The organism is Methylobacterium durans (genome assembly GCF_003173715.1).
In the GTDB taxonomy this organism is placed as follows: Bacteria; Pseudomonadota; Alphaproteobacteria; order Rhizobiales; family Beijerinckiaceae; genus Methylobacterium; species Methylobacterium durans.
This window is the reverse complement of record NZ_CP029550.1, coordinates 5,561,943-5,615,085: the sequence shown is the minus strand read 5'-3', so window position 1 is coordinate 5,615,085 and position 53,143 is coordinate 5,561,943. Positions and strand designations below refer to the sequence as shown.

The 53,143-nt window shown below is 68.3% G+C and carries 68 protein-coding genes and 2 pseudogenes (2 of these 70 only partly in view); 42 read left to right on the top strand and 28 right to left on the bottom strand.

Translation table 11 applies throughout. The features are described from left to right. The 5 genes from DK389_RS32945 to DK389_RS26085 form a co-directional block, all read left to right on the top strand. Nucleotides 1-17, top strand: the 3' portion of a protein-coding gene (locus DK389_RS32945) for a hypothetical protein (protein WP_162560870.1). Its footprint begins 202 nt before the window's first position; only the last 17 of its 219 coding nucleotides appear in the window; the start codon falls outside the window, past its left edge; the stop codon is at nt 15-17. 228 nt (nt 18-245) lie between these two features. Next, nucleotides 246-542 (top strand): hypothetical protein, encoded by a 297-nt coding sequence (locus tag DK389_RS26100; protein ID WP_109894061.1) that lies wholly within the window; start codon nt 246-248, stop codon nt 540-542. Nucleotides 543-700: 158 nt separating this feature from the next. Next, complete coding sequence (locus tag DK389_RS26095; protein ID WP_109894059.1) at nt 701-919, top strand: hypothetical protein; 219 nt, start codon at nt 701-703, stop codon at nt 917-919. Between the two features lie 60 nt (nt 920-979). Continuing rightward, the gene (locus DK389_RS32940; protein WP_162560869.1) at nt 980-1,378 is read left to right on the top strand and encodes a hypothetical protein; all 399 of its coding nucleotides are present in this window, start codon (nt 980-982) and stop codon (nt 1,376-1,378) included. A 190-nt stretch (nt 1,379-1,568) separates the two neighbouring features. After that, the gene (locus DK389_RS26085; RefSeq protein ID WP_162560868.1) at nt 1,569-1,862 is read left to right on the top strand and encodes a hypothetical protein; all 294 of its coding nucleotides are present in this window, start codon (nt 1,569-1,571) and stop codon (nt 1,860-1,862) included. An 81-nt stretch (nt 1,863-1,943) separates the two neighbouring features. On the opposite strand, the gene DK389_RS26080 is transcribed toward DK389_RS26085, so the two are convergent. After that, nucleotides 1,944-2,531 (bottom strand): DUF1643 domain-containing protein, encoded by a 588-nt coding sequence (locus DK389_RS26080; RefSeq protein ID WP_109894053.1) that lies wholly within the window; start codon nt 2,529-2,531, stop codon nt 1,944-1,946. Between the two features lie 74 nt (nt 2,532-2,605). Between DK389_RS26080 and DK389_RS32935 the strand changes: the two genes are divergently transcribed. Beyond that, entirely contained in the window at nt 2,606-2,782 is a 177-nt protein-coding gene (locus DK389_RS32935; RefSeq protein ID WP_162560424.1) for a hypothetical protein, read from the top strand. Between the two features lies 1 nt (nt 2,783). Further along, nucleotides 2,784-3,065 carry a hypothetical protein gene (locus tag DK389_RS26075; protein WP_109894051.1) on the top strand — a complete coding sequence of 94 codons (282 nt, stop codon included), beginning with the start codon at nt 2,784-2,786 and terminating at the stop codon, nt 3,063-3,065. Between the two features lie 25 nt (nt 3,066-3,090). Here the strand turns inward: DK389_RS26075 and DK389_RS26070 are convergent, their stop codons facing one another. Continuing rightward, complete coding sequence (locus tag DK389_RS26070) at nt 3,091-3,300, bottom strand: hypothetical protein (protein WP_109894049.1); 210 nt, start codon at nt 3,298-3,300, stop codon at nt 3,091-3,093. Between the two features lie 30 nt (nt 3,301-3,330). Here DK389_RS26070 and DK389_RS35030 point away from each other — a divergent pair, with 30 nt between their 5' ends. Together DK389_RS35030 and DK389_RS26065 are read left to right on the top strand one after the other, a co-directional pair. Next, nucleotides 3,331-3,465 carry a hypothetical protein gene (locus DK389_RS35030; RefSeq protein ID WP_257791913.1) on the top strand — a complete coding sequence of 45 codons (135 nt, stop codon included), beginning with the start codon at nt 3,331-3,333 and terminating at the stop codon, nt 3,463-3,465. Between the two features lie 1,075 nt (nt 3,466-4,540). Then, nucleotides 4,541-4,993 carry a hypothetical protein gene (locus DK389_RS26065; protein ID WP_162560867.1) on the top strand — a complete coding sequence of 151 codons (453 nt, stop codon included), beginning with the start codon at nt 4,541-4,543 and terminating at the stop codon, nt 4,991-4,993. Nucleotides 4,994-5,698: 705 nt separating this feature from the next. On the opposite strand, the gene DK389_RS26060 is transcribed toward DK389_RS26065, so the two are convergent. Further along, the gene (locus DK389_RS26060) at nt 5,699-6,655 is read right to left on the bottom strand and encodes a methyltransferase domain-containing protein (protein ID WP_162560866.1); all 957 of its coding nucleotides are present in this window, start codon (nt 6,653-6,655) and stop codon (nt 5,699-5,701) included. Nucleotides 6,656-7,180: 525 nt separating this feature from the next. Here DK389_RS26060 and DK389_RS26055 point away from each other — a divergent pair. Then, a complete protein-coding gene (locus DK389_RS26055; protein ID WP_109894043.1) occupies nt 7,181-7,768 on the top strand; it encodes a hypothetical protein in 588 nt (195 codons plus the stop codon). Nucleotides 7,769-8,214: 446 nt separating this feature from the next. Here the strand turns inward: DK389_RS26055 and DK389_RS32930 are convergent, their stop codons facing one another. Further along, nucleotides 8,215-8,406, bottom strand: a complete 192-nt coding sequence (locus DK389_RS32930; protein WP_162560422.1) for a hypothetical protein — start codon at nt 8,404-8,406, stop codon at nt 8,215-8,217. Continuing rightward, on the bottom strand, nt 8,361-8,627 hold the full coding sequence (locus tag DK389_RS35780) for a glycosyl hydrolase family 28-related protein (RefSeq protein ID WP_109894041.1): 267 nt from the start codon (nt 8,625-8,627) through the stop codon (nt 8,361-8,363). The genes DK389_RS32930 and DK389_RS35780 overlap by 46 nt, the downstream gene beginning before the upstream one ends. Before the next feature lie 168 nt (nt 8,628-8,795). Between DK389_RS35780 and DK389_RS26045 the strand changes: the two genes are divergently transcribed. Together DK389_RS26045 and DK389_RS26040 are read left to right on the top strand one after the other, a co-directional pair. Continuing rightward, nucleotides 8,796-9,362 carry a hypothetical protein gene (locus DK389_RS26045; RefSeq protein ID WP_162560865.1) on the top strand — a complete coding sequence of 189 codons (567 nt, stop codon included), beginning with the start codon at nt 8,796-8,798 and terminating at the stop codon, nt 9,360-9,362. 14 nt (nt 9,363-9,376) lie between these two features. Beyond that, nucleotides 9,377-9,748, top strand: a pseudogene (locus tag DK389_RS26040) (calcium-binding protein); the annotation flags it as partial. Nucleotides 9,749-9,918: 170 nt separating this feature from the next. Here DK389_RS26040 and DK389_RS26035 read toward each other — a convergent pair. Then, on the bottom strand, nt 9,919-11,007 hold the full coding sequence (locus DK389_RS26035; protein ID WP_109894037.1) for a calcium-binding protein: 1,089 nt from the start codon (nt 11,005-11,007) through the stop codon (nt 9,919-9,921). 356 nt (nt 11,008-11,363) lie between these two features. On the opposite strand from DK389_RS26035, the gene DK389_RS26030 reads away from it, so the two are divergent. The 3 genes from DK389_RS26030 to DK389_RS26020 all read left to right on the top strand — a co-directional run bounded on the left by DK389_RS26030 (nt 11,364) and on the right by DK389_RS26020 (nt 12,349). Beyond that, nucleotides 11,364-11,627, top strand: a complete 264-nt coding sequence (locus DK389_RS26030; protein WP_109896847.1) for a hypothetical protein — start codon at nt 11,364-11,366, stop codon at nt 11,625-11,627. 150 nt (nt 11,628-11,777) lie between these two features. Then, nucleotides 11,778-12,059 (top strand): hypothetical protein, encoded by a 282-nt coding sequence (locus DK389_RS26025; protein WP_109894035.1) that lies wholly within the window; start codon nt 11,778-11,780, stop codon nt 12,057-12,059. 104 nt (nt 12,060-12,163) lie between these two features. Continuing rightward, a complete protein-coding gene (locus tag DK389_RS26020) occupies nt 12,164-12,349 on the top strand; it encodes a hypothetical protein (RefSeq protein ID WP_109894033.1) in 186 nt (61 codons plus the stop codon). Between the two features lie 51 nt (nt 12,350-12,400). Here the strand turns inward: DK389_RS26020 and DK389_RS26015 are convergent, their stop codons facing one another. Further along, nucleotides 12,401-12,781, bottom strand: coding sequence for a septal ring lytic transglycosylase RlpA family protein (locus DK389_RS26015; RefSeq protein WP_109894031.1), 381 nt, complete (start codon nt 12,779-12,781; stop codon nt 12,401-12,403). 334 nt (nt 12,782-13,115) lie between these two features. On the opposite strand from DK389_RS26015, the gene DK389_RS26010 reads away from it, so the two are divergent. Further along, nucleotides 13,116-13,499 (top strand): TonB family protein, encoded by a 384-nt coding sequence (locus DK389_RS26010; protein ID WP_109894029.1) that lies wholly within the window; start codon nt 13,116-13,118, stop codon nt 13,497-13,499. A 7-nt stretch (nt 13,500-13,506) separates the two neighbouring features. On the opposite strand, the gene DK389_RS26005 is transcribed toward DK389_RS26010, so the two are convergent. The 3 genes from DK389_RS26005 to DK389_RS25995 form a co-directional block, all read right to left on the bottom strand. Continuing rightward, a complete protein-coding gene (locus DK389_RS26005) occupies nt 13,507-13,710 on the bottom strand; it encodes a hypothetical protein (RefSeq protein WP_109894027.1) in 204 nt (67 codons plus the stop codon). Between the two features lie 204 nt (nt 13,711-13,914). After that, nucleotides 13,915-14,211 (bottom strand): hypothetical protein, encoded by a 297-nt coding sequence (locus tag DK389_RS26000; protein ID WP_109894025.1) that lies wholly within the window; start codon nt 14,209-14,211, stop codon nt 13,915-13,917. Between the two features lie 137 nt (nt 14,212-14,348). Next, nucleotides 14,349-14,924 (bottom strand): GDSL-type esterase/lipase family protein, encoded by a 576-nt coding sequence (locus tag DK389_RS25995; RefSeq protein WP_109894023.1) that lies wholly within the window; start codon nt 14,922-14,924, stop codon nt 14,349-14,351. 203 nt (nt 14,925-15,127) lie between these two features. Between DK389_RS25995 and DK389_RS25990 the strand changes: the two genes are divergently transcribed. The 4 genes from DK389_RS25990 (at nt 15,128) to DK389_RS25975 (ending at nt 17,145) form a co-directional block, all read left to right on the top strand. Further along, nucleotides 15,128-15,319: a hypothetical protein gene (locus DK389_RS25990; protein ID WP_109894021.1), complete on the top strand. Its 192-nt coding sequence runs from the start codon at nt 15,128-15,130 to the stop codon at nt 15,317-15,319. Then, nucleotides 15,319-15,717, top strand: a complete 399-nt coding sequence (locus DK389_RS25985) for a response regulator (RefSeq protein ID WP_109894019.1) — start codon at nt 15,319-15,321, stop codon at nt 15,715-15,717. The genes DK389_RS25990 and DK389_RS25985 overlap by 1 nt, the downstream gene beginning before the upstream one ends. 105 nt (nt 15,718-15,822) lie before the next feature. Next, a complete protein-coding gene (locus DK389_RS25980; RefSeq protein ID WP_162560864.1) occupies nt 15,823-16,350 on the top strand; it encodes a hypothetical protein in 528 nt (175 codons plus the stop codon). 6 nt (nt 16,351-16,356) lie between these two features. Beyond that, on the top strand, nt 16,357-17,145 hold the full coding sequence (locus DK389_RS25975; RefSeq protein WP_109894015.1) for a cobalamin-binding protein: 789 nt from the start codon (nt 16,357-16,359) through the stop codon (nt 17,143-17,145). Nucleotides 17,146-17,175: 30 nt separating this feature from the next. On the opposite strand, the gene DK389_RS25970 is transcribed toward DK389_RS25975, so the two are convergent. After that, complete coding sequence (locus tag DK389_RS25970) at nt 17,176-17,553, bottom strand: hypothetical protein (protein WP_109894013.1); 378 nt, start codon at nt 17,551-17,553, stop codon at nt 17,176-17,178. 302 nt (nt 17,554-17,855) lie between these two features. Between DK389_RS25970 and DK389_RS25965 the strand changes: the two genes are divergently transcribed. Together DK389_RS25965 and DK389_RS25960 are read left to right on the top strand one after the other, a co-directional pair. Continuing rightward, nucleotides 17,856-18,074: a DUF6894 family protein gene (locus tag DK389_RS25965; protein ID WP_109894011.1), complete on the top strand. Its 219-nt coding sequence runs from the start codon at nt 17,856-17,858 to the stop codon at nt 18,072-18,074. Between the two features lie 415 nt (nt 18,075-18,489). Further along, nucleotides 18,490-19,812, top strand: coding sequence for a leucine-rich repeat-containing protein kinase family protein (locus DK389_RS25960; protein WP_109894009.1), 1,323 nt, complete (start codon nt 18,490-18,492; stop codon nt 19,810-19,812). Nucleotides 19,813-19,847: 35 nt separating this feature from the next. On the opposite strand, the gene DK389_RS25955 is transcribed toward DK389_RS25960, so the two are convergent. The 5 genes from DK389_RS25955 to DK389_RS25935 form a co-directional block, all read right to left on the bottom strand. Further along, nucleotides 19,848-20,300, bottom strand: a complete 453-nt coding sequence (locus tag DK389_RS25955; protein ID WP_109894007.1) for a YqaA family protein — start codon at nt 20,298-20,300, stop codon at nt 19,848-19,850. 147 nt (nt 20,301-20,447) lie between these two features. After that, nucleotides 20,448-20,885 (bottom strand): hypothetical protein, encoded by a 438-nt coding sequence (locus DK389_RS25950; protein ID WP_162560863.1) that lies wholly within the window; start codon nt 20,883-20,885, stop codon nt 20,448-20,450. Between the two features lie 279 nt (nt 20,886-21,164). Further along, a complete protein-coding gene (locus DK389_RS25945; protein ID WP_109894003.1) occupies nt 21,165-21,371 on the bottom strand; it encodes a hypothetical protein in 207 nt (68 codons plus the stop codon). 102 nt (nt 21,372-21,473) lie between these two features. After that, the gene (locus DK389_RS25940; RefSeq protein WP_109894001.1) at nt 21,474-21,752 is read right to left on the bottom strand and encodes a hypothetical protein; all 279 of its coding nucleotides are present in this window, start codon (nt 21,750-21,752) and stop codon (nt 21,474-21,476) included. A 29-nt stretch (nt 21,753-21,781) separates the two neighbouring features. Next, nucleotides 21,782-22,033: a hypothetical protein gene (locus DK389_RS25935; RefSeq protein WP_109893999.1), complete on the bottom strand. Its 252-nt coding sequence runs from the start codon at nt 22,031-22,033 to the stop codon at nt 21,782-21,784. A gap of 240 nt (nt 22,034-22,273) precedes the next feature. Here DK389_RS25935 and DK389_RS25930 point away from each other — a divergent pair, with 240 nt between their 5' ends. Next, nucleotides 22,274-22,591 (top strand): hypothetical protein, encoded by a 318-nt coding sequence (locus DK389_RS25930; protein WP_109896846.1) that lies wholly within the window; start codon nt 22,274-22,276, stop codon nt 22,589-22,591. A gap of 15 nt (nt 22,592-22,606) precedes the next feature. Here DK389_RS25930 and DK389_RS25925 read toward each other — a convergent pair whose 3' ends face one another. Further along, nucleotides 22,607-22,855, bottom strand: coding sequence for a hypothetical protein (locus DK389_RS25925; protein ID WP_109893997.1), 249 nt, complete (start codon nt 22,853-22,855; stop codon nt 22,607-22,609). A 164-nt stretch (nt 22,856-23,019) separates the two neighbouring features. Between DK389_RS25925 and DK389_RS25920 the strand changes: the two genes are divergently transcribed. The 5 genes from DK389_RS25920 to selB all read left to right on the top strand — a co-directional run bounded on the left by DK389_RS25920 (nt 23,020) and on the right by selB (nt 26,470). Further along, entirely contained in the window at nt 23,020-23,418 is a 399-nt protein-coding gene (locus DK389_RS25920) for an exopolysaccharide production protein YjbE (protein WP_109893995.1), read from the top strand. A gap of 169 nt (nt 23,419-23,587) precedes the next feature. Further along, the gene (locus DK389_RS25915) at nt 23,588-23,818 is read left to right on the top strand and encodes a hypothetical protein (protein ID WP_109893993.1); all 231 of its coding nucleotides are present in this window, start codon (nt 23,588-23,590) and stop codon (nt 23,816-23,818) included. 99 nt (nt 23,819-23,917) lie between these two features. Next, the gene (locus DK389_RS25910; RefSeq protein ID WP_109893991.1) at nt 23,918-24,172 is read left to right on the top strand and encodes a hypothetical protein; all 255 of its coding nucleotides are present in this window, start codon (nt 23,918-23,920) and stop codon (nt 24,170-24,172) included. Between the two features lie 56 nt (nt 24,173-24,228). Next, a complete protein-coding gene (locus tag DK389_RS25905) occupies nt 24,229-24,435 on the top strand; it encodes a TonB-dependent receptor (protein WP_109893989.1) in 207 nt (68 codons plus the stop codon). Between the two features lie 130 nt (nt 24,436-24,565). Then, entirely contained in the window at nt 24,566-26,470 is a 1,905-nt protein-coding gene (gene selB / locus DK389_RS25900) for a selenocysteine-specific translation elongation factor (RefSeq protein ID WP_236960360.1), read from the top strand. Between the two features lie 78 nt (nt 26,471-26,548). Here selB and DK389_RS25895 read toward each other — a convergent pair whose 3' ends face one another. The 5 genes from DK389_RS25895 to DK389_RS25875 all read right to left on the bottom strand — a co-directional run bounded on the left by DK389_RS25895 (nt 26,549) and on the right by DK389_RS25875 (nt 32,781). Beyond that, a complete protein-coding gene (locus DK389_RS25895; protein ID WP_109893987.1) occupies nt 26,549-27,484 on the bottom strand; it encodes a LysR family transcriptional regulator in 936 nt (311 codons plus the stop codon). A 98-nt stretch (nt 27,485-27,582) separates the two neighbouring features. After that, nucleotides 27,583-27,873 (bottom strand): formate dehydrogenase subunit delta, encoded by a 291-nt coding sequence (locus tag DK389_RS25890; RefSeq protein WP_109893985.1) that lies wholly within the window; start codon nt 27,871-27,873, stop codon nt 27,583-27,585. Between the two features lie 5 nt (nt 27,874-27,878). Next, nucleotides 27,879-30,740, bottom strand: a complete 2,862-nt coding sequence (fdhF, locus tag DK389_RS25885) for a formate dehydrogenase subunit alpha (protein ID WP_109893983.1) — start codon at nt 30,738-30,740, stop codon at nt 27,879-27,881. A gap of 11 nt (nt 30,741-30,751) precedes the next feature. Then, on the bottom strand, nt 30,752-32,311 hold the full coding sequence (locus DK389_RS25880; protein WP_109893981.1) for a formate dehydrogenase beta subunit: 1,560 nt from the start codon (nt 32,309-32,311) through the stop codon (nt 30,752-30,754). After that, nucleotides 32,308-32,781, bottom strand: coding sequence for a formate dehydrogenase subunit gamma (locus DK389_RS25875; RefSeq protein WP_109893979.1), 474 nt, complete (start codon nt 32,779-32,781; stop codon nt 32,308-32,310). The genes DK389_RS25880 and DK389_RS25875 overlap by 4 nt, the downstream gene beginning before the upstream one ends. Nucleotides 32,782-33,230: 449 nt before the next feature. On the opposite strand from DK389_RS25875, the gene DK389_RS25870 reads away from it, so the two are divergent. The 12 genes and pseudogenes from DK389_RS25870 (at nt 33,231) to DK389_RS25815 (ending at nt 44,759) form a co-directional block, all read left to right on the top strand. Continuing rightward, nucleotides 33,231-33,593 carry a DUF2946 family protein gene (locus DK389_RS25870; protein ID WP_109893977.1) on the top strand — a complete coding sequence of 121 codons (363 nt, stop codon included), beginning with the start codon at nt 33,231-33,233 and terminating at the stop codon, nt 33,591-33,593. A gap of 40 nt (nt 33,594-33,633) precedes the next feature. Next, nucleotides 33,634-35,009: pseudogene (locus tag DK389_RS25865) on the top strand (PepSY-associated TM helix domain-containing protein). A 109-nt stretch (nt 35,010-35,118) separates the two neighbouring features. Beyond that, nucleotides 35,119-37,482 carry a TonB-dependent receptor family protein gene (locus tag DK389_RS25860; RefSeq protein ID WP_109893975.1) on the top strand — a complete coding sequence of 788 codons (2,364 nt, stop codon included), beginning with the start codon at nt 35,119-35,121 and terminating at the stop codon, nt 37,480-37,482. Between the two features lie 76 nt (nt 37,483-37,558). Next, nucleotides 37,559-38,095, top strand: coding sequence for a copper chaperone PCu(A)C (locus tag DK389_RS25855; protein WP_109893973.1), 537 nt, complete (start codon nt 37,559-37,561; stop codon nt 38,093-38,095). A gap of 261 nt (nt 38,096-38,356) precedes the next feature. Beyond that, a complete protein-coding gene (locus DK389_RS25850) occupies nt 38,357-40,021 on the top strand; it encodes a Na/Pi cotransporter family protein (protein ID WP_109893971.1) in 1,665 nt (554 codons plus the stop codon). A gap of 90 nt (nt 40,022-40,111) precedes the next feature. Further along, the gene (locus tag DK389_RS25845; protein WP_109893969.1) at nt 40,112-40,480 is read left to right on the top strand and encodes a hypothetical protein; all 369 of its coding nucleotides are present in this window, start codon (nt 40,112-40,114) and stop codon (nt 40,478-40,480) included. Nucleotides 40,481-40,782: 302 nt separating this feature from the next. Then, nucleotides 40,783-40,923 carry a hypothetical protein gene (locus DK389_RS32925; protein ID WP_162560862.1) on the top strand — a complete coding sequence of 47 codons (141 nt, stop codon included), beginning with the start codon at nt 40,783-40,785 and terminating at the stop codon, nt 40,921-40,923. Nucleotides 40,924-41,017: 94 nt separating this feature from the next. Further along, nucleotides 41,018-41,680, top strand: a complete 663-nt coding sequence (locus DK389_RS25835; RefSeq protein WP_109893965.1) for an FkbM family methyltransferase — start codon at nt 41,018-41,020, stop codon at nt 41,678-41,680. A gap of 10 nt (nt 41,681-41,690) precedes the next feature. After that, nucleotides 41,691-42,479: a hypothetical protein gene (locus DK389_RS25830; protein WP_109893963.1), complete on the top strand. Its 789-nt coding sequence runs from the start codon at nt 41,691-41,693 to the stop codon at nt 42,477-42,479. Nucleotides 42,480-42,616: 137 nt separating this feature from the next. Then, nucleotides 42,617-42,838, top strand: a complete 222-nt coding sequence (locus tag DK389_RS25825) for a hypothetical protein (protein ID WP_109893961.1) — start codon at nt 42,617-42,619, stop codon at nt 42,836-42,838. Between the two features lie 98 nt (nt 42,839-42,936). Continuing rightward, nucleotides 42,937-43,149, top strand: a complete 213-nt coding sequence (locus DK389_RS25820; RefSeq protein ID WP_109893959.1) for a hypothetical protein — start codon at nt 42,937-42,939, stop codon at nt 43,147-43,149. Between the two features lie 200 nt (nt 43,150-43,349). Further along, nucleotides 43,350-44,759 carry a tyrosine-type recombinase/integrase gene (locus DK389_RS25815; protein WP_162560861.1) on the top strand — a complete coding sequence of 470 codons (1,410 nt, stop codon included), beginning with the start codon at nt 43,350-43,352 and terminating at the stop codon, nt 44,757-44,759. 47 nt (nt 44,760-44,806) lie between these two features. On the opposite strand, the gene DK389_RS25810 is transcribed toward DK389_RS25815, so the two are convergent. Together DK389_RS25810 and DK389_RS25805 are read right to left on the bottom strand one after the other, a co-directional pair. Further along, on the bottom strand, nt 44,807-46,864 hold the full coding sequence (locus DK389_RS25810) for an ATP-binding protein (RefSeq protein WP_109893955.1): 2,058 nt from the start codon (nt 46,862-46,864) through the stop codon (nt 44,807-44,809). A gap of 261 nt (nt 46,865-47,125) precedes the next feature. Next, nucleotides 47,126-49,156 (bottom strand): GAF domain-containing hybrid sensor histidine kinase/response regulator, encoded by a 2,031-nt coding sequence (locus DK389_RS25805; RefSeq protein WP_109893953.1) that lies wholly within the window; start codon nt 49,154-49,156, stop codon nt 47,126-47,128. A 144-nt stretch (nt 49,157-49,300) separates the two neighbouring features. Here DK389_RS25805 and DK389_RS25800 point away from each other — a divergent pair, with 144 nt between their 5' ends. Next, nucleotides 49,301-49,972, top strand: a complete 672-nt coding sequence (locus DK389_RS25800; RefSeq protein ID WP_109893951.1) for a LuxR C-terminal-related transcriptional regulator — start codon at nt 49,301-49,303, stop codon at nt 49,970-49,972. 36 nt (nt 49,973-50,008) lie between these two features. Here DK389_RS25800 and DK389_RS25795 read toward each other — a convergent pair whose 3' ends face one another. The 4 genes from DK389_RS25795 to DK389_RS25770 all read right to left on the bottom strand — a co-directional run bounded on the left by DK389_RS25795 (nt 50,009) and on the right by DK389_RS25770 (nt 52,734). Then, nucleotides 50,009-50,239 carry a hypothetical protein gene (locus DK389_RS25795; protein WP_109893949.1) on the bottom strand — a complete coding sequence of 77 codons (231 nt, stop codon included), beginning with the start codon at nt 50,237-50,239 and terminating at the stop codon, nt 50,009-50,011. 72 nt (nt 50,240-50,311) lie between these two features. Next, the gene (locus DK389_RS25790) at nt 50,312-50,626 is read right to left on the bottom strand and encodes a hypothetical protein (protein WP_109893947.1); all 315 of its coding nucleotides are present in this window, start codon (nt 50,624-50,626) and stop codon (nt 50,312-50,314) included. 514 nt (nt 50,627-51,140) lie between these two features. After that, entirely contained in the window at nt 51,141-51,950 is an 810-nt protein-coding gene (locus DK389_RS25780) for an IS5 family transposase (protein WP_109895009.1), read from the bottom strand. Between the two features lie 607 nt (nt 51,951-52,557). Continuing rightward, nucleotides 52,558-52,734 carry a hypothetical protein gene (locus tag DK389_RS25770; RefSeq protein ID WP_236960359.1) on the bottom strand — a complete coding sequence of 59 codons (177 nt, stop codon included), beginning with the start codon at nt 52,732-52,734 and terminating at the stop codon, nt 52,558-52,560. 332 nt (nt 52,735-53,066) lie between these two features. On the opposite strand from DK389_RS25770, the gene DK389_RS25765 reads away from it, so the two are divergent. Then, nucleotides 53,067-53,143 carry the beginning of a septal ring lytic transglycosylase RlpA family protein gene (locus DK389_RS25765; protein ID WP_418292076.1) on the top strand. The gene runs 271 nt beyond the window's last position, so only the first 77 of its 348 coding nucleotides appear in the window; its start codon is at nt 53,067-53,069; its stop codon lies off the right edge, out of view.

Genomic DNA, 53,143 nt, shown 5'->3' with positions numbered 1-53,143 from the left:
ATGGACCTGCGATGTGACGCGAGCGCTGCCCGCCAAGGGCCGTGGGCAGCATCGCATTGCTGACGATGACCGGGTGGGGCGCCATCGCGGCCCCCCTTGCCGGCGCGCCGGCCCGGGCGGCGTCGGGATGGGGCGGAGGCATCAGGCGAGTAGACCGAACGAGGTAGTCCTGTTCGCCGGTCGAGAAGTCCCCGCTCCGTAACGTAGATTGTTTTTGGCTCCCATCTTCTGTGATCGCATTGGTCATGGCCCAGGCGTTGCCAGAACAGAGCGGACGGCCCATCGACCCGACGACCGACACGATCGTCGATCGCCTTGCGATGCTCCTTCTGCAGCAGATGCTCTCCGAGCTCGCGCGCACGTATCGGACCGAGGGCGCGACCGCCGCGAGGCTGATGCTCGGGAATATCGAGTGTGTCATCGCGGAGCGGCTCTACCTGATGTGCGACATCTCGCTGACGCTCCGTACCGGTCGCGACGTGATCCGCGCCGTTGCGCTGCGGGTGCGGGCCGAGCTGCGGGGCGAGCGCGGCGACCGGTGAGGGCCGGAGGGGCGCCAAGCGCATCGGGCGGCCCTCGCAATCACGTGCGCGGACGCACGCATGTCATGCAGCCCAGGGATGACACCTCCTCGCCTTCTCGTCTCTACAAGTAGCGCTTCCCCAGAAGCGGATAGGCTCTGAAGTGACGGAGATCGGATATGTTCGATCTGACGTGGCTCATTGCATTCGCGATCGGCAGCATCCTCATACAGACCGCGGATCGTCATGCGGCGGCCTTGACGCCATTCCTGGTGGGCGCCGCCTTGTTCCTCGCCATGGTCGTTGGCACCGTGCTGTATCATCAGGCCATGGTCCGGATCGCGGACGATCTCCCGCATTATGAGGCCGCCATTCTCGGCATTGCCGTGGGACGGTGATCCTGAACGGCGATCGGGCGCGTCTTCGCCTTCGATGGCGTGTCCGGGACACGGAAGGGCTTGTGCGCGCATCATGCGGTCCTGCGCGCGGTCAGCGCACGAAAAGGTACGAAGGGCCGGAAGTTAATCGGCTTTATTGTGCGGCCATCGAAGAAACGCGGAGGTTTGCGCCAGCTGGTGCCAAAGATTTGTGGAGTGCGTACTTTGGCAAATTCACAATCCTTGGCTTGTCGCAAGGCGCGATCACGCTCAATTGCAAGGCAGTTGCTGACGATTTTAGAGGAACTGCCGCCCGAGGATCCGGCGGGCAAGTACGATTTGTTTTGCGAACTCCTGAACCTTGAGGATGCCGCGCACGCGGCCCATGTCGAGCAGTGGTTGCTCGACGAGGTGCAGATCGCGCGGGAGACCGCCGGCGAAGAGGTGCTCACCTCAGCACGTGAGTGTTCCAGACACTGACGATCCGCACGCAAGGCCCCGTCTCTCCCAGGCAGGTGGCGGTGGAGTATTGAGCGTGCGCGCGTGTCCTGTAATCACAAAGTATGAGTGAATTGCGTGCGTTATTGGACGAAGCATGTTTACGTGCTCGACAGAAATATGGGGGTTGCCTAAGAAAATTATACAGCTTTGCACACTTGGAGTCGGCGTCATGGTTCGCTGCGACGCAAAAGACGCTGAGGTTGCGAATGAAATCGGCGTGGTTGTTCTGTCCAAAGCGCTCGGATCGCTGATTGTTGCTTGCGAGCAACTGAATCCGAACGTCAGCACGCATCTCCGGCCCGCTTTGCTGGCGGGCATCAGACGCGATCTGCAACTGATCCGGGACGCATATCCGATTTCGCAAGTGCCAACGCAAAGTCTGAGCACGCTCGACGATTATCTGCGCTTCGTCGTGGAGACGGCGTTGGCCGATGAGGATCTTCCCTCGCCGCACGCCCACTGAGGCGGCAATCCCACTGAGCAAGCATCGGCGAGACGGACCCGCAGCTCTCACCCTTGCCCCTGGTGCTGCGCTGAGCGGGAATCATGCGGCCGCTCCGTCGCTCGGCGATCCGGCGCGCCAGAGCACCGGCTGGGCATGGTCGAGGATGCGGTTGCGGCCGCGGGCCATCGGGTGGGCCGGCGAGCCGTCCTTCGAGCGCGCGAAGCAGTGGAGATCCGGCCAGGGTGCCTCGCCGGTCCGGATCTCCTCGAGGACGTGCTCGATCCCGTGCGGATCCCAGGTGCCGGCGCCCCAGCAGGGCACCACGAGCGCGGCGGTTCTGGCCTCGCGCGCCACGATCCCGCAATTCTCCCGGATGGCGTCGCGGACGTGCCGGTTCGGGCCGTCGTCCTCCCATCGCGACCACGCGCGGCACGCGTCCGGGCAGGAGGACCGGTAGGGATAGAGGTTCACCGCCGTGAACCCGCCGTAGCCCCAGGCCCGGGCGAAGTGGATCCAGCGGCGCACGGTCGGATCGTCGATGCGGTGGTCTGCCGTGGACGGGTTGAGCCCGATGAAGCAGACGCGACCGCCCTCGCCCCACCTGCGGGTCAGCGTGAAGCGGTAGGTGCCGCAGCGCGAGAGCGACGCGGCCCGCTGGATTGTGTCGGTGAGGGTGCTCGGCTTCATGGGGCGGCTCCACGTTCGGCGAACTGTCGTTTCGGCGGGGCGTTGGGCTTGGACAGAGACATCGGAGAGCGCGCATGACGGCTGACGACGAGAAGAAGCCCCGGCAACCCCGTTCTCAGGCCGACGAATCCGACATCGCGGCGCCGCGTCTGACCCCTCAGGGGCGCACCGACCCGGACGAGGCCGGCGAGGATTCGACCGATCCGAACGGGGGCGCCAGGACGGGGCAGCCCGACAAGGCTGAGGGGTGAGGTGCTTGCGCTGAGAGCGGCGTCGTGGAGGGCATGCAATCATGCGGCGGCCGTCCTCGTCGAGGCCGCGATCAAGGATCGCGGGTCCGGGGCCAAGCGCGCCGCAGCGTGCGGCGCGTCTCAGGCCGCGATCCGGGAGGCCAGGAAGGGCTGCCGGGTCTCCCCGCGTCTCGCGATCAAGACGGAGGGCGCGCGCGGCATCGGCGGGCGCCTGCTCTGCCCGGAGATCTTCGGAACGACCGCCGCCAACGGTGACGCGCCACCCGAGCCGAGGGCCGCGTGATGGCGGTTCGTCGCGTGATGGCAGATCAACGGAAGCAACAGAGCAGCCCGATCGCGACTGCCTCGACGAGGCAGAGGACCGTCACGATCGCGAGCCAAAACCCAAGCTCGGCTATGGCTCGGTCGGCGTCGTTGATGCGCAGCCAGAGCCGATTGTGCAACGCCACGCGGCGATCGGGTTCGTGCTCGCAAAGCCCCGCGATCTCGCCGTTCAGCCGCTCGATCTCGTCCTGCATTCCAGTGAACTCCGACATTCGGAGGGCCGCGTGATGTCTGCCGCCTGTCACCAGCCGCCCACCGGCTTCGCTCACGTCTCGATCACGGCAGCACGCGAACGCGCGACGGCCGACGCGGATTCCTTCCGCATGCAGGAAGACCGTCGGCTTGCTTTGCAGGCGTGACGCGCCGCGCAGTTCTCGGCAGTGGCGCGCGGGGCGACAATCGTCTCGAAGGACAAGGCCGTGCCTGCGGGCCTTGACTCATCGGCAGAGGACATCGCCGAAAACGCTCGAGCGACCTCTCATCTTCGCGACGCCTGTCGGATGATGGATGTCAGCACAGCCCCTCGGCCGCTGAGCCTCGAGCTTGGCCCCACTCCACGCGCACGACAGCACACGCCAGCAATCGATCGTTCGGCGTCCTCTGCCTGCGTCATGGCGAGATTTGAAAAGTTCACCTCCTGCCCGTCGCGCAGATCAACTACCTACCGTAGCAGCAAGTCAAGACTCCCCTGGCCGATAGTCAGCAAACGCTCCTACCTGTGTAAGGAAGTGTTTCTGCTGCAATCTGCTTACGGGCATCGTACCGCTGATCCTAGAGCTTCGGCGGCCGCAGCGAGGGCTGCGCCCGGCTCTACGTACATTTCCGGTTCCTTCATTGGCCTGACATCAACGAAAGCGGTGGGCTGGGCAGGTTACGCCCTTGCGATGTTCGCCCTGTCTTCGCCTGAACTGTCGACGACGGCCGCCTGATAGGGGCGCCGCCCTCGGCCTTGTCGCCGCGTATTCCAGCCACCCACCCGCGCCAGGAGCCGTCCGCTCCGGTGGAGGTGCCCTCACGCCAGGGCGAGACCATGGCGGATGCAAAACACCGTCTGCTCCTCGCCCATCGCTGCCGATGAGCCTCGGCCGCCTTCGCGCTCAAGGCGCGCGAGGTCGGGCGGGCCGGGGGCGACGGAGCTTCCGCGCTCGCGGCCGGCGGCGACGGTGCTGGTCGCAGCACCCCTGCCCTCTTGCGTTGATGCAGCGCTCGCGCCGGTTCGCGTCGGCTATGTCGAATCGTGCGATGCGAGGGATCGCGGCTTGGGGAGCAGCGCGGACCGGCATCGCAAAGGCGCTCGGAGGCAGGCGCAGCCCGCATCGTCAGTCGACCGAGCTTTGTGTATGACAATTGATATTAGAAAATTGCAGTACGGTTAGGCACAAGAACCTCAGCCCGGTCGCGCTGTTGTCCCCTCATTAGGAGATAACCATGCGTGTGCTAGCTATCGCAAGCTTGGCGCTGCTCTGTGTTCAGTCTTCTGCTGGAGCGCAATCGGCGCTGACCAATCCATCGCCGAATAGGGAAGACTTGCAGCGCAGCGTCCCATCTGGCCAACCCACGAAACAACAGACCGATCTGGATACGATGCAGCTCGCCTCCGCACATCGCGAGCGATCCGAGACGGTTCAAGAGCGGACGAACGGCCTCTGGCAGTCCTGGCTGGTCTCGGTCTGCGAAGGATGCGGCCCGAAGATGAAGCCTTACAGCGAAACGATCAGGAATGATCAGGAGCGAAACGTCCCGACCTTCACCGTCGGGGAGACGAGCTTCGATGCGGCGCGCCTCGCATCCTACAGGAGCCTTCCGTCGTCCGAGTACAGCCGGCGCATCTACACCGATCTGACGACGGAGAACATCGACCAGATCCGGCGCTCTCCGAGCCGTTGACGGCGGCCGGCGGGTCGCTCTCGGCCACTGTGGATGCGTGCGATCCGAGACCGATCCGACCGCTGCCATTGGATCGCCCAACGTCCTGCGGCGGTCTTCGGAGGGCAGCTCACTGGCGCGAGAGACCCAGCTCGGCCCACCCGGCGGATCGCCTGCCGCGGTGGGCTTTCTCATGCACACGCCGCACGGCGGCTGGAGCGGGATCCTCCCACGACCCGTCCGGCGCGGCCGCGCTGCCGGAGCCCCTGCCCCTCAGCTGGCGGCGGGCCGCGCGCGAACCCGATGCACCCGACCCAGCCCTGCGCCTGATCGCTGACGGGGACTTTTTCGCGCCGCGCTTCACCTGCGTGAGTTCGCGAGCCGGCGTGTGATGGCAGGATGGCCGGGCTGGGAGGGCTCCTCCCGGCGCGGTTCCGCCAGCATGGAACCTCCCTCGGTTCGCAGGTGGAACGGCTTCTTGCTCAAGACCGGCACTCGCCCCGCAGCCTCACGGCTCGCGGGGCTTTTCATGCTCGCTCCCCGGTCAGGCGGGGCAATGAAGCCGCGAGGACGACAGCCCGACGACCTCCTTTCGAGCCCGCCTGGCATGTCTCACCGCCGCATGCACCATCGTTCGGCGTTGCACCGCCGGAGGATGCGCCACCGCATGTCGAACCTGGCGGCGACGCACACCCCCGACGAGGGAATCGCCGCGGCGTGGGTTTCTTAATTCGAGCTGGTACTTGAAGACGTCTTTTCCACTACAAGTACGAACGAGGTCACCGCCAGGTATTTCGAGGGAACCTGTCGAAATTCTTTGGCAAAACCTGCCTTCTTCGCTTCCACTTCCGCCAAAGGGGGCGCCCATAAATGTTCACTTATGTCGTCCAGCGTTTGTCGCTTGTCGAGAGACGTATTGCCTAAAAGGCCAGTTATGAAAATTTTATACGTGATGAGGCCCTTTCGTTCCAATTCAGCAAGAACCGCCTCGTAGCGGTGGAGAAGCACCCGATTCGGAGCCCCTGACGCTCGCGTCAGGGCGGGCCAAAGAAAAGACGGAATCGTCAACCAAGTCAGCTCATGGTTGTATTGTGAGAAGAAGCCTTGATCTCGAGTATCGATATAATGAACCATTTTTCCGCCAGGCTTCAAACACGTGACCATGTCACGCAGGGCGGACAAGGGATTGTATAGATCTTGTACGACCGCCGTCGATACGATCCATGAATAATAATTCGCGGACTCGCGTGCGCAGCGCGACAGAAAACTTTCGGCCGAGTGTCCTTCGAACCAGCTTATTTCGGAAAGATTGAATTTACTCCAGCTTGGTCCGACCCGAAATTGCTCCACATTGTGGCGGCGTGCGAGCTCCTGATAGACAGCCGACATTCGGCGTTCGTCCGCCACGACAACAAACCGGTCGACCAAATCGACGGCTTCACAGCCTGCTTCCCGCGCTAACAATGCACCTCCGGCTGAGCCGCCCGGTCCAATCTCCAGCATGCGGCCCGAAAACTGCGTCGTTCCGGCCGCGAGTTCGTAGCCTGCGAAATTCCCCTCGATGTAGTCGCAGGCCTCATTCGTATCGAACTCGCTGACAAGCGCGTTGACTTCTGTCGTGGATCGGCCTGCTATGTGTCGTAATTTCCACCAAAGATTATACAGTAGGAGCGTAACGACCATAGCATTGGGATATCGCCCAATATATCTCTGCGCAGAGCGTCGAATCTGACGTCTCAAGCGGAGCAGCGTTTGTCGCTGATTTGAGAAGGCGCTATTCAAGTACATGAATCATGCCCCATCTTTAGATTGGCGATTATAGAGTTGTGATCATCGACGAACTATGCTGGATGATGACGCCTCCTGAAATTTCTGCCTTGCTTGGATTTCAGGTGGCGAATATTTTTCATCAGAATTTTGTCAGCCAAGAGCCCATTCTGAATGAGTAGCCATCGACCTTGCAAATCTGATCGTGCGATGTCGCGCATCCGGAATTTAAGCTGAGTTTCCACACCTTGAAGGTAATTCTAATGTAATCCGCTGCAAATCGACTTTTTGGTATTAATCCCGCCATCGACCCGACTGCAGCAGCACTTGCAAGGATGACGCTGCGGTCAACGTGAGGTGGGCGCCATCGGCCCTTGGGGCTCTGAACAGGAAAGGACCGGCGTCCTCTTCACCGGCGATGGCGCGGGATGAGGCGTATGCTTGAGGAGCGGTCTGGCCGACTGGGCGATCACCAAGGATGCCACGTCGGGAGCCGAGCTCGGCCTGCGTGTCCGCTATTGGACCGGCGACACAATTGTCGGTACGCTGCAGGACGATGGCTCCGTCCACTTCACGGCAGACTCGGGCATCCAAAACGGCCTGAACAGCGAGCAGGGCTCGAACGCCAATCGTTCCGGGATATCGTTCGACTTCTCGATCAACACCGGCGTGAACACGGTCACCGATGGCGGCAAGGGCTTCACGCTCGAAGTGAATAACCGGTACGGCGAGCACTTCGTCTTCGACCTGAAGCACCTCAGCAGCGGCACCGACATCTCGGTGAACCGGAATACGCAAGCCCCCGTCCTCGGCGACGAAGACGGGTCGAACCCGCACCTCTCCCAGAATTCGCTCAACTTCGGCTACGGCAGCCTGGATGGCCACGCCGACAACAAGGGAGGGACGATCGACATCACCCTGCCCGAGACGAACACCGATCACACGGCTGTCTACGCATCGCAGCATATCCAGATCGACGTCGTCGATCCGATCGTCTCTGCCTTGCAGCACGGCCTGCTCGCGGCCTGATCAGATCTCCGATCGGCACGGGAAGAGGCGGGGCCTTCGGGTCCCGCCTTTTCATTGTCAGCAGCAGTCATGCCTCTCCTTGGATTGGCACGCCCTGACCTGAACCGCATCGCCCCGACTGTGAACCGCGTCATCGTAAGTTCGAGTTCCACTCGGGCAGCCAGCTATCCTTCTGAACTCGCTTCGTTTCTCTGATCCTGCTCGGACCGGTTCGACACGGTCCTTGCCGGGGTTGGACAGCAGCGTTTCGTTCGCCCGGGTTCCGGCCATTCCGAAGCGGGTCGAGCCGACCCGGCGCCCCTCTTCGCGTTCGCAAGCGAGCTCCCCCGACGTGCGCGAAGTCGTGTTCGATGCGGATCGTGGCGTGGCGCTGATCCACAGCCACTCCATACCCGGCCACGGAGCCTCAGGCGTTCCGGTCTTCGGCCGCGGGCGCGTGCGGTGTCTCAGCGCCTGGGCCAGCCGAACCGGCTTCTCTCTGGCCTCGGATTGACGGTCGGGGGCGGCGATTCAACCCACGTCGCTTGGTCGCTCCAATCGATGTTGTCGCGCACGATCTTGCGACCCGTGCCCTCGTCGAACAGGCCGCTCGTCAGGTTGCGGGACAAGTCGTTGCCCGTGATGCGGTAGCGGTCCATCGATCCGCTTTCGACCCTGATGCCGTGAGCTTGGCATTCGCGTGGATAGTGGAGTCTGGCCCGTCTCCGAAGATGCTCAGGCCCGAATTTGAAATTCTCAATGTGTTTTCGAGGTGGTAGACGCCGGCCGGAATATAGACCGCCCCTCCATTTGAGTTTCCCTCGGCGGCATCTATGGCGGCTTGGATCGACGGATATTCCGACGCATTGTGCGTGTGCATCCCCTTGTCGACCGACCGGAGAGCCGTCCGCTCCGCCGTTGAACGGGCTTGCGCGCCACCACGGAATGGTTGCGGTGCCTCCCCGCCGGAAGGCGGGTCCTTTCGGCACAATAATCAGGACAAATAGGCAATCGCGTCCGGGTTTATTAGGCGCTTAACAGAGAGTGCTTGCCCGCCTACTCTCGGCAGGATGGCGGCCTTCTGGCCGGACGATGGGAGGAATACGTGGCAAGGGTGGTGCAAGGCACGAGCGCGACCGAAATCTTCACGATCGGCGAGGACGACGATCCGATTGAGATCTATCCCAACGGCGGAGACGATCTGTTCAACGTCACCGGCGACGACGACAGCTTCAATCAGGTCACCGTGTTCGGCGGCAACGGCAACGAGGCCCTGAACGCGACCTTCACGAACGGGACCTTCTTCGGCGGCGCCGGCAACGACACGCTCGACGTGGTCAACGGCCGCTTCGTGTTCGACGGCGGCACGGGCGTCGACATCCTCAATCTCGGAGCCTCGATCGGCGATCTCAGGATCGACTCTCGGGGCGTGGTCGCCACGATCTCATCGCGCGACGATGACGACGATGATGACGACGACGATGACGATGCCGCTCCGGTTCAGGCTGCGGCCCCGGCGGCGACGATGACGACGATGATGACGACGAGGGCGGGGGGATCGGCGACGTGTCCGTCCAGACGACCTCCGTCGAGACCTTCGTCTTCGGCGGGCTGATCGTGCGCCAGAACGACGGCAACGCGCTCGTCGACGATCTGCATTACCTCAGCCGGAACCTGGACGTGGCCGCTTCCGGCTTCGATGCGGAGGAGCACTACGCCATCTTCGGCTGGAAGGAGGGGCGCGACCCGAACGCCTTCTTCGACACGGAAGGGTATCTGAACGCCTACGGCGACGTGCGGGCGGCCGGCGTCAACCCGCTCGAGCATTACCGCACCTTCGGCTGGAAGGAGGGACGCGACCCGTCGGACGATTTCGACACGAAGTCGTATCTGGCGGCGAACCCCGACGTGGCGGCCGCCGGCATGAACCCGCTGGAGCACTACCTCGCCTACGGGGCCGCCGAGGGCCGCGCCGTGGTCGACGACGGCGTCTTCGGCTGAGGGGCACTAATCCTTCTGCGCCTTCTCGGGGCCCCCTTTGGGCGGGGTGGAGCCCCTTGGCCGGGTCCGGGCCGGCGCGCATCATCCCCGGGCGAGAGCAGGTCCCTGCGTCTCGTTCCGACCACTTCGCCCCGCGGCCTCGACGGCCGCGGGGCTTTTTGTCGACGCGATCAGGTGAAGAAGACGCCGTCGCTGACCACGGCGCGGCCCTCGACGGCCCCGAAGGCGAGGTAATGCTCGAGCGGGTTGAAGCCGGCGGCCGCCACGTCGGGATTTGCCGCGAGGTAGCCGCGCGTGTCGAAGTCGGCCGACGGATCGCGACCCTCCTTCCAGCCGAAATTGATGTAATGCTCGAGCGGGTTGACGCCGGCCGCCCGCACGTCTCCGTAGGCTGCGAGATAGCCCGACGTGTCGAAGAAGGCGTTCGGGTCGCGCCCCTCCTTCCAGCCGAAGGTGGCGTAGTGCACCTCGGCGTCGAAGCCGGAAGCGGCCACGTCCGGGTTCCGGCTGAGGTAGTAGAGGTCGTCCACGAGCACGATGCCGTCCCCCTGAACGACCGTACGGTCGGAGAATTCGAACACCTCCACGTTCTTGACGGTGTCCGTGCCGCTCGACCCGCCGACGGTGGCGAGCACGCCCCGCGCATCGACCGTGGCGCCCGCGAGGCTGAAGTCGAAGACGGCGGTATCGCGCCCGAGCGCGCCGTCGAGGATGTCGTCCCCGGGGCCGCCCGTCATCCGGTCGTCGCCGGCATCGCCGAACAGGACGTCGTTGCCGGCGCGGCCGAAGAGGGTGTCGTTGCCGAGGTCGCCGTCGACGAGGTCGTTGCCCGCACCACCGTCCAGCACGTCGTCGTCGTCGCCGCCGGCGACGAAATCGTTGCCGTCTTCGCCGAAGACCTGGTCGCGTCCGGCCTCACCCACGAGGAAGTCGTTGCCGAGGCCGCCATAGAGCACGTCGTCCCCTGGATTGCCGGCGGCATAGTCGTCGCCCGCCTGCCCGTAGATGGTGTCGTTGCCGGCCTCGCCGATGAGCTGGTCGTTCCCGTCGCGGGCGAAGATCGTGTCGTCGCCGGGGCCGCCGGCGATGTAGTCGAGGTCGTTGCCGCCCGTGATCGTGTCGTTGCCGTCCTGCCCGTCGATCCGGTTGAACCCGCCCGGGTCCGTGATGATGTCGTTGCCCAGAAGACCGAGGATGATGTCGTCCGCGGCCGTGCCGGTCAGGTTGTCGGGGCCGTTGGTACCAGAAATCGTCGCCATGCGTGCTGCTCCTAAGCTGGACAGCTGACTGTCAGCCTCACGCGAGGCTAGGTCTCCGCAAGTCGTCGGCTTCCACATGGATTAGCTGAGCTTTACATACCGCACTGCAAGAAGAGAGTTGGGTTTTCGTGTGGATATCGATCGGCAGGAACGACATGTTTTAGACTGCGTCAAAATGTATCGACCTCCGCAGCAGGTGCAACATACGGCAAAGCTGCAGATTTTGTGCGAATAGAGACGGGAATTATTGCGTTTCTCTGTTTGTGCTCGCTGAACGGGGAACGACAGCCTGCACCCGTTGGACCCGAAGCCGGCCTGCCGCGTTGCGTCTCGACGGATCAAGGAGATGGATGTCGATGGCAACGAACACCCAGGGTCTCTCCGACAAGGCTCTCTCGATCTTCACGTTCGCCGCCTATCACCGCTTCCTGAGCGGCGAGCGCGTTGCCGCGGTGGTGCGCCGCGACGGCCACGGCCACGAGGCCGACCCGGACGGGGTGGCCGAGCTCGAGCAGCGCGGCCTTCTCACCGCGAGCGAGACCCGGCTCTCCCTCGGCGCGGAGGCGGAGGCGTTCGTCGAGACCGTCGTCGATGCGATCCGCCGCGCGGGCGCTGCCTGAGAGGCTCCAGCTGAGAGCCATCAGCTGAGAGCCTCCGGGGTCTCGCCGATTCCGGGCCGCCCCACCGGTGACTTCGCGCGGTCCCGCTCCAGATCAGGGGAGTGAGCCGCCGCACATCCGGCTGGCGGACGAGATCTCCGGGAGCGGACCTTGGCGGCAGCGAACCGGCAGAACACCGACATCCTGTTTCGCCGGGCCGACGAGGCTTGGCGTGCGGAGATGATCCAGCGCCACGGCGAGACGGCCGTCGCGCGCTTGCGCTACACCCCGGAGGCGCGGGGCGAGCCCGGATCCCGCCTGCGGCAGGCCTACAACGCGCGCGAGCGTGCCTACCAGCTCTGGATCCGGGCGCGGGGCCTCGGCGATTTCCGTCACGCGCCACGCCGGTCCGCGGCGGGTCCGGAGCCCGTTCCGGCCCCGCTGGATGCCTGAATCGGTGCCGGAAAGCTCTCCTCCACCGGTTTTGCTGAACTCTTGCGGCGCCCCGGCGTTCTTCCGTCCCTGATTGGGTTCACTCGACGAACGGAGGAACGCTCATGCGCATGAAGATTCTTCTGCCCCTGGCCGCCCTGCTCGCCCTCACGGCCTGCAAGGACGAGAAGAAGGCCGAGGCTCCGCCGCCCAACCCGCCGGCCACCACGACGACGGCACCGACGAATCCCGCGCCGCCGCCGCCGGCCTCTCCGGCACCGCCCCCGGCCAACAAGCCGGCCGGCCAGTGATCGGTTGACCGGGGCCCTCTTCCCGCCCGCGGGAAGAGGGCATCGCCGCCCTCAGAGCCGGGCGAGACTGACGCGGGCCGTTCCCGAGACGCCGAGGGCGCGGGCCGACGCGTTCGACAGGTCGATGACGCGGCCTCCGACGAACGGGCCGCGATCGTTGATCCGCACCACCACGGACCGTCCGTTGGTCCTGTTCGTCACGCGCACACGGGTGCCGAAGGGCAGCGTGCGGTGGGCAGCCGTCATCGCGTGCGTGTTGAACCGCTCGCCGTTCGCCGTGCGCCGGCCCTGGAATCCCGGCCCGTACCAAGAGGCGACGCCGGATTGGGCGTGAGCGCCTCTGGCTTGAGCGTCCGTGGCGCCGAGGCCGCTGGCGGCGAGCCCGGCCGTGACGGCAAGAGTGAACAGCGCGTGGCGGACGGTCGAGACCATCTTGCATTCCCGTTGTTGTTTTCGACGGGCCGGCAAAATGTCGGAGAATGCGGCGACACTATGTTGCGGTGCAATATGGCCGAATCCGGGCTTGGAGGGCCGCATTTCGTGCGCGTAGCCTGGAAAATATTCGGATCGATCCTTCGCAGGTCATCGGCGCTATTCGTCGTGTACTTCGCGGGCTGAACATTTGCCTTCGGAAGGAGCTATCTGTGACGCCAAGATGCGTCCTGTCGGCAAATGGTCACCCTTTGGCCCTTAGGCCGCTGCCTTTTCGGAGGCAGGAAGAGGGACGCGGAACGCTCCGTCCGCCCTGCCCGCTTCCGAGACCCAGATGTTCCTGCGCCCGCTGCTGCTCCGCCTCTGCGTCTGCGTCGTTCTCTGCCTGCCCGCGCCGGGGGCGCTGCGCGCGGAGCCGGCCGTCGGTGCGGCCGTGCGGCAGTGGCTCTCGACGGTGGTGACGCGGATCGGCGCGGCCGACCGTGCCGAGGCGCCGCGCTCGCGGGGGGGGACGGTGACGATCCGCGTCCGCATCGCCGCCGACGGCAGCCTGAAGGACGCGAGCGTCGAGGGAGGCTCGGGCTCCGCGGCTCTCGAGGCCCGGGCGCTGGCGGCCGCGCGGGCGGCCGCACCCTTCGCTCCGCCGCCGTCGGAGCTTCTGACGGAGGACGGAACGACCGAACTCAGCTTTCCCCTCGATCTGGCGCGGCGGCGCTGACGGAGGCTCACGCCTCCTCGTCGCGCCGAGGCAGCGCCGAGAGCGCCATCAGGACGCCGATGGCGCCGAGAGCCGAGGACAGGAAGTTCTCGCTGTCGAAATCGAGCCCGCGCGGCCGGATCAGCCACGCGACGCCGAGGGCGAGGACGGCGAGCCCGAGAGCGAGCGGGCACCAGAGGAGGCGGATGGGCAGGGCGATGCGGTTCGTCATGCCGCCCGTCGTAGATCGGTCGCGTTGCAGGATGATCGCGTCGCGCCCGTCGAATGTTGCGTGGATTGCGTCGTGTCCTGCGATTGCCTCGTGCCCTGCCGTCGAGACGGGATCGCTTCCCCCGCCGAACGCCCGGCACCACCGCGCATCCCGGCGGCCCGGGCTTGCGCCGCGATCGCCGCGTCGGTGGGACGGTCCCCGGACCTAGTAGCTCGTGTCGGTGTTGCGCTGGCGGCAGCGGTAACCGGCAAAGCAACTCGGGTCGTCGCGGGCCGGAACGAAGGCGGGGGCGGCGCTCGTGTCGCCGGTGCAGGCGCCCCCCGTCCGCAGCACCCGCTCGTAGGCGTTGGCGCTCGTCGAGAGCGTCACGGCGCCAGCCCGCTCCACGAGGCCGCGGACGGTCTGGCAGGTCAGGGCGGGCGTGTAGGGGCGGTCCTGCGCCGATGCGGCGGACCCCAGGACGAGCATGCCCGCGAGCGCTGAGAGCCGGAAACCTGCCATGGCGACGACCTCCGCCTGCCGGCGGATCGCGTCCGCGGCACGGCAGCCCGTTATCGGTCCGCGCCCGTGTCCCGGCAAGGGAACTCTCGGGCGCTCTCGGGCGCGCCCGCACCCGGTCGATCCGGCTCGCCGGATCGTCAGGAGGCGCGGTCCCGGCCGTGCAGGGCCGCCAGCAGAACGGGCTCGATGGCGCGGTAGCCCGCATCGCTCAGATGGACGCCGTCCGTTCCGAATTCGGGCCGGAGCGCGCCGGACGGCGTGGCGAGCACCCCGTGGTAATCGGCGAAGCGGGCGTCCTCCGTCGCGGCGAGATCCTTCAGCCAGGCGTTGAGGATCGCGATCGCGGGTCCGGGCATGATCTCCGGGTTCCAGGCGATGGCGGCGGCCGGCGTGACCGAGCCGAGCCAGACGGGCAGCCCCAGGTCCCGCGCCTGCGCGACCATCGCGGTGATATTGTCCTGGACCCGGCCGAGCGGCACCGGGCCCTCGACCTCGGCGATGTCGTTGATCCCGCACATCAGGTGCACGCCGCGTGCTGCCGCCGCGACGAGATCCGCCCGGAAGCGCGCGCGGATCCGTCCCGAGGTCTCGCCACCCACCCCGCGGTTCACGAAGCCGTGTGCCGCGAAGAGGCCGGGACGCGCATCGCCCCAGCCTTCGGTGATGGAATCGCCGATGAAGACGATCGGCCGCGGCACGCCCTCCACTGTCATCCCTGCTCCGCTGGAATCCCGGTCGGCCGTCCCGATGAGGGCCTCGTCCCGGAGCCGCGGGTCGCCCGTTCCTGCATCCGCCGCAAGGTAAGGTACGGTCGCGGTGAAACCATCTGCGGCTCGCGTCATTGGTTATCAAAACCTGTCACAGGTTAATCCAGAATTCGGGAGGACGGCGAAGGCGTCCCCCAGGAAGGAATCTTATGCGCGACTGCAGCACACGTCGCCCGTTCAATGCCGACGTTACCGCTGACCCCAGGCTGCACGGGATCGCGCGCGGATTGGCGGAACTCTACGATCCGCAACTCACGCAGAGTCCCCCGGAACGATGGACGACGCTCGCGGCCGAACTGAAGCGCCGCTTGCGGCAACAGGCGCGGAAGGACGCGGAGTGATGCGCACCCTCACCCACACGCCGCCCCTGGCTCTCGTGGTCGACAGCGTCGCCGCCGAGCGCGCGCGGGCGGTGGCGCTCCTGGAGGAGACGGAACTCGACGTCATCACCTGTGCGAGCGGCAAGGCGGCCGTCGAGGTGCTGCAGAGCTGCGGCAACGACGTCGCCCTCCTGGTCACCCGGGCCACGCTCGGCACCGAGCGGGATGGACTGCGCCTCGCGGCGGCGGTCGGCAAGCTCTGGCCCGGCATCCGCCTCGTCGTCACCGCTCGGGAACCCGAGACCTGCACCGTGGACCTGCCGGATTCCGCGACCTGCCTGAGGAGGCCGTGGCTTCCCCTCGACATCCTCGTCGAGGCGCACCGGGCGGTGCACGCGCCGCACCCTCCGGTGACCTGACGGACGCCGCGCCGCCGGGAGGCGCCGGGATCCGATCTGCGATAGGATGCGGCGAGCCAGGACCTTGGCCCGTCCGATCCGAAGATCCGATCCGAAGAGATGCGCATGACGCAGCAAGCGCCCGCCCTGCCCGCCCCGCGGTTCCTCCCGCTCCTCCTCGTCGGGGTCGCCTCCATCGTCCTCAGCGCCGCCCTCGCCTGCGCGACGCCCTTCGCGGCCCTGGCGGCCCTCTCCGCGCTCGCGCTGCCGCGCCGGGACGCGCTCCTCTGCGTCGGGGCGGCCTGGTGCCTGAACCAGGGCGTCGGCTTCGGCCTCCTCGGCTATCCCTGGGACGCGTCCGCCCTCGCCTGGGGGCTCGCCATCGGCTGCGCGGCTCTCCTCGCGGTTCCCGCCGCCGCGGCGGTCGCGCGGCGCGTGAAGGTCGCGCGCGCGCTCGCCGCCCTCCTCGCGGCCTTCGCCGTCTACGAGGCCGTCCTCGTCCTCGCCGGCCTGGTGCTGCCCGGGAGCGCCGAGGCCTACGCGCCCGCCATCGTCGCCCGGCTGTTCCTGATCAATCTCGGCACGCTCGCGGCCGCGCTCGCCCTGCCGGCGGCGGCGAGCGCCCTCGCGCAGCGGCGCATCCGCGCCGCCTGAGGCGGCGTGCGCCGCTTCCCGCCGGAGCGGATCGTCTGCCTCACGGAGGAGACGGTCGAGACCCTGTACCTCCTCGGGGAGCAGGACCGCATCGTCGGCGTCTCGGGCTACGCGGTCCGGCCGCCCCAGGTGCGCCGGGAGAAGCCGCGCGTCTCGGCCTTCACCAGCGCTGACCTGCCGAAGATCCTGGCTCTCGGGCCCGATCTCGTCCTCGCCTTCTCCGACCTGCAGGCGGGGATCGCGGCCGATCTCGCCCGCGCGGGCATCGCCGTGCATCTCTTCAACCAGCGCGACGTTGCCGGCATCCTCGCGATGATCCGGATGCTCGGCGCCCTGGTCGGCTGTCCCGGGCGCGCCGAAGCCCTCGCCTCGGGCTACGAGGCGCGGCTCGCCGAGATCGCCGCGGCGGCGCGGGCGGGACCGCGCCCGCGGGTCTATTTCGAGGAATGGGACGAGCCGCCGATCTCGGGCATCGGCTGGGTCTCGGAGTTGATCGGGATCGCGGGCGGGGAGGACGTCTTTCCGGATCTCGCCCGCGCGCCCGCGGCGCGGGACCGGATCGTGGCGCCGGAGGCGGTGATCGCGGCCGCGCCCGACCTCATCCTCGCCTCCTGGTGCGGGAAGAAGGTCGTGCCGGCGCGCATCGCGGCGCGCCCGGGCTGGGAGGCGATCCCCGCCGTGGCCCGGGGCCGGATCGTGGAGATCAAGTCGGCGCTCATCCTGCAGCCGGGTCCCGCCGCGCTCACCGACGGCCTCGACGCGATGCGCGCCGCCCTGCACGGGACGGCCCCCTGAGGACCGATCGGATCCCGAGGGCCGATCCGATCACGCGGATGGCTGCGCGAGGCGCTCGCCGGGCGCGCCGCCGCCCGCCCGCGCGCCGCGGGCACTCACGATGCCGTGGCGCAGGGTCGCCCGCTCCAGCGCGTCGATCGCCGCGATCAATCCCGCGCGCGCCTTCACGAAGCCGTCCGGCTCCTCGGCGGGCGGTGTCTGCGCCAGCTTGACGGCCGCGATCAGAACCCGGTCCCGCTCGTCCTCGATCCGCGGATCGCGCTCCACCTGTCCGCGAACCCGGGCATCGAACGCGGCCGTCACCGCGAAGGGCAGCTCGTCCTGGCCGGCCCCGCCCGGGAAGTCCCGAGCCAGAACGCGCCCATCCTCGGCGGCCGCCCGCACCGCATCCGCGAGTTTTGCCGCCACCTGCTCCTCCGGTCCCGAGCGGACATTCCCGTGACAACGCCCCCGAGCCGCCCCCGCTCCCGGCAGATGCCGCCGGATCCCCGGCGCGCCCGCGCCGATGCGCCGAACCGCCCCGGCGCCGGTGCCGCCCGTGCCGGGTACCGCGTCTCCGAGAGGGTGCTAAGCCCTTTGCTCTCGCCGCAGCGTGTCCGCTCCACCGGAAGGAGGCTTTACAAGGACGCCGTCCGTATTGCCTCATGCGCGCAGGGCCGATCCGATCCTGGCTGCTGCCTAACCACGAATAACCCTCTCGGCAGCGACCGATGCCTCAGCGCTACTTTTTCCGCTTGGTGCATGCCGAGACCGTGATCGAGGATCCGACGGGCGTCGTCGCCGACGATCTCGATCAGGCGCTGGTGGAGGCGCTCGCTGCCATCGCCGAACTCCGGACGGAGGGCGAGTTGCCGGGCGATGCCGGCGACTGGCAGCTGGAGATCAAGGACGAGGCAGGGATCCTCCTAAGCACGCTCCACCTCGATTGAGGCGAGGGGCAGCCGCGGGATCTTCCGCAGGACGGCTCGCACATGGGCGCGGACCCGGGCGCCGGCCGATCCAGGCTGGACCGGGGATGCGGAGGAGATCAGCGCCTCGCCGGACAGGAGCCTCTCCTCCGGAACTCCAACGCCGGACAGCATGACGCGCCTCCTGTACTGAAGTCGTGATCCAAAAATGCGAGCGCGAATCGGTTGTGTCGATCATGCCCCGGGTATGGGTTTAACGAAATACCAATTGTTACATTTAAAGCATTTGCTATAACTCCGGTCGATCCCGTCAGGGCGTCCCTCCGGTAGGCCCGCGCGGCCGGGCCTCACCGGATCCGGGCTTGCGGACTGGGGCCTTGACGGACACGCCGACGCATCGCCTCCGGGCGCCTCCCTCCCGCCCGCCGGAAGCTCCATGCAGGCTAAGACGTCCCACGCGCTCCAGGCGCTTCGCCGCGGCGATCTCTCCGGGACGCGCGAGCTTCGCCTGACCGGCGGCCTCACCGAGGTTCCGCCGGAGATCTTCGGCCTCGCCGAGACGCTGGAGGTTCTCGACCTCAGCGGCAACGCGCTCACCGCGCTTCCAGCGGGATTGAGCCGCCTGCGCCGTCTGCGGGTGCTGTTCTGCTCGGGCAACCGGTTCGAGCGCCTGCCGCCCGTCCTCGGCGACTGTCCGGCCCTCAGCCAGATCGGCTTCCGGGGCACCGGCATGCGCGAGGTTCCGGGTGAGGCGTTGCCGCCTGCCCTGCGCTGGCTGACGCTCACCGACAACCGGATCGCGGATCTGCCCGACGCGATCGGGGCGCGCCCGCACCTGCAGAAGCTGATGCTGGCGGGAAATCGCCTGCGGAGCCTGCCCTCCAGCCTCGCGCAGGCCGCCCGGCTGGAACTCGTGCGGCTCTCCGCCAACGGGATCGCGGCGCTCCCCGCCTGGATCGCCGCCCTGCCGCGTCTCGCCTGGCTCTCCTGGGCCGGCAACCCCTGCGAGCCCGCGATCGCTCCGGCGGCCGCCCCGGCCGTTCCCTGGACCGACATCCTGCCGGGCGAGATCCTCGGCGAGGGCGCCTCGGGGCGGGTGCATCGCGCGCTCCTGCGGGATGGGAGCCCGGAGCCCGCGCGGCCGGTCGCCCTGAAGCTGTTCAAGGGCGCGATGACGAGCGACGGCCTGCCCGAGCGGGAGATGGCCGCCTGCCTCGCAGCGGGTGCCCACCCGAACCTGGCAGGGGCGATCGGCCGCCTGGCCGGTCACCCCGAGGGGGCGCAGGGCCTCCTGATGCCCCTCCTGCCCGCGCGCTGGCGCCCGCTCGCCGGACCGCCGAGCCTCGCGAGCTGCAGCCGCGATGTCTACGATCCGGACCTGCGCCTCGATGCCTCGATCGCGCACGCGCTCGCGACCGCCGTGGGGCGGGCCGCCGCCCATCTCCACGGGCGCGGGCTCCTGCACGGGGATCTCTACGCGCACAACATCCTGTGGGACGGCTCTGCCGGCGAGGCGGTCCTCACCGATTTCGGCGCCGCCTCCGCGCTGCCCGAGGGCCCGGTGGCGCCCGCGCTGGAGCGCGTCGAGGTCCGCGCCTTCGGCCTGCTCCTCGGCGAACTCCTCGCCCGCTGCCCGCCGGACGGCGGGGGCGTGGCGGCGATGCGAGCGCTTGAGGCGGCGTGCGTCTCCGAGGACGCCGGGACGCGGCCGAGGATGACCGAGGTGCTGGCCGCGCTGGCAGCCCTGCGGCCGCGCTGACGCGCATTCCTGCCGGGGCGCGCGGCGGGGGCTGATCAGAATCCGACGATCCAGGTCAGGCCCAGGGCGACTGCCCCGTGGCCGAACGATTTCCCGGCGAGGACCAGGGCCAGGAACAGGCGGAAATCGGCCTTGAGCAGACCGGCGATGACCGTGATGGCATCCCCGAAGGTCGGGAGCCAGCACAGGGCCAGCGCCCAGATTCCGTACCGCTCGAATCCGGACGAGGCCCGCTCCAGGATCGCCGGCGACAGGGGGAACCAGCGGCGGTCGCCGAGATTCGCGACGTTGCGGCCGACGAGATAGTTGAAGGTCGCGCCCGTCACGTTCGCGACGACGGCCGTCGCCACGATCGCGACCGGGCTTCCGGCCTGAGCCGCCAGGAGTCCGGCCATGGCCATCTCGGAGGATCCGGGCAGGAACGGCAGGAACGTGCCGGCGATGAACGAGGTGGCGAACAGGCCGAGGAAAGCCGGCAGCGCATCCATCGGATCTCGTTCCTCGTCCCGGAGGCGGGATCGATCCGGTGCGCGAAGGCGGGCCAGCCCTGGCGGTCGGGCGGCCTCGCCCGCGCATCCTCCGCCGGAGCGGTCCCCGGTCCGGCGCGAGACGGATCCGGGGATCAGGAGATGGGTCTAGCGCGCGGGCGTGCGACGGATCTGAGCGACCGTCTCGGTCGAGAGATCCGAGTAGATCCGCCGGTTGAAGGTCTGGGCCGGCAGGGCCCGGCTCGCCCGCATCCGGGCGCGGTCGGAGGCCGCCGCCTCCTGCATGAAGGTCGGGGTGTTCCGCTCCATGTCGTTGCGGATGGTGTCTTGGTAAGGCCGCCCGCTCGGCCCGCAGCCCTCGCAGATCGAGACGAGCCACGATTGCCAGAGGCCGTTCGTGCGCTCCTGCACCGATTGCGCGCGCTCGCGATGGGCGCTGGCGAGCTTCAGCGTGTCGAGGTCGGGCTGCTGCTTCGTCGCGGGGCCGGAGGGAACGTCGAGGCGTCGCGGCTGATCCTCGGTCTGGGCCGACGCGCCCGTGGCGGCCAGCAGGGCGGCCGTGAAAGCGATGCGGGTCAAGGACATAGCGCTCTCCTTCGAGGAGGAGAACAGCCAGGGTCGCCGCCCGTTCAGGCGCGCGCCCACCCCGGTTTCCTTCCGTACCCCCGGCGAACCGCGCGGGATGCGCCGCGAGCGAGAGGGGCCGCCGCGGGCGAAAGGGCCCGCCGCGGCCGAAGGGGACGGGGCCGGGCGGGCCGAGGTGCCTTTGAGGTGTGCGGCGGATGCCGCGTCGCCGGTTGTCCGTCGCCCGTGCCGGGCCGGTCAATCGCGGCGCCCGCTCCGTCCGGAACCGCACCGGCGGGTTCAGAGGCGTTCGGCGAGCCCGACCAGGGCCGCGGGCACGCTCGGGTTCGAGGCGCCGGCATTCGGCTCCTCCGCCGCCGAACGGAGCAGCCGCAGGAGCTTGCCGCGATCGAGGGAATCGCGGTCAGACAGGCAGTTGACGATCACCTGCAGACTGTACTCGATCGCGATGATGCGGGCCTCCAGCTCGCGCTGCTTCGTTTCCATCCCTGCCACTCCGTGTTCTTGTGGAGTGGATGGTAGCTCGCGCGGCGCCGGGCGGAACCCATCTTTTCGCCGACCCAGACCCGCTTCCGCCTGGGCCGGTGCTCAGGCGCGGAAGGCGGCGGCGCAGACCATGGGCTGCGGCGCGCCGCAGCGGGGACAGGATCCCGACAGGTCGATGAACCCCCCGTCCGCGCGCCGCCCGCAGGCCGCGGCCTCGGCGCATCTCGGCCGGACGCGGACCCGGTAGGTCAGCCGGCAGGTGCCCTGATACATCATCGGTGTCTCGGCCCGGCGCCGGTTCGGCCGCCCGGTCGCGTCGGATTCCCGGAACACCGTCGCGCCGTCCCAGCGCCGGAAGGCGTTGATCCAGTACTCGGCCATGCGGCCCTCCCTGGCCTCCTGCTGGTTCCTCAGGCGGCCTCGCGCTCCGCGGGCCAGGCGACGAGGCCGGTGCCGTCCGCGGCGGTTGCGATGCCCTTCGAGCGGAAATAGGCGGCGAGGCGCGGATGGCGCACGAGGCTGAGGCCCGCCCGGTTCTCGTCGTGGCAGGGCTCGCAGACCGCGACGTTCCAGGCGGCGACGTGCCGTCCTTCGCCGAAGGCCGATCCCGGCCGCATGGAGCGGCGGCAGAGGATGCACGCCGTGCGGAAAGCCTGTTCCATCACGCCACCGATGTCCTTGAAACGCGCCCCCGCCGGCGTCTGTGGCAGGCAAGGCGTTGTGGATCGGTTAAGTGTCTCCCGCAATGCGCCCGCTTCGTCGTCGGGGCCGGGGGGAAATCCACCCGCGGGACGGGGGTCCCGTGAGGCGCGCCGAGCCGTCGGCCCGCGACCGGGGTGGAGAACCGGCCGCGCGACGCTTTTTCCCGTGAACTCGTCCCGCGCCGCGCTATGCTCGCGCGAATGAGCAACGTCATCCGTCCCGATTTCGGCAAGACCCGCCGCGCCGAGGCGCCACCGGACACGCGCCGCGCCGCGGAGGCGATCTGCCTCTACGGCGAGGAGGCGGGCTACCGGGTCGGGCTCGTGGCGGACGAGTCCGAGCCGCAGGGCCCGGTCCTCACGGTGTTCGTCGGCGCGCTCGGCAGCGACGAGGTCGAGGCGGTGGCGGTCACGCCCGCGACGCCCGAGGGCCGCACCGACGCGGACGCGATCGGCCTCGCGATCCTGCGCACGCTCGAGATCGTCGGCCGGGACGCGGAATCCGGCGAGCCGGCGTGAGCGCCGCCCGCGGGATCAGCCCCGCTTCTGGCCCTTGGTGTAGGCCGTGATGGCGGCCTGGCAATTCGGCGTGAGCTTGGCCTTGTTCTGCCGGAAGCATGCCTGCACCTCGGGGCCGTCCGGCGCCAGGTCGCCGCAATAGGTGAAGTAGTCGCCCGTGCAGTACTTCTTCAGCTCGCTGCGATCCGTCGGCGTGGCGCCGTTCGGGGCGGCCACCGCCGCAGCGGTGGTCAGAAGGAGGGCGAAGGCGGTTCGTACCAGCAAGAGCTTGACTCCAGACGACCCGGTCGCGCCGGGCGGAAGCCGTAGAGCAAGGGATCGCGACGAGAATGGGTTAGCGTGGCCGTAGCCGGGAATCGAGCCGGTGCGGAACCTCTTCGAAGCGAAGCGTTTTCCTCCCCATCTGCATCAGACAGGAGGAATCCACCATGAAGGTCACGACCCTGATCGGCACCGCCGCCATCCTCGCCCTGACGGCGGGATCGGCCCTTGCCGCGCCCTGCAACACCGGCTCGACCAAGGGTCAGAGCCCCGAGCAGCAGGCGGCGAACCCGAAGAGCTCGGACGCCGATCGATCCAGCAAGAACCTCGCGGGCGGCGAGCAGCCGGCCTCGCCGGGGACCGTCGGCGCCATGAACAACGTCGGCGCGAACCAAGCGGCGGGCGCGAACACGGGTTCGACGGCGCAGGCCAACAAGGGGGACCGCACCGACCCGGGCTCCAAGAACCTCGCGGGCGGCGAGCAGCCGGCCTCCCCCGGCACCGTCGGCGCCATGAACAATACGGGCGCGGACCAGAAGGTTGGCAAGAAGGACGACGATTGCTGATCACGCCGACCGGCATGTCCGTCGCGAAGCCCGCCCGGCACCGGCCGCGGCGGGCTTTTTTCCAAGGGTCCCCGCGCATCGTGCGGGGATCGTCGTCCCAGGCGTCGGACCAGGCCGGAACACGCGTCGGCCGGCCCCGGTTGGCTTCCTGAAGCCAGGGAGATGCCTGATGCTGCGAGCGGCTCTTGCGAGCGTGACGTTGCTGCTGGTCGATGCGTGGGCCGCGCTCGCCCAGGACACCAAGCCCGCGCCACCGATCCCGGAGAGCAAGCCCCCCACGGCGAGTCCGCCGGTGCAGGACGTCAGTCTCAGCTGGCTCTGGTTCGTGCTGGCAGCGGTCCTCTTGGTGGCGGCGATCTATTTCGTCATGCAGCGTCGGCGGCCGCCGACCCACAGATAGGGTTGAAGGCCCCTCTCGCGCCGTTAAGCCGTCCGTGCGATCGGATGCGCGCGGCTCCGGACGATCGTGACCGGGCCGCGCCCCCCAGGATGTTGCCCGATGACGATGCGGACGAGCTACGTGGTCCAGACCTTCGTGCTGAAGCGGAAGCGGCTCGTCCCGGGCGATCGCGAGTTGACCGCGGCCGAGAGCGGCGCCCTGAAGAAGGCGGAGGCGATGGCGGGCCGGTTTCCGGGCACCGCCGCGCTCAGGATCGTGGCCGACGACGAGACGGGCGAGCTTGAGAGCGCGACGATCCTCGCGCAGTTCGGCGAGGTGCCGGACGACTTCGCCGAGAGCCTCCAGGGCGGTTGAGGCGCTGGCCGCGACCCGGGCGACACGACACGATGGATAGACCCTAATTTGCCGCTGTGTCGGCACATCCCGCCTTCGCGCTGGTGGACGCCTCGATCAGCTACGACCTGTCGCGCGCCTATCCGAGCCTGCAGGGCGTGACCCTGGCCGTGAACGCCCTGAACCTGTTCGATCAGCGATACTTCACCTCCGCCTTCTACCAGGGCACGGTCTTCGAGGGGTTCCGCCGCACGGTGTTCGGCACAGTGACCGACCGCGGGTAGAGGCCCTCGGCGCAGGGCCGCGCCGCCGCTGCGTCCGCGCCCTCCCGCGAGGGACACGAAATCCGCTTCGCAGCGACCGGAGCTGCCGCTAGGAAGGCAGGGTTTCGAGACCGATGGCGATGGCGGCGCTGTGACCGGAACTCTCCTCGTCGGCGTGATCGGGCACGTCGATCATGGCAAGACCTCGCTGGTCGGCGCCCTGACCGGAACGGACACGGACCGGCTCTCCGAGGAGAAGGTGCGCGGCGTGTCCATCGTGCCGGGCTTCGCGGTGCTGCGCGTCGCCGGTGAGACGGGCGGCGCCATCGACCTGATCGACCTGCCCGGCCATGAGCGCTTCGTGCGGGCGATGATCTCCGGCGCCACGGGCATGCGCGCCGTGCTCCTCGTGGTCGACGCACGGGAGGGCATCAAGCCGCAGACGGTCGAGCACCTCGACATCGCGCGCCTGATCGGCGTCCGCCGCGGCGTCGTCGCGCTGACGAAATGCGATCTCGTCGGCGCGGAGATCCTCGCAGCCCGCGCGGCGGAAGCCGGCGCGATCGCCGGGCGGGCGGGGATCGAGGACGCCCGGGTGGTGCCGACCTCCACCGTGACGGGTGCGGGGATCGCCGATCTATCGGCCGCTCTCGCCGATCTCCTGGCGGCGACGCCCCGGGCGGCCGACGACGGGCTGCCCTACCTGCCGATCGACCGCGTGTTCCCGCGCCCGGGCTTCGGCGTCGTCGTCACGGGCACGCTGCGGCGGGGGCGCCTGAGCGTCGGGGACGGGGTCGAGATCGTGCCGGGCGGGCGCACGGCGACGGTGCGTAGCCTGCAGATCCACGGCCAGGCGGTTCGCAGCGCCGAGCCGGGACGGCGCACGGCGGTCGCCCTGCGCGGCGTCGAGCTGGCGGACCTGTCCCGCGGGCTGGCGCTCGCCGTGCCGGACCTGGTGCCGGCCGGGCGCTGGATCGACGTCGCGCTGAGCGCGGTCGCCGGGGCGAGGCCGCTCGCGAGCGGCACGACCTGCCGCCTGCTCTTCGGCACCAGCGAGGTCGCGGCACGCGTGCGGCTTCTCGACCGGGACGTGCTGGAGCCCGGCGAGGCGGCGCTGGCGCAATTGCGCGCGGAGGCCGACATCGCCGTGCCGGCGCGCGAGCCCTTCATCCTGCGCCTCGACTCGCCCTCTGCCACCATCGCCGGCGGGCGTGTCCTCGATCCCGCCTCGCGCCGCCGCCGGCGCCACGATCCCCGGGCGCTCGCGGAGCTGCGGCGGATCGCGGAGGGCCGGCCGCGCGAGATCCTGGCGGCGCGCCTCGCCCGGGAGGGCGCCGCAGGGGCCCGCCTGATCGACCTCGCGCGGCTCGTCGGCATCGCGCCGGACCGGGTCCGGCGCAGCCTGACCGAATTCGGCGCCCGCGAGGTCGCGGACCGCTTCGTCGGCGAGGCCGCCTTCTCAGACCTGCGGGCGGCGCTGATCGCGGCCCTCGATGCGCATCACCGGGCGCACCCGATCGATCCCGGTCTCCCGCTCGACCGCCTCTCCCGCGCCGTCCGGCAGGACGAGAGCGTCGTCTCCGCAGCCCTGAAGGATCTCGTCGCCGGCCGCGAGATCGTCCAGGCCGGCGCGCTCTACCGGCGCGCCGCGTTCGACCCGGCCCGCAACGAGACCGAGCAGGTTCGCGCTCTCGAAGCCCTGTTCCGGACGGGCGGCCTCACCCCGCCCGACGAGGCCGAGGCGGTCGGCCGCGACATCCGCCGGGCGCAGGCCTTGACGTATCTCCTCGCCTCCGGCGCGCTGATCCGGACGACCGACCGGGTGCAGAAGCGCTCGATCCTGTTCCATCGGGAGGCGATCGCGCGCGGCAAGGCCGTGCTCGCCGAGCGCTTCGCGCGGGACGCGGCCGGCTTCCTGGCCAGGGATGCCGGAGCGGCGCTCGGCATCTCCCGGAAGTTCTCGATCCCGCTTCTCGAGCATCTCGACGCAATCCGCTTCACGCGCCGGACCGGCGATCGCCGGATCCTGGTCGCGGGACCGGAGGAGGAGCGCTGAACCCGGCGCGTTCCGGCATCCTCGCGCGCACCGCCCGCGATGGGGCCGGTCTCGAGGTGCGGGGTTCGCGGCCGGCCTTCAGTTCACGCGGAGCCGCGGGAGACCGAACGTCAGCGCGCCGTTCCCGCGGATGGTGCGCGCGACGTCGCGGGCGATGCCCACGAGGGCGGTGACCATGGGCGTGGCCGGATCCCGGTTGAGCGCGACGAGGCCGATCGCGTGCCGGATGTCGGGATCCAGGATCGGGATCGCGCGGATATCGTCCCGCGCCCCGAGGGCGTCGACCAGGATCGCGGGCATCACGCTGGCCCAGCGCAGCGTCTGCACATGCGTCAGCAGCACGATCATCGAGTTCGACTCGAGGGCCGGCGTCGGCTCGACCCCGGCCTTGCGGATCTGCTCGTCGATGATGCGCCGGTTCTGCATGTTGGGGGTCAGCAGGCAGAGCGGGGTCTGGGCGACCTCGGCCCAGGTCACGACGTCCCGATCGTAGAAGGGGCCGCCCGCCGCGGTGACCAGGCAGTAATGCTCCTGGTACATCGGTATGGCCGTGACGTCGCCGAGGGGCTCGTTGTCGAGGTAGGTGAGGCCCGCATCGGCCTCGAGGTTCTTCAGGAGCGAGAAGATGTCCGCCGACGTCGTCGACTCGATGGTCAGGCGGACCCCGGGATGCCGCGTCCGGTAGGGCGTCGTGAGGGCGGCCACCATCGGGAGGGCGGTCGGGATCGCGGCGATCCGCAGGTGCCCGGACAGGCCGCGCCGGAGCGTGGCCACGTCCTGCTGCATGGCGCGGCTGTCGGCGATGATGCGGCGGGCCCAGGCGAGCACCCGCTCGCCCTCCGGCGTGAAGCCCTGGAAGCGCGAGTCGCGCTGCACGAGCTGCACGCCGAGGCGGTTTTCCAGGTATTTGATCCCGGCCGAGAGGGCTTGCTGGCTGACGGAGCAGGCTTCGGCGGCGCGGCCGAAATGCTGCTCGCGGGCGAGGGCCAGCAGGTAGTCCAGCTTGTCGATCACAGCCCAGAGCCGAGTCCGCACGGCCGCGGGGCCCGCGGCCCATCGGTGGTATTCTGCTGCTGCGGCCGCTTCAATATGACGATGACTGCCGGATCGGGTCAGCCCGCGTCGCTCGCCCCCGCTCCGAGGAGATGCGGATCGTAGGTGGCCGGCCGGATCGGACCCGGGTTGTCGCTCGTGCTGCCGATCGCCGCGACGACGAGGGGGTCGAGGCTCCCCTCCGCCCCGGGCGCGTGGGCGGCCAGCCGCTCCCGCATCCGCGGGGTCCAGAAGGCCACGAGGTGCTTGTGGATGCCGGCCACCGCCTCCTCTTCCGGATAGGACCGGAAGAAGGTGGCGATCTGGTTGGCCATGCGGACGAGCTTGTCCATCTGCGAGGTCGCGCTCATGCCCCTCACTCCGCCGCGTCGAGCACTTTGGCGATGCGCGTGAGGGAGAAGTCCTCCTCGAAGAAGCGCGCCTGCCAGTCGGAGGGGCGGTTGGTGCGCCGCACCTGCACCGCCGTCACCTTGTACTCGGGGCAGTTGGTGGCCCAGTCCGAGTAATCCGTGGTGATGACGTTGGCGCCGGTCTTGGCGTGGTGGAAGGTCGTGTAGACGACGCCGGGCTGCATCCGCTCGCTGACGCGCGCCTTCAGCGCGATGTCGCCCGAGCGGCTCTCCAGCGCCACGAGGTCGCCCTCGACGATGCCGCGGCTCTCCGCATCGAAGGGGTGTATCTCCAGCACGTCCTCCTCGTGCCAGCGCGAATTCTCGGTGCGCCGCGTCTGCGCGCCGACATTGTACTGGGACAGGATGCGGCCCGTGGTGAGGATGAGCGGGAAGCGCGGGCCCGTGCGCTCCTCGGTCGCCACGAACTCGGTGATCATGAACTTGCCCTTGCCGCGCACGAAGCGGTCGACGTGCATCATCGGCGTGCCCTGCGGCGCCTTCTCGTTGCAGGGCCACTGCACCGACCCGAGTTCCTCGAGCTTGGCGTAGGAGACGCCCGTGAAGCTCGGGGTGAGGCTCGCGATCTCGTCCATGATCTCGGAGGGGTGGGCATAGTTCATCGGGTAGCCCAGCGCGTTCGAGAGCAGCACCGTGCCCTCCCAGTCGCCGTAGCCGCCCATCGGCTCCATCACCTTGCGCACGCGGCTGATGCGCCGCTCGGCGTTGGTGAAGGTACCGTCCTTCTCGAGGAACGAGGCGCCCGGCAGGAAGACGTGGGCGTATTTCGCGGTCTCGTTCAGGAACAGGTCCTGCACGACGATGCACTCCATCGCGGTCAGGCCCGCCGTGACGTGGTGCGTGTCGGGGTCGGACTGGGCGATGTCCTCGCCCTGGATGTACAGGCCCTTGAAGGCGCCCTCGACCGCCTCGTCGAGCATGTTGGTGATGCGCAGGCCCGGCGCCGCGTCGAGCTTGGCGCCCCACAGCGCCTCGAAGGCGTGGCGGGTGGCGTCGTCCGAGACGTGGCGGTAGCCGGTGAGCTCGTGCGGGAACGAGCCCATGTCGCAGGAACCCTGCACGTTGTTCTGGCCGCGCAAGGGGTTCACGCCGGCGCCGACCTTGCCGATGTTGCCGGTGGCCATGGCGATGTTGGCCATGCCCATCACCATGGTCGAGCCCTGGCTGTGCTCGGTGACGCCGAGGCCGTAGAAGATCGCGGCGTTGCCGCCCGTCGCGTAGAGGCGGGCCGCGGCGCGAAGCTCGGCCGGGTCGACGCCGGTGACGTCGGCCAGCGCCTCCGGCGAATGCCGCTCCTCCGCGATGAAGCGGGCCCAGGACTCGAAGTCGCCGTGCTCGCAGCGCTCGCGCACGTAGCCCTCGTCGACCAGCCCCTCCGTGACGATGACGTGCGCGAAGGTGTTGATGAAGGCGACGTTGGAGCCGGGCTTGAGCGGCAGGTGGTGGTCCGCCCGGATGTGAGGCGACTTCACGAGGTCGATCCGGCGCGGGTCGGCGACGATCAGCCGGGCGCCGGCCCGCAGCCGCTTCTTCATGCGCGAGCCGAAGACCGGGTGGCCGTCGGTCGGGTTCGCGCCGATGACGAGGATGACGTCGGACTGGTCCACCGACTTGAAGTCCTGCGTGCCGGCCGAGGTGCCGAGCGTCGACATCAGCCCGTAGCCGGTCGGCGAGTGGCAGACGCGGGCGCAGGTGTCGACGTTGTTGTTGCCGAAGGCGGCGCGCACGAGCTTCTGGACGAGGTAGGCCTCCTCGTTGGTGCAGCGGGACGAGGTGATGCCGCCGACCGCGTCCCGGCCGTAGGTCGCCTGGATGCGCTTGAACTCGGAGGCCGCGCGGGCAATCGCCTCCTCCCAGGTCACCTCGCGCCACGGGTCCGTGATCCGCTCGCGGATCATCGGCTTGGTGATGCGGTCCTTGTGGGTGGCGTAGCCGTAGGCGAAGCGGCCCTTGACGCAGGAATGGCCCTCATTCGCCTTGCCGTCCTTGTAGGGCACCATGCGCACCACGCGCTCGCCCTGCATCTCGGCCTTGAAGGCGCAGCCGACGCCGCAATAGGCGCAGGTCGTGACCGCCGAATGCTCCGGCTGTCCGTATTCGTGGATCGACTTCTCCTGGAGCGTCGCGGTCGGGCAGGCCTGGACGCAGGCTCCGCAGGAGACGCACTCGGAATCCATGAAGTTCGTCGGGCCGGCCGCCACGCGGGAGTCGAAGCCGCGGCCCGCGATGGTCAGCGCGAAGGTGCCCTGCGTCTCCTCGCAGGCCCGCACGCAGCGATTGCAGACGATGCATTTCGACGGGTCGTAGGTGAAGTACGGGTTCGACTCGTCCTTCGGCAGGTACTTCTCGGCGGTCGGCTTGACGTGGTTGTCGCCGTCGTAGCCGTAGCGCACCTCGCGCAGGCCCACCTGACCCGCGGTGTCCTGCAACTCGCAATCGCCGTTCGCCGCGCAGGTGAGGCAGTCGAGCGGATGGTCGGAGATGTAGAGTTCCATCACCCCCTTGCGCAGCCGCGCGATCTTGTCCGACTGCGTGCGCACCACCATGCCCTCCTCGGCCGGCGTGGTGCAGGAGGCGGGTGTGCCGCGCCGTCCCTCGATCTCGACGAGGCACATCCGGCAGGAGCCGAAGGGCTCCAGCGAGTCGGTGGCGCAGAGCTTGGGGATCTGCGTGCCCATGCTCATGGCGGCGGCCATCACCGAGGTGCCGGCCGGGACGGTCACGGCGACGCCGTCGATGGTCAGCGTCACGCTCTGGTCGCTGACGCGGATCGGCGTGCCGTAGTCGATTTCCTTGATGAGGCCCATGGGACCGCTCCTCATTCCGCCGCGACCGGCATGTCGCCGCCGCGCGTAAAGTCGTCCGGGAAATGGGTGATGGCGCTCATCACGGGCATCGGCGTGAGGCCGCCCATGGCGCAGAGGGAGCCGTCGGTCATGATCTCGCAGAGATCCTCGACGAGCTTGAGGTTCTCGGCCGGGCGGATGCCCGCGATGACCTTGTCCATGGTCTCGACCCCGCGGGTCGCGCCGATCCGGCAGGGGGTGCACTTGCCGCAGGATTCGGTGGCGCAGAACTCGAAGGCGAAGCGGGCTTGGGCTGCCATGTCGACGGTGTCGTCGAACACCACGATGCCGCCGTGGCCGACGAGGCCCTTGGCCGCGGCCATCGCCTCGTAGTCGAGGGGCGTGTCGAGGAGGTGATCGGGGAAGTAGGCGCCGAGCGGGCCGCCGACCTGCACGGCGCGGACCGGCCGGCCGGAGCGCGTGCCGCCGCCGAAATCCTCGATCACCTCGCGCAGCGTGATGCCGAAGGCGTACTCGATCAGGCCGCCGTGCTTGACGTTGCCGGCGAGCTGAATCGGCAGGGTGCCGAGCGAGCGGCCCTGGCCGTAGGCGGCGTAGGCCGCCGCCCCGTGCTCCAGGATCCAGGGCACGGCCGTGAAGGTCATCACGTTGTTGACGAGCGTCGGGCGGCCGAGGAAGCCCTTGAGCGCCGGGATCGGGGGCTTGGCCCGCACGATGCCGCGCTTGCCCTCCAGGCTCTCGAGGAGCGAGGTCTCCTCGCCGCAGATATAGGCGCCGGCCCCGAGGCGGACCTCGAGGTGGAAGCTGCGCCCCGAGCCCAGCACGTCGGCCCCGAGGACGCCCGCCCGCTCGCCGTTCGCGATCGCCTCCTTGAGGGTGCGGAAGGCCTGCGGGTACTCGGAGCGCAGGTAGATGTAGCCGCGCGTGGCCCCGGTCGCGAGGCCGGCGATCGTCATGCCCTCGATGAGGCAGAAGGGGTCGCCCTCCATCATCATCCGGTCGGCGAAGGTGCCGGAATCGCCCTCGTCGGCGTTGCAGACCACGTATTTCTGGTCGGCCTGCGCCAGCATCACGGTGTTCCACTTGATGCCGGCTGGGAAGCCGGCGCCGCCGCGCCCGCGCAGGCCCGACTCGCGGACCGCGCCGACGATGGCCTCCGGCCCGAGCCGCAGGGCGGCCTCCAGGCCGCGGTAGCCGCCGTGGGCCCGGTAATCGGCGACCGAGACCGGGTCGATGACGCCGCAGCGGTGGAAGGTGAGGCGGTGCTGGCGGGCGAGGTAGGGGATCTTCTCCGGGTCGCCGAGACGTAGAGCGTGATCATCGCCCTGGCAGAGCCCGGCATCGAGCAGCGCCTCGACGTCGGCCACCGTCACGGGGCCGTAGGCGACGCGGCCGGCCTGCGTCTCGACCTCGATCATCGGCTCCAGCCAGAATAGGCCGCGGGAGCCGGTGCGGACGATGGCGACGTCGAGGCCGCGGGCCTCGGCGCCGGCGAACAGCGCGCGGGCGACCCGGTCGGCCCCGAGGCCGAGGGCGACGGCGTCGCGGGGGACGGTGATCGTGACGCTCATGAGCGGGCCTCCGCGAGCGCTGCCGTGAGGGAGTCGGCGGTCAGGTGCGCGATCGGCTCCTCGTCGACGAGGGCGGCCGGGCCGTTGGCGCAGAGGCCGAGGCAGTAGACGGGCTCCACCGTGACGGCACCGTCCGGGCTGGTCTCGTGCCAACCGATGCCGAGACGGGCGAGGATCTCGCCGTGAAGCCGCTCCGACCCTTGCGCTTGGCAGGCCTCGGCCCGGCAGAGCTTGACCGAGCGGCGCCCGGCCGGGGCGCCGCGGAAATCGTGGTAGAAGGTGATGCAGCCGTGGACCTCGGCGCGGGAGAGGTTCAGCGCGTCGGCGATGAGGGGCACCGCCTCGGCGTCGACGTAGCCGAAGGCTTCCTGCAGCGCGTGCAGGATCGGCAGCGTCGCACCCTCGAGATGCGCGTGCTCGGTGATGATGGCGGCGGCGCGGCCGGCGTTCCACGGCTCGTGACGTGGCATGAATTTTCCTGCCCAGATTGGTCTCGTTCTAAGACCGATAGGAACAGGAGTGCTGGCCGGGTTCAATCAAGCTATCTGGTTGGCCGACAACGGGGGCTTGTCGATAGGCAACGATTCCTCGGACGCGCTGCAATGGATCCTGGCTGAATTCCGCGGGCGAGGGGCTGGTCTTCGACCGGCGCATGGGTGGGCGCTGTCGCGAACCCGACCGGCGGGTGACGGCGGCCGGACCTGCCCGCGCAGCATCGAGCCGGGCTGGCGGCGGGCCTCGGCGGATCGTCCGGCACCCGCCGGTACGCCAGGGGGGACGCCAGGGGTACGCCAAGTGACGGAGCGCGCGGGCATTCGCGCAACAGGCACGGGGAATTTTCGCCCGCCGGCGGGCGGGCGACCCGGTGATCCACACGGGCGCGTTGACGTCCCGAGCGGCCTGTCCGTAAGACCTGTTCATGCGCGGGAATCGGCCTCTGCTGGCACATCGTCGCGCGGTCATCGGAGTGATCGCGCTCTATGCGCTGTTGCTCCAGGCCTTCCTGGGCGGCCTCGCCCCGCTCGCGCCCGCCCTGCCCGGCGACGTCATCTGCGCCCATGACGGTACGGGCGCGCCGGGCGACGGCGGCCCCGCCTGCCACCAGCACGCCTGCTGCACCCTCGCTCAGGCGATGCACGGGCTGCCGGCCGTCTCCGACTTCGCGACGGTGCTCTGGTCGCCCGCATCGGTCGCGCCAACGCCCTGGCGCGCCGCCGGCCCGATCCGGGCGCGCGCGCCGCCCGACCCTTCCGTCGGCCCACGAGGTCCGCCCGCCGCCTGACCGATCAGCCTCTCCGATCGCTCAGACCCGGACCTCCCCCATGTCACGCATCCTCGACGGCGACGCTCTCGCGTTCAAAGCCGTCTCCGTCGCGCGCCCGTCGGGCGACGCGGTCTATCGCGCCGTCTGGCGCTGGCACTTCTACGCCGGGCTGCTCTGCCTGCCGTTCCTGATCCTGCTCTCGGTCACCGGCTCGCTCTACCTGTTCAAGGACGAGATCAACGCCACTCTGTTCGCCCACCGGACGATCGTGGCGCCGCAGGCCGCCGCCCCCATGAGCCCGGACCGGCTGATCTTCAACGCCTCGGAGGCGGTGCCGAGCGCCACGCCGGTCGCGCTGACCGACCCGGTCGATGCCGCGAGCGCGGCCGTGGTGACGATGGCCGAGGGGCCGGGAAGATCCTCGTCTACCTCGACCCCTACAATGGCAACGTGCTCGACCGCGTCGCCCGCGACGACGAGTTCATGATGGTGGTGCGGCGGCTGCACAGCCTCGCCTATTTCGGGCCGGTCGCGAACGGCGTGATCGAGGTCGTGGCGGGGTTCGCCATCATCCTGGTCGTGACCGGCACCTACCTGTGGTGGCCGCGCCGGCAGGCCGGCGGCGTGATCAGCCTGCGGGAGACGCCGCGCCGGCGCGTGTGGTGGCGCGATCTCCACGCGGTGACGGGCTTCGTCGCCGGGGCCGGCCTCCTGTTCCTCGCCTCGACCGGCCTGCCCTGGTCGATCTGGTGGGGCCAGCAGGTGCGGACCTGGTCGAACGAGGCGGGCGTGGGCCAGCCGCGCGCCCTCTGGGCGGACAAGGCCGTCTCGAACGTGCCGATGCGGGAGATGCTGACGACGGCCGGATGGGCGATGCAGGACGCGCCCGTCCCGCTCTCGGAGCCCGCGGCGGCCCCCGCCATCGGCCTCGGCCAGGCCGTGGCGATCCTGCGCGATCTCGGGATGCCGCGCGGCTTCGAGGTGTCGCTGCCGGTGGGCGACAGGGGCGTCTTCGCGGCGGCCGCCTACCCGCACGACGTGACCCGGCAGCGGATGATCTCGCTCGACCAGTACACCGGCAAGCCGCTGGTCGACGTGCGGTTCGGCGATCTCGGCGGGGTGGCCCGGGCGATCCAGTACGGCATCGGCATCCACAAGGGCGAGCATTGGGGGCGCGCCAACCAGCTCGCGATGCTCGCCTTCTGCCTCGCCACCCTCCTGCTCGCCGTGACGGCTGCGGTGATGTGGTGGAAGCGCCGCCCGTCCGGACGCCTCGGCGTGCCGCCCTGGCCGCGCGACCGGCGCGTGGCCGTGACGGTGAGCGTCCTCGTCCTCGGTCTCGGCGCGCTGTTCCCGCTCACCGGTCTCGTCATCCTCGCCCTGGTCCTCGTCGACCTCGGCGCACAGGCCCTGCGGGCGCGCCCGGCCCGCTGATGCGGCCGCGGCGGGCTCCGCGCGGAGCCCGCCGCGGTCGGCGTCGATCCCCGACATTCCCGGCTGCTGCGATCGCGCGCGGCCGCACTCCCTCGATTGAGCGCTCCCCATGCCCTCCCGTCGTCACCGGATCCTCCGCAGCCGCGCGCTGGCCCTCCTCGCCGCCGGCCCGCTCGCCATCCCACTCGGTCCAGCAGCGGCCCAGGCGCAGTCGGCGGCCCGGTCCGGCGAGGCCGTCACCCTGGAGGAGCTGTCCGTGTCCGGGGACGGAGAGGGCGTCGGCCAGGGCGTCGGCCCAGGCATTGGCCAAGGTGCGGGCCGGGCGTCCGGCGGCCCGCCGCGCGCCGCCGCCCCGACGCCCCTCGACAAGCCCGTCGGCGAGGTCGTCACCAGCATCGGGCGCGAGGGCGTCATCGACAACCGGGCCGCGACGACGGTGGCGGACATCCTGCGCAACAGTCCCGGCGTGACTGTCCGCCAGGGCAACGGCCCGCGCGACATCGTCGTCTCGATCCGCGGCAACAACGCCCGCGCCACCGGCGTCTCGCGCAACATGGTCGTGCTGGAGGACGGCTTCCCCGTCACGCAGGCGGACGGCTCCTCGCGCTTCGACCTGACCGACCCGCGGGCCTACAACCGCATCGACGTGTTCCGCGGCCCGCAATCGCCGTTCTTCGGCAATTTCGCGACCGGCGGCGCGCTGAACTTCGTCACGCGGCGCGGCGCGGAGATCGACGGCGTCGAGGTCGGCGTCGATGCCGGCAGCTTCGGCTACCTCAACAATTACACGGCGATCGGCGGCCTCAGCGGACCGTTCGAGTACAGCCTGTTCGCCAGCGACACCCGCGGCAACGGCTTCATCAGCCACAATTCCTTCGACACGCAGACGATCAACTTCCTGGGCACCTACACGCCGACCCCCGACAACCGCTTCACCCTGAAGATCATCAACAACACGCTCTTCACGCTGCTGCCGGGCCGGACCTCGCTCAACCAGTTCGCGATCAACCCCTTCCAGCGCGGCTGCCTCACGGCGGCGAGCGCGGCGGCCGGCTGCACCACCTTCAACCTGCTGGCCAATGGCCGCTTCGGCGCCACCGTCCCGGTGACGGCGGACCAGGGCGCGTTCCTGCGCGACGACCGCCGCACCATCGTCGGCGCGCGCTGGGAGCACGACATCGACGCCTTCACGACCTGGCGCACGCAGCTCGTGTTCGACGACCGCAACATCAACCAGCCCTTCTACACCACGGCGGCCCGCGGCGATTTCCCGGGCTTCAACTTCCTGTCCGACGTGACCCGGCGCGGCGACCTGTTCGGGCTGCCGGCCACCGGCTACGTGGCGCTCGCCTACAACACGCTGGACAGTTTCAGCCGGACCTACAACCGTGTGCTCGGGGCAGGCCCCGCCCTCGGCGCGCTGATCGCCGACCAGGACACGACGCAGGCCAATTTCGGCGGCCGCGCCCGGGCGGAGGTGCAGCTGAGCGACCGCTGGATCGCGGTGGCCGGGATCAGCGCCGAGAACACCACGATCGACGGCAGCAACACGAGCTACAGCTACGCGGCGGCGCGCACCACGACGACGATCGCCAACGTCAACCGCAGCTTCCTCAACGTCGCGCCGGAGCTCGCCCTCCTCTACCGGCCGAGCGAGGCGTGGCAGCTCCGGGGCCGCGTCGCGACGGGCTACAGCACGCCGTCGGCCGGAAACCTGTTCGTCACGCCGGCGGGCGTGCCCGGCAACAACACCCAGCTCCGGACGCAGGAGAATCTCGGCTTCGACGTCGGGTTCGACTGGACGCCCGTCGAGACGCTCCGCCTCAGCGTGACCGGCTTCTACGAGTTCTTCCGCAACGAGCTGATCACGCAATCGCCCGGCGCGGGCCTCCTGAGCTTCACCTTCAATGCGCCGGCCTCGGAGCACCGGGGCGTCGAGGTGGGGGCGTCCTGGGCCTTCGCGCCGGGCTGGAGCGCGACGGCGGCCTACACCTACGACGATCAGGTCTACACGCGTTACGTCGAGCAATTGAGCGCCGGCACCCGCAGCACCCGGTTCGACCGGGCTGGCAACAAGATCCCCGGCGTCCCGGCGAACCAGCTTCTCGCCCGGGTCGGCTACGAGCAGCGGACGGGGCCGCTCGCGGGGCTCGGGGGCTACGTCGAGACGGTGTTCCAGGACGATTTCTTCCTCGACAACGCCAACCTGCTGCGGGCGCCGGGATACAGCCTCGTCAACCTGAACCTGCACTACGCCACTGACCTCGTCGGCTACGCGAAGCGCCTGAACCTGTTCTTCGAGGTGCGCAACATCTTCGACAGGACCTACGTGGCCTCGGCCCAGAACCTCGCGAACTCGATCAGCGCCGCGACGGGCCTGCAGAACGGGGCCGCCGTGCTCGCCAACACCAACGGATCGGTGTTCGCGGGCGCGCCGCGCAACTTCGTCGGCGGCATGAAGCTGTCGTTCTGACGCCAGCCGATCCCCCGTCGCAACCTCACCCATCGAAGCTCCCGCCCGTCGCACACCTCACCCTCGGAGAACCCGGATGACGATCGCGCCCACGTGGCACCTCCGCACGCTCGCCGCCCTCGGCTTCCTGTCCCTGCTCGCCGCCCCGATGCCGGCTGCGGCCCGCGATGGAGCGGCCGATGCGCTGAAGATCGGCCAGCCCTGGTCGCGGGCCACCCCCAACGGCGCGCGGGTCGCCGGCGGCTATCTCAGCATCACCAACACGGGCCGCGAGCCGGACCGGCTGACCGGCGGGACCTTCGCGGAGGCCGCGCGCGTCGAGGTGCACAGCCAGTCCGTGGAGGGCGGCATCGCGAGGATGGCCCCCGTCGATGCGGGCCTGCCCATCGGGCCGGGCGAGACGGTCACGCTGGAGCCGGGCGGCCATCACCTGATGTTCACGGGCCTGAAATCGCCGCTGCGGCAGGGGCAGACGGTCGCGGGCACGTTGACGTTCGAGCGGGCCGGCAGCGTGCCGGTCGCATTCACGGTCGAGAGCATGGCGGCCCGGGCGCTCGGCGGGCGGGCGGCGGACCCTGGTCAGGGCGGCCATGACCACGGTCACGGACATTAGGGCGCGCGACGCGGGTCACGCCCTCGCCCGTCGTACGCGGTGTCGTCGGCGCTTCGCCACAGCACCGTCCGATCCGTTCTTCGGCTGAGGAATGGACGCACCCGACGTTCGCCTGTTGTCGGCGGTGCAGCGTTCGGTGCAAGCTGTGTTAGCTGGCTAAGCAGCCGATGCGACCCTCCCGCTGCCGACGCGCGACGCGGCCCGGCGCTCGGGGCGGCGATCGCGGCTGCCGGGTGCGGCGCGGAAGGAGAGCGTCGAAGCATGGGCTTCTCGTTCACGCTGATCAACCTCGCCGGCGCCATCGCGCTGCTCCTGTGGGGCACGCACATGGTGCAGACGGGCATCCAGCGCGCGTTCGGCGCCAATCTCCGCTCCGTCCTCGGCAGCGCCCTGCGCAACCGCGCCTCGGCGTTCCTCGCCGGGATCGGCGTCACCGCCCTCCTCCAGAGCAGCACCGCGACCGGGCTGATGACGGCGGGGTTCGCCGCCGGCGGCATGGTCGAGCTGGTGCCGGCCCTCGCGGTGATGCTCGGCGCGAATGTGGGCACGACGATCATCGTCCAGGCGCTCTCCTTCGACGTCGCCGCCCTCTCGCCCGCGCTCATCCTCGTGGGCGTGATGCTGTTCCGGCGCGATTCCAGCACGCGGGCCCACGACCTCGGCCGCGTGTTCATCGGCCTCGGGCTGATGCTGCTCGCCCTCCACCAGCTTCTCGCCCTGATGGCGGCCTACGAGGATGCGCCGAACCTTCGCCTCCTCCTGAAGGCCGTGTCCACGACGCCCCTCCTCGACGTCTGCCTCGCGGCGGCCCTCACCTGGGCTGCCCATTCCAGCGTCGCCGTCGTGCTCCTCGTGATGTCCCTTGCCGCCAAGGGCGTCATCGCGCCGGACGCGGCCTTCGCCCTTGTGCTCGGCGCCAACCTCGGCACCGCGATCAATCCCCTCATCGAGGGGCCGTCGGGGGACGATCCGGCTGCCAAGCGGCTGCCGCTCGGCAACTTCCTGACCCGGGTGACCGGCGTCATGCTGGCGCTCGCGGCGCTGCCCCTCGTCGGCCCGGTCCTGACGCGGATCGAGGGCGACCCCGCCCGCGCGGTGGCCGATTTCCACACCCTGTTCAACCTGACCCTGGCGGCCCTGTTCTTCCCGCTGCTGACCCCCTACGCGGCCCTGCTCCGGCGCTGGCTGCCGCAGCGCGTCGACCCGGCCGATCCCGCGCGTCCGCTCTACCTCGACCCGGCCGCGCGGGAGACGCCCGTCGTCGCCCTCGGGGCCGCGGCGCGCGAGGCCCTGCGCCTGGCCGACGTCCTCGGCGAAATGCTGCAGGGCGCCCGGGACGCGCTGGAGCGGGGCGACCGGCGGCTCATCGCCGAGACGCGCCGCCGCGACGACGTGCTCGACCACCTGAACACCGCCATCAAGGCTTATCTCACCGCGCTCGACCCGGACGAGCTCGGCGAGAGCGACCACCGGCGCCTGAACGAGATCCTGGCCTTCGCCATGAACCTCGAGCAGGCCGGCGACATCGTCGACCGCAACCTGCTGCCGCACGCGGCCAAGAAGCTGAAGCGCGGCCTGACCTTCCCCAGGGAGGAGCAGGCCGCGCTGATCGGGCTGATCGATCGCCTCGCGACCAACCTGCGGACGGCCGCGTCGCTCTTCGTCACGACGGACCTGCGCACGGCGCACCGTCTCGCCGACGAGAAGGTGGCGTTCCGGGACGCGGAAGCGCAGGCCACGACGCAGCATTTCGAGCGCCTGCGCGGCGGGCGGCTCGAGGCGGCGCAGACGAGCGCGCTCCACCTCGACCTGCTGCGGGACATCAAGCTGATCAACTCGCACCTCGTCGCCGCGGCGGCCTACCCGATGCTGGAGCGGAGCGGCGAGCTCCTGCCGAGCCGGATCTCACGGCAGGACGCGTCGTGATGCCGGGGCGGCGCGAAGCGGCGCGGGAGCCGGATCCTGCCGGCTCGGGCCGGAGGACGCCCGCCGGCGCAGGCTCCCCCCGTCGACGCCGTGGCGGATGACGCGATCCCCGCGCGGGGGATCGGCACGAGGAAGGTCCGGGTCTGCCAGTCGATGCCGAAAGCCGAGCGTTACAGGGCCTTTCTCGTCACCGTCCTCGTCAGGCACCAGCCGCGCCGCACGTATGCGGTCCTCACGCGAACGCCCGAGGACGCTCTGGCCGCGGTCAAGCAGCTCTCGACCGAGAAGAGCAAGCTCTACGTCGTCGGAGGATTGTCCAGGATCCTGGTGCGTCACCTGAAGATGAAGCCGAACGACATGCGCCTCATCGACAGCGGCTCGCAGGTCCCGCCCTCGGCGCCTGGGGCCGCGAGCCTGCCGCCGTCGCTCCTCGCCACGCCGGGCGGCGACATGAAATAGGCCTGGGCCGACCGGAACGCGGCTCGCGAAGCGTCATGCCGATGCTCCGGGCTCGTCCGCGTGAAAGCTCGGCCGCCCACGCAACAAACCACGCCATCACGCGGACAGGCAAAGCTTCTACACATCGCTCCACAGACGGTCGCCAAGGGCCGCGTGAGGGGTCGGACAATGCTCGATATCGTTCTTCGCTTGGTCATCTCCGGCGCCATCATGGTCGGCACGGTGTACCTGCCGGCCTTGACCTCCGCGCACCCCGACGCTCGGGCAACTGAGACCGCGAGCATGTCCGAGCCGGCCCGTTCGTGCCCGGCGCCCCGGGCCTCGATCATCCCGACCTGCGTGGCTTGAGGCGAACCGCGATGCTGACTCTGCTCACGCTCCTCGTGACCGGCAACCTCATGCTGGCGGCGCTCTTCTCGATCGCGGCTGCGGCCAGCGACTGAGGGTACATTCTCCAAGCCTGCGCAGAGCTTGTCGGGTCGATCGACGCGAAGTTATGGTCGCGTCACGATTCCCACGCGATAGGGCCGTCCCCGCATGGCTGCCGAGCACGACGTCGACAAGCTCGTCCAGGCTTCCTTCTTCAACGGCGCGAAGGAAGGCGGCGTCCTGGTCGAGGTTGGTGCCGCACGTCCGAGCTACCTGTCCATCAGCGAGAGCTTCCGGTCGCTCGGATGGACGATCATCGCCGTCGAGCCGAACCCCGTCTTCTGCGAGGAGCACCGGAAGCTCGGCCACGAGATCCTGCAATACGCCTGCGGCGACCACGACGAGGACGAGGTCGTCTTCTACATCGTGAAGTCGATCGATGCCGTCTACATGGGCGGCGATGTCAGCTACGAGTCCTGGTCCTCCCTCGGTATTCGCGACCGCTACGCCGAGGTCGTGAAGACGGTCGAGGACAAGACCGAGATCGAGCCGGTCAGGGTCAAGCTGCGCACGCTCGACACGATCATGCGGGAGCATGCGCCCGAAATCAGCAAGATCGATGTCCTGGCGATCGACGTCGAGGGCTGGGAGGTCGAGGTGCTGAAGGGCTTCAGTCTGGATCGCTACCGGCCGAAGGTGGCGATCATCGAAAACCTGTTCCTCGACGGAGCTTACGAGGAGCACATGAAGCGGAACGGCTACGAACTCTGGCAGACGCACCACCCCAATCAGATCTACGTGCGCACCGACATCGCGCCCGCACGATCGTAGACCGGCTGCCATGGACACCCTCGCCCACCTCGTTTCACTAAGGGAGCATCTGCTGGCGCAGGAGCGTCACCGACATCCCCTGCGCCTGACCAAGCACGGCTACAAGGTGTACTCGCAGAGCGATGAGGACGGCATCATCGCCGAGATCTTCCGCAGAATCGGAACCGCCGACAGGAGCTTCGTCGAGTTCGGCGTCCACGACGGGCTCGAGTGCAACACGTCGTGGCTGCTGATGAATGGTTGGTCCGGCCTGTGGATCGACGCGAACGAAGCCGCCTGCGCCGCGGTCCGGACCACGCATCGGTCCTGGATCGAGAGCGGTGCCCTGACGATGACGAACGCTTTCGTGACGGCCGAGAACATCAACCCAGTCATCGGAGCGCACTATCCGCGCAGTCGGGAGATCGATCTCCTCAGCGTGGATGTCGACTACAACGACTACTGGATCTGGAAGGCGATCACGGATGTGCGCCCGCGCGTGGTCATCATCGAGTACAACGCGACGTGGCTGCCGCCCCTGTCGATCTCGGTCCCCTACGCGCCGAGTGCGGTGCACGACGGATCCAACTACTTCGGCGCAAGTTTGAACGCCTTTGCCAAGCTCGGGACCGAGAAGGGATACGACCTTGTGGGCTGCTGCTTGGCTGGGGTGAATGCGTTCTTCGTCCGGCGCGACCTGGTTCAAGGCCGGTTCCTGGCTCCGGGCTCGGCCGAGGAGCATTATGAACCGCCGCGCTACTATCTGGCCTCCTTGCCCGCCGGGCATCGCTCGAACATCGGCCCGGTCGTTCACGTCTGATCGCAGCATCGCGGTCGAATCGATCGTTCGGCTCTTCAGGCACGGTCGCGAACGGCCAGCCGATCCCGCTTCGGACTTTCGCGAATGGCGCCAATCGTAGAAGATCGCCCGCGTCCGCAACGAACCGTGTGGCGACGATGGACGAGCAGACCGACCAATTCGACGCGTTGGGCTCCGATGGCGAGGCCTATACGGTCGTGAAGTACCAGACCGTCCTGCGAAACCGGAACCACGGCGGCTTCATGAGACCGCACGGCTTCACCCGCTACGCGCTCGTGGACGGCTCGCGCGTCGAGCGGATCGACAACGGCGCGTTCCGCGTGGCAGGCACGGAACTCATGCTGCGGAAGATTCTCTAGTCGATCGGCTGCGGGTCCCTGCCGTGGGTGTTGCCGCCGCGGAACCCCGCGCCTGCTCACCCGCTGGTCCAGTTCAGAGCGCTGCGCAGGAGAGGCTCATGGCCTACACGGTTCACTACACGACGCCCTCGGGCCCGACCTCGGAGCAGCATGAGATCGGCCAGAGAGCCGCCGAGAGGGCCATGACGTTCTCCGGCATGGGCGCGGCGAACGTCTACGTCGAGGCGGCCGACGGCACGGTGTTCCGTGCGCCAACCGATATGTCCGCGCTGATCGAACATGCCAAGCCGACAGATTCCGGTCGTACGTGACGGTGGGGCACGCCGCAGGGGCCGCTGAGCGGGACGTTCATGGGAGATGCGCCCTCCATTGTGAGCCGAGCGCTTGAAATGATTGGCGCGCCCTACGGGAGGGGAAATCAGACAATTCATAACCGTCTGATCCCCTTGATTTCTCTCTCGCAACAAAGCCATAGGGGTTGGTGCCGTGGGTAAGAAACCTGGGAAGTCCGGTGGCAAGAGAGGCAGAACCAGCGTCGATCAAGCGGCGCCATAAGACCACAGGCCGCTACCTCGAAAAGCATGGCAATCGCTGGCGCGTCTTCGTCAGCGTGCCGGCTCACATCCGCCCTATCCTCGGCAAGACCGCGCTCAAGGAAACTCTGCCCGCGACCGATCTTGCGACCGCGCACCGCCTCAAATGGGCAGTGATCGATAAGCTCCGGCGTCAGATCGAAGAGGCCGACCCACGGCGCTCGGTCACGCCTGTGGCGGCTGTCGCGACTGACGATAGCCTACTTGAAGACGCCATGGCCTTCCGTGGGCTCATCGAAGCGGAGGAAGACGACGACGAGCGTGGCGCCACCGTCTCCATGGCGTCGGCTGTCGCGGACAGGCTCGAACGAGATGGGCTTTCGCGCGACGCCCACCTTTTCAAGCAGGTCGTCTTCGACGGCATCGCGCCCTTCGCGCCTCTCGTGGAAGCCTGGCTTAAAGAGGCAGCTGTCGCGCCGCGCACTGAAGCCGTCTATCGCCAGTCCGTGCGCGAATTCAGCGACTGGTGCCGTCAAACTAAAACACCGACCACCGTTCAAGCCATTACCAAACGTGTGGCCGGCCGGTTCGTAGAGGAACGCTTCGTCTCTCGCGGCATCCACGCGGGCACCGCGAACAAGAGCATCGGCGCACTGCGTTCATTCTGGACGTGGATGAACAAGCGCGGCCATGCCGAAGCAAACCCTTGGTCCGGACAATCACTCGCGAAGCGCAAGAAGCTGACGCGCGGCTCAGACCACGACCTTGGTCATAGGAGCAAGCGTCCCTTCACCGACGACGAGGTCGCGACGCTCTTGGCCGGCATCACCAAACCCCTGCTGGCTGATTTGATGCGCGTTGCCGCCCTCACGGGCATGCGCATTGGTGAGATTGCCGAGTTGCGCGTGCGCCACTTCAAAGGCGACCTCATCAAGGTTCCTGGCACCAAGACAGCCTCCGCCTTTCGCGATGTTCCGATCCATCCCGACCTGGCCACGCTCATTGCGCGCCGTACGGCTGGCAAGCCTGCTGCCGCTTTCATCTTTCACGAGTTGCCCGAGCAAACGAACCCCGCCCGCCCGCGGGGTGCTCCAGCTACACAGGCGTTCACTCGTGACCGACGTGCACTAGGGGTCGATGACGTGATCGAAGGCGTGCGCCAATCGCGCATCGATTTCCACTCGTTCCGCCGCTGGTTCATCCGCAAGGCTCTCGCAGCGTTGGAGGATGGCGCTACTGGCTTCACTGGCTGGACGATCGCTGATGTAGTGGGGCGCTCGAAGGAGGATGGCCCGCTTGGCATGACGATGGGCGTGTATCCTGGCCGCGCTGATGTGAAGGCGCTGCGGGCGTGCGTTGAGGCCGTGCAGCTTCCTATCAGCGGCTAACACATCTCAGGAGCTACTCTAACATCAATCGGGCGGGCAGCTCCGAGTTATGCTGAGGCGGAGCGATTGCTACGTTCTGGTTGCTCCACTTTGCTGCGGATACTGGCGGCGAGCGCTGACATGTCAAACGGCTTCATGAACAGAGTGAACCCGAGTTCGGCCGCAGCTGAGGCGGAAGTGCTGTAACCCGAGACGAGAATGACCGGCAGCTTGGGCCACAAGCGACGTGCTTCCTTCGCCAAGACCAGACCATCCATACCGCCCGGCATCACAAGATCGCTCACCAGCAGGTCGGTGCTGCTCTCGAGCAGGTCTAGCCCTGCACGAGCGCCGTTGGCTTGGCTCACGTGAAAGCCAGCCTCCTCAAGGTACGCCGCTGTGACCGCTCGAACCTCGTCGTTGTCGTCCACCAAGAGTACACGGATCCGACCGGCCCTGGTACCAGCGGCTGTACTCTGTTGGGTCTGGTGGGTTGGTGCAGGAACGCTCTCCTGCGAGAGAGGCAGGTAGAGGGCCACCGTCGTGCCGCGCCCGGCGCGGCTCTCGATATCCGCCAACCCAGCCGACGCCTTAGCGAAGCCATAGACTTGGCTGAGCCCCAGACCTGTGCCCTTGCCGACCTCCTTTGTCGTGAAGAACGGCTCGAAGACATGCGGCAGCGCCTCAGCTGGGATGCCGCCACCTGTGTCAGAGATCGACAGCTTCACGCCCTCCCGGCCAGACCGGTCGGGGATCGCAGCGCGGCGCGTCTCAAGGCGCAGGCGTCCACCCTCCGGCATCGCGTCCCGTGCGTTTGCCGCAATGTTCAGGAGCGCAAGATCGAGCTGAAGAGGGTCGACTTTCACCACATGCTGCCCGGGTGCGAGATCCGTCTCCACGACGATGTCGCCGCGCACCGACTGCTTGATCATCGCCAAGGTGCTGGTCAGGCGCTCGTTCAGATCCAAGACCTCGGCCTGCATGGCCTGGCCGCGCGAGAAGGCCAGCAGCTCTCGGGTGAGGTGCGTCCCGCGCTCGGCCGCCTTGCGGATGGCGGTGATGTAGCGCTCCAGGCGCGGCTCCTGGATGCGCCGCTGCAGCATCTCCAGATTGCCAAGGATCACCATCAGCAGGTTGTTGAAGTCGTGCGCGACGCCGCCCGTCATACGGCCGAGCGCCTCCATGCGGACTGCACGCTCGTGCAGGAGGGTCTCCTCCCGCATGTCCTGCATCTCCCGCCTCAACAGGAGCGCGAACACGACCGTTAGGCACAGGGCTGCAAACCCGGCAATGCTCACGATCCAGAGCGCGCGTGTCAGCGGCTGGTTGTAGAGCGCGAGCGGGATAGCGACATGAGCGGACCAGCCCGTGCGATCGGACTTGCGGAAGGCCGTCATGATCGGTTCGCCAGCCGGTGAGAGCCCCTCGTACACGCCTGATGTGCCAGTCGCGCGTGCCTGGATCGCGGGCTGCGTTGCCACTCGGCCAACCAGCTCTGGCGTGCGCAGATGGGCGGCGATCTGGTCAGAGTTGTCGACCAGGAACGGACGCCAGTTCGGATCCAGTCCAGCTGGCGCCAGCAATCTCGACAGCCCTTCGGTGGACACAACTCCGGTCAGCGCGAAGCGAAGCTTACCCTCGCGCAGCACGGGTACGCGGAAGCTCGCGCGGCGTGGACCACTGCTGGGCTGGCCTGGTCCCGAGATGTCGCCGATAGTGGGCTCGCCTGTTTCGATGAGCCTGCGGTAGCTTTTCTCATCGACGACGAACGACAGAGGTGCCCCGAATGGCACGCCTGTCTTGACGATTTGCCGTCCCTCCGTGTCGGCCAAGATGATGCGGTGCCAAAGCGGCAACTGCCCCTGAAAACGTGTGGCAAGGTCGTGGAAGGCGGCGAGGTTTGGCTGCTCGCCGTCGAGGAGCGGCGACTGAGCGAGCACCCTGAGAAGCTCGATCTGCGTGAACAGCTCGCGCTCCACGCTGCCGAGCATCTGCTCGACGTAGTGGACTGCTTCCGTTCGCATTGCGGCTTGCTGCTGCCGTAGGAAGAAGAACGACAGGCCAGCGGCGAGCAGGATGAGCGGGAGAAGAGCCGCGAGAGCGAGAAGAACGAGGCCTCGGCGCACGTTCGGTGCTCCCTACAGCTAAGCCTCGGTTGCGTACCATGCATTTACGGAGGGACCAACGCGCTTCCGGCAGCGAGCGAGCTCACATTGCAAGCTGCTGCTTGTGCAACAATTCAAGGTCTTGAGGGCTCGAACGATCTGGTTCGAAGCATTTCTCGGCCTGACGATGTCCTGTATAGGCAATAATATGGGAAAATGACTCGGCGCATCTACGTGGCGAATGTAGATATCTGCGGTGAATTTCACGTAGTTGATGCCTAACTATTTGAGGCGTGCTCGTGCCCTCATCCGCGCCCGTTCCGCGCACGCTAACGCAGCCTCGTAAGCCCGCCTGTACTCTGTTCCGGCGCAAGCCTCCTCCAGTGCGCTGCAAGCGCTTGAGAGCGCTGCGAAGCCCAGGAGCCCAGCTTGAGAAACGAGGGCATGGGCGGCTTTCGTCAGCGCGCTGGGATCGAGCCGCTCCGACTTCGAGAGCGCGGCGAAGGCCTCGATCTCACGATCCAGGCGCTGCACGTACTCGCGCGTCTTCTCCGCGCCCAAGAGTTCTGTCAGCTCCGCGAGAGTGCCCTCATCGAGATCAACCTGCGGTGGGGTTGCAGCTGCTGACGGGGCTTCTCCTGCGGCGTTCTTGGACCAGCGATCGACAGCCGCGACCAACTCGGCTGCTCGGAATGGCTTGCCGACATGTCCGTTCATGCCAGCCTGCCGGCATCGGTTCACCTCCTGCGAGAGCACGTTCGCCGTCAGAGCGATGATCGGCACATCCCGCGCAGGGCTATTCAGGCGCCGGATCGCCTCCGTCGCCGCGATGCCGTCGAGCACCGGCATCTGCACGTCCATCAGCACCACATCGTAGGCCGCGCTCTGGACGGCCTGGATAGCCTCGGCGCCGTCGGAGGCGACATCCACGTGGTGCCCAGCCATTTCCAGGAAGCGGCGCGCGATCTCCTGGTTCAGCTCAAGATCCTCGACTAGGAGAACACGAGCGCGGCGGCCACTTGGCTGGATACCCCCCTCCTCCAGCACCGCCGCAGCCGCCTCCAGCTCGGCTCGCGCCAAAGCCAGCCTGAACCAGAAGGTCGAGCCCTCACCCAGGATGCCCTCCGCTCCGATCTGGCCACCCATAAGGTCGATCAGGCTCTTGCAGATCGCCAGGCCGAGACCTGTGCCGCCGAACTTGCGAAAGGTCGAGACATCCGCCTGCGAGAAGCGCTCGAACAACTTCTGCTGCACCTCTGAGCTGATGCCGATGCCGGTGTCCCGCACGAGGAAACGCAGTTCGTAGCGGTCATCCAGCTCGGCCTCGACTTCGACCTCCAGTGTGACCGAACCGGCATGGGTGAACTTGATGGCGTTGTTGAGCAGGTTCAGCAGGATCTGCTGCAGACGGGCCCGGTCGCCGAAGACGGCGGCGGGTACGCGCGGATCCACACGCACCTGAAGGTCGAGCGCCTTCTCCTCGGCGCTGTGCCGCACGATGGAGAGACTGTTGTCGATCAGGGCCTCAATCGGCAGCGGGTTCAGATCGAGGTCGAGCTTGCCGGCCGCCAGCTTGGAGAAGTCCAGGATGTCGTTGACCACCGTCAGCAACGCCGAGGCAGCACTGTCGATCAGTTGGGCGTGGCGGCGGCTCTCCGCGGGTAAATCGGGGTTGGCTAGGAGCAGCTGCGTGAAGCCCGAGATGCCATTCAGCGGCGTGCGGATCTCATGGCTCATGTTGGCCAAGAAGTCGGACTTGGCTTCGTTGGCCACATCCGCGGCGGCACGGGCAGACCGCAGTTCCGACTCAACCTCGCGCCGGGCGACAAGCTCACGGCGAAGCTCCAGCTCGTCCATGACGATGGCAGCGAGACGTGCCAGGTTCTCGCGCTCGGTCTCACTCAGCGCCGGACGAGGCACGTAGTCGATCAGGCAAACGGCGCCCAAGCGTTCTCCGGCGGGGGCGGTAATCGGTGCGCCCGCATAGAAGCGGATCTTCGGTTCCCCTGTCACAAGAGGATTGTCGAGGAAGCGCGGGTCGCGTGTGGCGTCGGGGACGACCAGGACGTTCGGCGACCGGATCGTGTGGCTGCAGAAGGCGATGCCACGCGGAGTTTCGCTGACCTTGAGGTTCTGCCGTGCTTTGAGCCACTGTCGGTGCTCGTCCACGAAACTGACGAAGGCGACCGGCACATCGAACAAGGCGCGTGCCAGCGCGACCACCCGGTCGAAGCTCTCCTCGGGCGGCGTGTCGAGGATGCAGTAGCCCTCAAGGGTACGCAGCCGCCGCTGTTCCTCATCGTCCTGTTGCACGTTCTATCGCCCCTCTAGTCGGAAGCGGGCCAAGCTGTTGCCGCAGCCGGCCAAGCCTTTTAGCTCCAACGACGGAGTTGCAGCCGAATTGTGTGGCTTTAAGGTCGAGGCTGCCCTGTTGTTGGAGTTTGCACGAGCGGCACCATGACGGACACAAAGGTCGCCCTCGTTGCCGATGATGACGAGTTCTTCCGCATGGCATTGCGGGCCATCCTGCAGAACCGGCTCGGCTTCACGGAGGTGATCGAGACCGGCTCCCTAGATGAGGCCATCGAGCATCTTGGTCGCCGCGACGACGTCGCCCTGGCCCTGTTCGACCTGGCCATGCCGGGCATGCAGGGCGCGGGCAGCCTGAGGGCAGTGCGCGAGGTTCGGCCCGAGACGCTGACCGCGATCGTGTCCGGCTCCAAGCGGCGTCGGGACGTTCTGCAGGCGCTGGAAGCCGGCGGGCACGGCTACATACCGAAGGGCATTGGCGTGGTCGAACTCGGACAGGCGCTCGAGATGATCCTGAAGGGCTTCATCTACGTGCCCCCCCTTCTGGCCGACATCAGCACCGAGCCAAGCGACGCGCCTGTGCAAGGCCCCCCTTCCGATGACGCCGGCGTTTCGGCCAGCCTCACGCCCCGTCAGACGGAGGTGCTCGGGCTGATCGTGCAGGGCAAGTCGAACAAGGAGATCGCGCGAGCGCTCAATCTCGGCGAGGGCACCGTCAAGATCCATGTAGCGGCTCTGTTCCGCACCCTCGGTGTCTCGAGCCGCTCCGCGGCGGCGGCGATCGGAGCGCGCGTGCTGAGCAGCACCGCGACAGAATAGTCGTGCTCCAACATCAGAGGTCAGACTGATCTGCCCTCAGGCGCAGGCCCGCATCTCCAACCCCTTGTCGGTCGCCCGAGCCTCCTGCGGGAACAGCATCATGTGCAGCTGTTCGGCTGTGTGCTTGCGGCCCGAACTGTCGACGGTCAGCACGTCGGCCATGCCACAGCCCTGGAGTTCCAGAGCCTTCTCCAAGGCTGCCAGCAGAGAGTTGCGAGGAAACAGCATCTCGCAGGAGGCGCTGCGTGCGGTGACAAGGTAGCTCAAGGAAGTGATCCTTCTGATGAGGCGCAGGCTGACGCTTAAAGCCGCTGGCAGTACGGAGCCGCTGATGTGAGCCTACGCAGCCCACCGGACGAGCAACTCGCCAATGAGATCCTCCGCCTGCTCAAGCGTCAGGTCGTATCTGGCGCCGTAGAGAACCTGGCGACTGTCTTGTGCGAGGATCATCAGGCCGCCACGGTTGTTCGGCTGCAGGGGCTGATTGCTCTGCCTGATGCTGAGACCGCCCTGCCGAGCGCGGGCGCGCAGAGCTTCAAGGCGGCGCTCGTGCGTGCTCATGGGCGCTTGGGCACACGCGGGAGCTGCGAGCCGGAGCATCCCGACCTGCTGGAAGGAGGGGTCGGAGGTGTTGCTGCGGGCCTGCGCGAGCATGTCGCCTCCGCTCAGCGCTGAGCAGAGAAGGGCGACGGGTACACGACCCGAACCGCGCGAGTGGGTTGCTCGACCGAGTTCGCCTGCTGCGCCGCTCGCGCCTGCGGGGCCGGAGCGTAGACGAGCTGGGTGTCAGCCCTGACTGCGGCAGAGATGGCCTCAGCGACTGCCACCTTCTGGGCAGCCTGGCCTGGGCCAACAATCAGGGCAGCCAGGGTAGCGGCGGTAGCAGCACACCCGATCCAGATCTTGCTCATTCCCTGCTCCATCCCCTGCGCCCGGATCTGTTCGGCCCGGCGTCGTTCGTTAATGGAGCGTAAACACCACGCCTGACTTGGCGTTTGTAGTCGGCTGGATGGGCGGAGAAGGCCTAGGCCAGCTGGCCTAGGCGGCCAATCAGCTCCTCTGAAGCGCGCTTCAGTGCACGTCCACCAAGCTCTTGATGGCCCGGTATGCCTTGGCGGAGATGATTTTCTTTGAAGCCAACTCTGAGAGCCTGTTTGAGGTCTTGTTTTCAGGCGGGATTGTTGAGGGCGTTGGCGGCCATGAGGCTGGCGACGCAGGCGAGGCGTCCCGTTGCAACGTCGAGGCGACCAGCGCGCTCACGGAGCAGGCCACCCCAGTGGCTGAGCCAGCCGAAGGTTCTCTCTACGACCCAGCGCCGCTCCAGCACGACGAAGCCCTTCTGGTCCGGCTGCTTCTCGACCACGCGGTGGCGCATGCCGTGGAGGTTGCACCATTCTTGGCAGCGCTCGGCCGTGAAGGCACCGTCGAGGAGAGCCAGACGCAGGCTGGGCCACGTCTGCTTGCCCGCATCCAGCGCCGGCAGCGTGTCGCGATCCTGCACGTTGGCGGGCACGACAGCCAGCGCCAGGACGTGCCCTTGGGCATCCACCAGAGCCACGCGTTTGCGCCCGACCAGCTTCTTGGCACCATCGTAGCCGCGCGGCCCGCGGACCCCGATGCACTTGACGCTTTGCGTGTCGATGACCGCCAGCCGTGGATCGGGCCGACGTCCGCAACGCCGCCGCTGACGGCGCGCCAGAGCCCGCATCAGGCTCTCGAACAGGCCCTTCTCGATCCAGCGCCGGAACCAGCCATAGACCGTGCGCCAGGGCGGAAAGCCGGCCGGCAATGCCCGCCAACCTCCGCCCGTCCGCAGGTGCCAAGCGATCCCGGCCAGCACTTGACGCGCCGCTGTCGCTTCTGGACGGCCCGGCGGATCGGCTCGTTTCAGAAAACAGGCCACCTCGTCCAAGCCAGCCTGCAACACCATGTCCTTCAGGCGCGACTCATGACGCGTCCGATGTCGGTCCGTCCACATCTGCTCTCCACTCCGCCCCGCCAGGCGGAATTCATGTTGGCTCATGAGACAGATGGGGACGGCCGGCGGAGGTGCTCAAACAGGCTCTGAGACGCTGCCGTAGGGGCGACCCTTCACGATGGCACGCGCCCGAGCCTTGCTGATCAGTGGCAAGCGCCGAAGCTCCTGCAGGCTGGCGGTGTTCAGGCTGAGCAGCCCAGTTGCTCTCGAAGGGCTACTCGGCTCAAGGCGGCTGGAGGACGCTGACGTGTCTGCTGCAGGGTCTGAGCTGAGCCGCATCGGCACGGCCGGGAACAGCGGCTGCGGCTTGCTATCCGCCGGGCCAGCAGGTGGCACGCTTGCACCGCCCGAAGGCTGCAGCGGCAGTGGCGCTCGCATCGCAGAGCCACCTCGCGGCGGTTCCGGTGCGTGCCTTCCCGTCAGCTGAGGAGCAGTTGCGGCGACAAGGCCGACTGCTCCGAGCCCGAGCAGGGTCGGCATCAGCACGGCCCAGGTACGGACCGGTCGTTTGACCATGGAACGAGCCTCACCGTGAGGACCGGCTGCGAGCGCCCGGGCGAGTAGGAGACCAAACTTCTCCCGACGGCCCTGTGGCCTGCCAGAGCTGTCAGTCGCACTCCTGCACGCGGCGGATCACGATCTTACCTGAGCGGCCGGTCTGCGCCTGATCGACGTAGTAGCAGTTGTCGGCCAGCCCTCGGGCGGTGCAGCCCTGCAGGCACTCTGCGCCAGCCTGCCCGGCGGTCTCGTCCGTTCCTGCGCGAGCAACCTGGCTGACGAGCACGGTCCCGAGTGCCGCGACTGTGAGGGTGCGGATCAGGGTCGAGCGGGTCAGGATGATGCGTGCACCTGTGCGGCCAGAACAGTGGGCTGAGCGGAGGCAGCCCGATTGGGCCTAGCTTGTAGGCGCACCCTGGTTCGGAGAACATTCAACCGGCTGGCCTAGTCCGCCCGGCCTGCTTCTCCGAGCCAAGCACAATTCTGCATTATCGTGACACTTGGTGGGCGGATCTGCCAATATCCTGCCAAACATACTCTCGTCACATTCAGCTACATTTTGCCGGCCTGTTCACACAACAAACGGGAATGCAAAAAATGATTTCGAACGCTCGCCTGATGCTCCTCGCGATCGTTGCGATTACTTGCTCGGCTGGTGCCCATGCCGAAGCTGCGCCGTCCGCGTCGAGGCAGTC

Bases quoted from the DNA above. Each gene is read 5' to 3' on its own strand.
- DK389_RS26100 (WP_109894061.1), top strand. From the start codon at position 246: ATGGCCCAGGCGTTGCCAGAACAGAGCGGACGGCCCATCGACCCGACG.
- DK389_RS26095 (WP_109894059.1), top strand. From the start codon at position 701: ATGTTCGATCTGACGTGGCTCATTGCATTCGCGATCGGCAGCATCCTC.
- DK389_RS26085 (WP_162560868.1), top strand. From the start codon at position 1,569: ATGGTTCGCTGCGACGCAAAAGACGCTGAGGTTGCGAATGAAATCGGC.
- DK389_RS26080 (WP_109894053.1), bottom strand. From the start codon at position 2,531: ATGAAGCCGAGCACCCTCACCGACACAATCCAGCGGGCCGCGTCGCTC.
- DK389_RS32935 (WP_162560424.1), top strand. From the start codon at position 2,606: ATGACGGCTGACGACGAGAAGAAGCCCCGGCAACCCCGTTCTCAGGCC.
- DK389_RS26070 (WP_109894049.1), bottom strand. From the start codon at position 3,300: ATGCAGGACGAGATCGAGCGGCTGAACGGCGAGATCGCGGGGCTTTGC.
- DK389_RS26060 (WP_162560866.1), bottom strand. From the start codon at position 6,655: ATGGTCGTTACGCTCCTACTGTATAATCTTTGGTGGAAATTACGACAC.
- DK389_RS32930 (WP_162560422.1), bottom strand. From the start codon at position 8,406: ATGGACCGCTACCGCATCACGGGCAACGACTTGTCCCGCAACCTGACG.
- DK389_RS35780 (WP_109894041.1), bottom strand. From the start codon at position 8,627: ATGCACACGCACAATGCGTCGGAATATCCGTCGATCCAAGCCGCCATA.
- DK389_RS26035 (WP_109894037.1), bottom strand. From the start codon at position 11,007: ATGGCGACGATTTCTGGTACCAACGGCCCCGACAACCTGACCGGCACG.
- DK389_RS26030 (WP_109896847.1), top strand. From the start codon at position 11,364: ATGGCAACGAACACCCAGGGTCTCTCCGACAAGGCTCTCTCGATCTTC.
- DK389_RS26020 (WP_109894033.1), top strand. From the start codon at position 12,164: ATGCGCATGAAGATTCTTCTGCCCCTGGCCGCCCTGCTCGCCCTCACG.
- DK389_RS26015 (WP_109894031.1), bottom strand. From the start codon at position 12,781: ATGGTCTCGACCGTCCGCCACGCGCTGTTCACTCTTGCCGTCACGGCC.
- DK389_RS26010 (WP_109894029.1), top strand. From the start codon at position 13,116: ATGTTCCTGCGCCCGCTGCTGCTCCGCCTCTGCGTCTGCGTCGTTCTC.
- DK389_RS26005 (WP_109894027.1), bottom strand. From the start codon at position 13,710: ATGACGAACCGCATCGCCCTGCCCATCCGCCTCCTCTGGTGCCCGCTC.
- DK389_RS26000 (WP_109894025.1), bottom strand. From the start codon at position 14,211: ATGGCAGGTTTCCGGCTCTCAGCGCTCGCGGGCATGCTCGTCCTGGGG.
- DK389_RS25995 (WP_109894023.1), bottom strand. From the start codon at position 14,924: ATGACAGTGGAGGGCGTGCCGCGGCCGATCGTCTTCATCGGCGATTCC.
- DK389_RS25990 (WP_109894021.1), top strand. From the start codon at position 15,128: ATGCGCGACTGCAGCACACGTCGCCCGTTCAATGCCGACGTTACCGCT.
- DK389_RS25985 (WP_109894019.1), top strand. From the start codon at position 15,319: ATGCGCACCCTCACCCACACGCCGCCCCTGGCTCTCGTGGTCGACAGC.
- DK389_RS25980 (WP_162560864.1), top strand. From the start codon at position 15,823: ATGACGCAGCAAGCGCCCGCCCTGCCCGCCCCGCGGTTCCTCCCGCTC.
- DK389_RS25965 (WP_109894011.1), top strand. From the start codon at position 17,856: ATGCCTCAGCGCTACTTTTTCCGCTTGGTGCATGCCGAGACCGTGATC.
- DK389_RS25960 (WP_109894009.1), top strand. From the start codon at position 18,490: ATGCAGGCTAAGACGTCCCACGCGCTCCAGGCGCTTCGCCGCGGCGAT.
- DK389_RS25955 (WP_109894007.1), bottom strand. From the start codon at position 20,300: ATGGATGCGCTGCCGGCTTTCCTCGGCCTGTTCGCCACCTCGTTCATC.
- DK389_RS25950 (WP_162560863.1), bottom strand. From the start codon at position 20,885: ATGTCCTTGACCCGCATCGCTTTCACGGCCGCCCTGCTGGCCGCCACG.
- DK389_RS25945 (WP_109894003.1), bottom strand. From the start codon at position 21,371: ATGGAAACGAAGCAGCGCGAGCTGGAGGCCCGCATCATCGCGATCGAG.
- DK389_RS25940 (WP_109894001.1), bottom strand. From the start codon at position 21,752: ATGGCCGAGTACTGGATCAACGCCTTCCGGCGCTGGGACGGCGCGACG.
- DK389_RS25935 (WP_109893999.1), bottom strand. From the start codon at position 22,033: ATGGAACAGGCTTTCCGCACGGCGTGCATCCTCTGCCGCCGCTCCATG.
- DK389_RS25930 (WP_109896846.1), top strand. From the start codon at position 22,274: ATGAGCAACGTCATCCGTCCCGATTTCGGCAAGACCCGCCGCGCCGAG.
- DK389_RS25920 (WP_109893995.1), top strand. From the start codon at position 23,020: ATGAAGGTCACGACCCTGATCGGCACCGCCGCCATCCTCGCCCTGACG.
- DK389_RS25915 (WP_109893993.1), top strand. From the start codon at position 23,588: ATGCTGCGAGCGGCTCTTGCGAGCGTGACGTTGCTGCTGGTCGATGCG.
- DK389_RS25910 (WP_109893991.1), top strand. From the start codon at position 23,918: ATGACGATGCGGACGAGCTACGTGGTCCAGACCTTCGTGCTGAAGCGG.
- DK389_RS25890 (WP_109893985.1), bottom strand. From the start codon at position 27,873: ATGAGCGCGACCTCGCAGATGGACAAGCTCGTCCGCATGGCCAACCAG.
- fdhF (WP_109893983.1), bottom strand. From the start codon at position 30,740: ATGGGCCTCATCAAGGAAATCGACTACGGCACGCCGATCCGCGTCAGC.
- DK389_RS25880 (WP_109893981.1), bottom strand. From the start codon at position 32,311: ATGAGCGTCACGATCACCGTCCCCCGCGACGCCGTCGCCCTCGGCCTC.
- DK389_RS25875 (WP_109893979.1), bottom strand. From the start codon at position 32,781: ATGCCACGTCACGAGCCGTGGAACGCCGGCCGCGCCGCCGCCATCATC.
- DK389_RS25870 (WP_109893977.1), top strand. From the start codon at position 33,231: ATGCGCGGGAATCGGCCTCTGCTGGCACATCGTCGCGCGGTCATCGGA.
- DK389_RS25860 (WP_109893975.1), top strand. From the start codon at position 35,119: ATGCCCTCCCGTCGTCACCGGATCCTCCGCAGCCGCGCGCTGGCCCTC.
- DK389_RS25855 (WP_109893973.1), top strand. From the start codon at position 37,559: ATGACGATCGCGCCCACGTGGCACCTCCGCACGCTCGCCGCCCTCGGC.
- DK389_RS25850 (WP_109893971.1), top strand. From the start codon at position 38,357: ATGGGCTTCTCGTTCACGCTGATCAACCTCGCCGGCGCCATCGCGCTG.
- DK389_RS25835 (WP_109893965.1), top strand. From the start codon at position 41,018: ATGGCTGCCGAGCACGACGTCGACAAGCTCGTCCAGGCTTCCTTCTTC.
- DK389_RS25830 (WP_109893963.1), top strand. From the start codon at position 41,691: ATGGACACCCTCGCCCACCTCGTTTCACTAAGGGAGCATCTGCTGGCG.
- DK389_RS25825 (WP_109893961.1), top strand. From the start codon at position 42,617: ATGGACGAGCAGACCGACCAATTCGACGCGTTGGGCTCCGATGGCGAG.
- DK389_RS25820 (WP_109893959.1), top strand. From the start codon at position 42,937: ATGGCCTACACGGTTCACTACACGACGCCCTCGGGCCCGACCTCGGAG.
- DK389_RS25800 (WP_109893951.1), top strand. From the start codon at position 49,301: ATGACGGACACAAAGGTCGCCCTCGTTGCCGATGATGACGAGTTCTTC.
- DK389_RS25790 (WP_109893947.1), bottom strand. From the start codon at position 50,626: ATGCTCGCGCAGGCCCGCAGCAACACCTCCGACCCCTCCTTCCAGCAG.
- DK389_RS25780 (WP_109895009.1), bottom strand. From the start codon at position 51,950: ATGTGGACGGACCGACATCGGACGCGTCATGAGTCGCGCCTGAAGGAC.